This is a genomic window from Pseudomonas lactis (assembly GCF_001439845.1).
GTDB lineage: Bacteria > Pseudomonadota > Gammaproteobacteria > Pseudomonadales > Pseudomonadaceae > Aquipseudomonas > Aquipseudomonas lactis.
On record NZ_JYLO01000011.1, the window covers coordinates 286,516 to 330,838 of the forward strand.

The 44,323-nt window shown below is 61.0% G+C and carries 31 protein-coding genes (1 of these 31 cut by a window edge); 19 read left to right on the plus strand and 12 right to left on the minus strand.

Annotation, left to right across the window (positions count from 1 at the left end):
- The 5 genes in view from TX24_RS20840 to TX24_RS20860 are tightly spaced (at most 60 nt apart) and all read left to right on the plus strand, a layout consistent with a single transcriptional unit that may run on beyond the window.
- On the plus strand, nt 1-760 hold the 3' portion of the coding sequence (locus tag TX24_RS20840) for a CS1-pili formation C-terminal domain-containing protein (RefSeq protein ID WP_057710998.1). Its footprint begins 1,763 nt before the window's first position; only the last 760 of its 2,523 coding nucleotides appear in the window; the start codon falls outside the window, past its left edge; its stop codon occupies nt 758-760.
- A 47-nt stretch (nt 761-807) separates the two neighbouring features.
- Nucleotides 808-2,031: a hypothetical protein gene (locus tag TX24_RS20845; protein WP_244175886.1), complete on the plus strand. Its 1,224-nt coding sequence runs from the start codon at nt 808-810 to the stop codon at nt 2,029-2,031.
- A 60-nt stretch (nt 2,032-2,091) separates the two neighbouring features.
- Nucleotides 2,092-2,850 (plus strand): hypothetical protein, encoded by a 759-nt coding sequence (locus tag TX24_RS20850; RefSeq protein WP_003188891.1) that lies wholly within the window; start codon nt 2,092-2,094, stop codon nt 2,848-2,850.
- 5 nt (nt 2,851-2,855) lie between these two features.
- On the plus strand, nt 2,856-3,338 hold the full coding sequence (locus TX24_RS20855) for a CS1 type fimbrial major subunit (RefSeq protein WP_003188892.1): 483 nt from the start codon (nt 2,856-2,858) through the stop codon (nt 3,336-3,338).
- Between the two features lie 43 nt (nt 3,339-3,381).
- Nucleotides 3,382-4,623 (plus strand): hypothetical protein, encoded by a 1,242-nt coding sequence (locus TX24_RS20860; RefSeq protein WP_003188893.1) that lies wholly within the window; start codon nt 3,382-3,384, stop codon nt 4,621-4,623.
- 52 nt (nt 4,624-4,675) lie between these two features.
- On the opposite strand, the gene TX24_RS20865 is transcribed toward TX24_RS20860, so the two are convergent.
- Nucleotides 4,676-7,762 (minus strand): transglycosylase domain-containing protein, encoded by a 3,087-nt coding sequence (locus TX24_RS20865; protein WP_057710999.1) that lies wholly within the window; start codon nt 7,760-7,762, stop codon nt 4,676-4,678.
- 288 nt (nt 7,763-8,050) lie between these two features.
- Here TX24_RS20865 and TX24_RS20870 point away from each other — a divergent pair, with 288 nt between their 5' ends.
- Complete coding sequence (locus TX24_RS20870; protein WP_057711000.1) at nt 8,051-12,649, plus strand: hypothetical protein; 4,599 nt, start codon at nt 8,051-8,053, stop codon at nt 12,647-12,649.
- A 318-nt stretch (nt 12,650-12,967) separates the two neighbouring features.
- A complete protein-coding gene (locus TX24_RS20875; RefSeq protein WP_057711001.1) occupies nt 12,968-14,386 on the plus strand; it encodes an amino acid permease in 1,419 nt (472 codons plus the stop codon).
- A gap of 110 nt (nt 14,387-14,496) precedes the next feature.
- Here the strand turns inward: TX24_RS20875 and TX24_RS20880 are convergent, their stop codons facing one another.
- Both TX24_RS20880 and TX24_RS20885 read right to left on the minus strand, forming a co-directional pair.
- Complete coding sequence (locus TX24_RS20880) at nt 14,497-20,994, minus strand: NEL-type E3 ubiquitin ligase domain-containing protein (protein ID WP_057711002.1); 6,498 nt, start codon at nt 20,992-20,994, stop codon at nt 14,497-14,499.
- Nucleotides 20,995-21,064: 70 nt separating this feature from the next.
- On the minus strand, nt 21,065-22,195 hold the full coding sequence (locus TX24_RS20885; protein ID WP_034134325.1) for an OpgC family protein: 1,131 nt from the start codon (nt 22,193-22,195) through the stop codon (nt 21,065-21,067).
- A gap of 213 nt (nt 22,196-22,408) precedes the next feature.
- On the opposite strand from TX24_RS20885, the gene TX24_RS20890 reads away from it, so the two are divergent.
- The gene (locus TX24_RS20890) at nt 22,409-22,783 is read left to right on the plus strand and encodes a GtrA family protein (RefSeq protein ID WP_057711003.1); all 375 of its coding nucleotides are present in this window, start codon (nt 22,409-22,411) and stop codon (nt 22,781-22,783) included.
- A 129-nt stretch (nt 22,784-22,912) separates the two neighbouring features.
- On the opposite strand, the gene bglX is transcribed toward TX24_RS20890, so the two are convergent.
- From bglX to TX24_RS20905, 3 genes are all read right to left on the minus strand, one after another.
- Complete coding sequence (bglX, locus tag TX24_RS20895; protein ID WP_057711004.1) at nt 22,913-25,219, minus strand: beta-glucosidase BglX; 2,307 nt, start codon at nt 25,217-25,219, stop codon at nt 22,913-22,915.
- Nucleotides 25,220-25,330: 111 nt separating this feature from the next.
- Nucleotides 25,331-25,615, minus strand: coding sequence for a putative quinol monooxygenase (locus tag TX24_RS20900; RefSeq protein ID WP_003188906.1), 285 nt, complete (start codon nt 25,613-25,615; stop codon nt 25,331-25,333).
- A gap of 12 nt (nt 25,616-25,627) precedes the next feature.
- Entirely contained in the window at nt 25,628-27,247 is a 1,620-nt protein-coding gene (locus TX24_RS20905) for an FMN-binding glutamate synthase family protein (RefSeq protein WP_057711005.1), read from the minus strand.
- A 196-nt stretch (nt 27,248-27,443) separates the two neighbouring features.
- Here TX24_RS20905 and TX24_RS20910 point away from each other — a divergent pair, with 196 nt between their 5' ends.
- Nucleotides 27,444-28,385 carry a hypothetical protein gene (locus TX24_RS20910; protein WP_186354418.1) on the plus strand — a complete coding sequence of 314 codons (942 nt, stop codon included), beginning with the start codon at nt 27,444-27,446 and terminating at the stop codon, nt 28,383-28,385.
- A 281-nt stretch (nt 28,386-28,666) separates the two neighbouring features.
- Entirely contained in the window at nt 28,667-28,939 is a 273-nt protein-coding gene (locus TX24_RS20915; protein WP_014717108.1) for a type B 50S ribosomal protein L31, read from the plus strand.
- A 20-nt stretch (nt 28,940-28,959) separates the two neighbouring features.
- Here the strand turns inward: TX24_RS20915 and TX24_RS20920 are convergent, their stop codons facing one another.
- Genes TX24_RS20920 through TX24_RS20935 form a run of 4 tightly spaced genes read right to left on the minus strand, consistent with a single transcriptional unit; the run spans nt 28,960 to nt 35,024 of the window.
- A complete protein-coding gene (locus TX24_RS20920) occupies nt 28,960-30,339 on the minus strand; it encodes an ATP-binding protein (RefSeq protein WP_057711006.1) in 1,380 nt (459 codons plus the stop codon).
- Nucleotides 30,336-32,153: a DAHL domain-containing protein gene (locus tag TX24_RS20925; protein WP_057711007.1), complete on the minus strand. Its 1,818-nt coding sequence runs from the start codon at nt 32,151-32,153 to the stop codon at nt 30,336-30,338. The genes TX24_RS20920 and TX24_RS20925 overlap by 4 nt, the downstream gene beginning before the upstream one ends.
- Nucleotides 32,150-33,115, minus strand: a complete 966-nt coding sequence (locus TX24_RS20930) for a cytochrome-c peroxidase (RefSeq protein WP_057711008.1) — start codon at nt 33,113-33,115, stop codon at nt 32,150-32,152. Before TX24_RS20930 ends, TX24_RS20925 begins: the two co-directional genes overlap by 4 nt.
- Before the next feature lie 34 nt (nt 33,116-33,149).
- Nucleotides 33,150-35,024: a putative bifunctional diguanylate cyclase/phosphodiesterase gene (locus TX24_RS20935; RefSeq protein WP_057711009.1), complete on the minus strand. Its 1,875-nt coding sequence runs from the start codon at nt 35,022-35,024 to the stop codon at nt 33,150-33,152.
- A 199-nt stretch (nt 35,025-35,223) separates the two neighbouring features.
- Between TX24_RS20935 and nosR the strand changes: the two genes are divergently transcribed.
- The 3 genes from nosR to TX24_RS20950 are packed head-to-tail and all read left to right on the plus strand — an operon-like array spanning nt 35,224 to nt 37,489.
- Complete coding sequence (gene nosR, locus TX24_RS20940) at nt 35,224-36,537, plus strand: response regulator c-di-GMP phosphodiesterase, NosR family (protein WP_014717113.1); 1,314 nt, start codon at nt 35,224-35,226, stop codon at nt 36,535-36,537.
- Complete coding sequence (locus TX24_RS20945; protein ID WP_003188920.1) at nt 36,534-36,947, plus strand: NUDIX hydrolase; 414 nt, start codon at nt 36,534-36,536, stop codon at nt 36,945-36,947. The genes nosR and TX24_RS20945 overlap by 4 nt, the downstream gene beginning before the upstream one ends.
- The gene (locus TX24_RS20950; RefSeq protein WP_003188921.1) at nt 36,944-37,489 is read left to right on the plus strand and encodes a GNAT family N-acetyltransferase; all 546 of its coding nucleotides are present in this window, start codon (nt 36,944-36,946) and stop codon (nt 37,487-37,489) included. The genes TX24_RS20945 and TX24_RS20950 overlap by 4 nt, the downstream gene beginning before the upstream one ends.
- Before the next feature lie 70 nt (nt 37,490-37,559).
- Here TX24_RS20950 and metR read toward each other — a convergent pair whose 3' ends face one another.
- Nucleotides 37,560-38,477, minus strand: a complete 918-nt coding sequence (gene metR, locus TX24_RS20955) for a transcriptional regulator MetR (protein WP_003188924.1) — start codon at nt 38,475-38,477, stop codon at nt 37,560-37,562.
- A 182-nt stretch (nt 38,478-38,659) separates the two neighbouring features.
- Between metR and TX24_RS20960 the strand changes: the two genes are divergently transcribed.
- The 5 genes from TX24_RS20960 to TX24_RS20980 all read left to right on the plus strand — a co-directional run bounded on the left by TX24_RS20960 (nt 38,660) and on the right by TX24_RS20980 (nt 42,812).
- The gene (locus TX24_RS20960) at nt 38,660-39,679 is read left to right on the plus strand and encodes an alpha/beta fold hydrolase (protein ID WP_003188925.1); all 1,020 of its coding nucleotides are present in this window, start codon (nt 38,660-38,662) and stop codon (nt 39,677-39,679) included.
- Between the two features lie 54 nt (nt 39,680-39,733).
- Nucleotides 39,734-40,387, plus strand: a complete 654-nt coding sequence (locus TX24_RS20965) for a DsbA family oxidoreductase (protein WP_057711010.1) — start codon at nt 39,734-39,736, stop codon at nt 40,385-40,387.
- 726 nt (nt 40,388-41,113) lie between these two features.
- The gene (locus TX24_RS20970) at nt 41,114-42,034 is read left to right on the plus strand and encodes an arginase family protein (RefSeq protein WP_003188928.1); all 921 of its coding nucleotides are present in this window, start codon (nt 41,114-41,116) and stop codon (nt 42,032-42,034) included.
- Nucleotides 42,031-42,411 carry a DMT family transporter gene (locus TX24_RS20975; RefSeq protein WP_003188930.1) on the plus strand — a complete coding sequence of 127 codons (381 nt, stop codon included), beginning with the start codon at nt 42,031-42,033 and terminating at the stop codon, nt 42,409-42,411. The genes TX24_RS20970 and TX24_RS20975 overlap by 4 nt, the downstream gene beginning before the upstream one ends.
- The gene (locus TX24_RS20980; protein ID WP_003188932.1) at nt 42,408-42,812 is read left to right on the plus strand and encodes a transporter; all 405 of its coding nucleotides are present in this window, start codon (nt 42,408-42,410) and stop codon (nt 42,810-42,812) included. The genes TX24_RS20975 and TX24_RS20980 overlap by 4 nt, the downstream gene beginning before the upstream one ends.
- Nucleotides 42,813-42,944: 132 nt before the next feature.
- Here TX24_RS20980 and TX24_RS20985 read toward each other — a convergent pair whose 3' ends face one another.
- Complete coding sequence (locus TX24_RS20985; protein ID WP_034134311.1) at nt 42,945-43,715, minus strand: MipA/OmpV family protein; 771 nt, start codon at nt 43,713-43,715, stop codon at nt 42,945-42,947.
- 241 nt (nt 43,716-43,956) lie between these two features.
- Here TX24_RS20985 and TX24_RS20990 point away from each other — a divergent pair.
- On the plus strand, nt 43,957-44,323 hold a 367-nt coding region (locus TX24_RS20990), incomplete at its 3' end, for an HAD-IB family phosphatase (RefSeq protein WP_157255558.1).

The following is a 44,323-nucleotide window of genomic DNA, read 5'->3' on the forward strand; positions in this document are numbered from 1 at the left end:
GACCGACCACTTCCTGCAAAGCGTCTCGGCCACGGCGATCACCGACACCTATGGCGTCGGCCTGTCGGGCATGGCCAGTTTCAATACCGACGCGGTCAGCGGTGACGGCTTCGTGCAGCGCAGTTCCTTCAACGGCGACTTCAGCGGTGGCCTGAACCTCAACAGCACCCTGGTGGCCGGTGCCGGCAAGGTATTGCTGAGCAGCCAGTACCAGGGCAACGGTGCCGGCATGATCATCGACGTGGAAACCGACCTCGACGAGATCGCCTTGCGCGCCGATGACCTGGGCGGCGGCAGCACCCTGTTGCGGCCCGGGCGCAATTATGTGCCGGTGTCGGCCTACAAGAGCAGCAGCGTGGCCTTCGACTTTGAAGGCAACCACCCACCGGCGGCCAATATCCAGCCGGCGCGCTCCAGCTACCACCTGAACAAGGGCGGTGTGGACTACCGCAAAGTCACGGTGATGAAAACCGTCACCGTGCTGGGCCGCTTGCTGGATGAACACGGCACACCTCTGCGCGGCCACCACGTGATCAATCACGCCAGCCGTGGGGTCAGCGAAGTAGATGGGTTCTTCTCCATGGAAATGAGTTCCAGCTCACCCACCCTGCAAGTGCGCTACCAGAACCAGCTGTTGTGCCAGTTCCGTCTGGACCCCAGCAACGCGCCAAGCGAAAGCGACGTGCTGATGATCGGCGACTTGCGCTGCACGCCGGATACGTTGGCCGAAGTCGCCCATGCGTCAGAGGCGGCCGGATGAATTTTTTACCCAGAACAGCATGCGTTCGCAGCAACGAGTTGATCAGCATGAACAAGCCTGGCAACACAATGTGGCGCGCTGTCGTATTGGCCGCTTCGTTGGGTTCGTTCACCCCTTGGGGCCTTGCGGCCACGCAAGACATTACCGCTGAGTTCCGACCGGACCCCAGCAATCCCATGGTGAACAGGTTCACCAATACCACCCCGCAGAGCGGGGTATGCCCTGGGCATATGCCGGCACGGTGTGAAGCATTGGGAATTTTCAGTATCCGCACCTGGGATATCAACTTTGTCGCCACCGGCCCGATAGAGGCCAACCATGCGGATCCGCGTCAAGGCTTGATGTTCAAGGTCCCCTCCGAGTGGCGCAGTTTCGAGGTGATATCACCCAAGGGCGACCGCAAAACCGTCGAGATGCGTATCTCGGGTATTGGCAGCCGTTTCAATACAACCAACCCTCCGGGCGTGCATGCGTGGAGTTCATTACCCGCCAACTGGACGCATCCACCTTCCCCCTGCCAATACACCGGCATGTGGGCGGCGGCCCCCACGTTGCGGCTGTGGTTCTGGCTGATACCGGAAGGTGGCGGTGCGTGCAATCTAGTGACGCCGTTCAATGTTCCCTCCTCCAGTTTCAGCATGCTTGAGTACACATATGAACTGAGGACACCTAACCCCCTGGACATGGATGCTGGGCAATACAGAGGGTCGATTACTTACGGGGTCGGGCCGCACCAGGATTTCGATTTTGGTGACATTTACCGGCCAAACGATGATGTGCTGACCTTCAACTTCGACCTTCGAGTGGAGCACAACCTCAAGGTTGACCTGCCCCCCGGAGGCAACCGTATCGAGCTGTTGCCCGAAGGCGGCTGGCAAGCCTGGCTCAATCGCGGGCGGCAACCTTCGAAGCTGTTCCGCGACCAGACCTTCGTCATCTCGGCCAGTACCCGTTTCAAGATGCAGCTCGAGTGCAGCCTGGCCATCGGCAACACCTGCGGGCTGCGCAACGGGGACGGCGACGAGGTGCCGCTGCAGGTCGGCGTGACCCTGCCATTTGGCTTGCGCGACCAGTACGGCCAGGCCGTGAGCAAGCTGCCCTTGCGCCTGGACGGTTCCGGCACTGAGCTGTTTCAGCCCGGCCACTACGTGAACAGCCGCCCCGCCAGCCTGCACTTTGCCGTGGAGCGAGACGACGTGAAGGAAATGCTCAAACAACCGGGCAGCACCTACACCGGCGTGGTCACGGTGATCTGGGATTCGGAAGTCTAGGCAGGCATCTACCGCACATCAGCCGCTGGGCTGGGTTCAATCAATGAGGCGTAATCAAACATGAAACAAGCAGTGTTATCGGTCGGGCTGGTGCTGTTGTCGTTGTCCGCTCAGGCGGGGCCGGCGATCAACGTGGGGGTGGTGTACGACTACCTGGAGGGCGATCGCAGTTCCTACCTCAAGCGTGTCTATAACGGCGGCACCAGTACCGCATTCATCAAGGTCAATGTGCTGGAAATCGTCTACAACGCCGACGGCACCTCCAAGGAAGTGCCGATTACTTCGATGACTGACGCCAAGGGCGGCGCCACCAACCGTGACGGCCTGATGGCCAGCCCGGCGCGGCTGATCGTGCCGGCGGGCGGGCGTCAGGGCACCCGCTTGCTGTACATGGGCCAGCGCGACACGGAACGTTACTTCCGTGTGCGCTTCATCCCGGTGGTGCCGGAAAAAGAAGACGACTTTGCTGTCACCGATGAAGAGCGGGCCGAGTACAAGGACGCGCTGGCCGCCGGGGTCAACGTCATGGCCGGTTATGGCACGGTGTTTTTCGTGCGCCCACAGAACACCCGTTTCGACACGCAGATCAGCCAGACCACCAGCCAGTACACCTTGCGCAATGCCGGCAACAGCGTGGTGGTGCTCGATGAGTTCCGGGACTGTTCGGTGGCGAAGAAAACCGACTGTGAAGCCACCACCAAGCACCACATCCTGCCCGGCCGTCAGCTGGTGTTCGAGAAAAAGCCCGAGCGCCAGTTCAGTTTCCAGCTGATCGAAGGCCGCGACAAAAAACCGATGACGGTCAACAGCAACGGGTGATGACAATGTTCAAGCAACTGACGGCACTGGCGGTACTGATGACCCCTGTGTTCCTGGGCGAGCCGGCGCAGGCGTTCCAGGAACGCCACAGCTTCGATGTGTCGGTGACCATACCGATCGAAGAAGCCTATGTGCTGCCTTCCGAGCCGGATTGGATGGGGCATGACCAAGTGCTGGCGTGGGACCTGGCGACGGCGCGGCTTGGCCGCCTGCGCAAGAACTTCGACGTCAAGAACATCAACGGTGGCGTGACCGCCCGCCTGGGCGACACCCCGTACTTGCTGAGCGGGCGCAACCGTATCGAGTTGCAGGTGTTGTTCAATCGGGTGCCGTTGACCCTGGATGCCACGCAGGTACTCAGTGCCGAGGAGGCGCGCCCGGGGCGCCGCGCCGAACTGGAGATTGCCGCTATCGAACCACCTGACGGTTACCGCGGTGGCGAGTATTACGGCACGGTGCACTTGATGTTCGATTTTCCCGCGCCATAAGCCTGGCGAGTGAAACCTTGTGGGCCCGCGATACGGAGCGATTATGCGACTGTTCACCGTTACAAAAAAATGGCTGGGGCCTTGTGCGCTGGCGCTGGGCCTCAGCTGGGCGAGCCTGCCGGTGCAGGCGCTGGAGCAAAACATCTCGGCGGTGTTTCGCCCTGACCCGACCAACCCGATGGTCAATAAATTCCAGAACACCACCCCCCACAGTGGCATCTGTGCCTGGCATGTGCCGGCGCTGTGCGAGTCACTCAACACCTTCAGTATTCGTACCAACGAATTGGTGTTCAACTCGAACGCGCAAATCGAGGCGGACCATGAAGACCCGCGCAAGGGCGCGTATTTCAAGGTACCGTCCTCCTGGCGCGATGTGCAGGTGACCCATATCGCCACGGGTCAGGTTGAAACGGTACAGATGCGCATCGCCGGCTTCGGTGGCCGATGGAGCCTGGGCGGTGGCGCCAGAGTGGGCGTTTGGGCCAGAAATGGCTCCTGGGATTATTACTGGCGTTATGGTGCAGCACCGTGTCAGGGGGTCAGGTATATCGCGGCGTCCAGCACTTTTTTACTCTACTTCTGGACCATTCCTGAAAATGCAGGGGCTTGCAACGTGGTCCCCACCTCGCCGATTCCGCAGATGGTCTATAACCCCGTCGAGTATGGCTATGAACTCAAGACCCCAAATCCATTGGGCATGGCCAGCGGTGAATACCGCGGTTCGGTCAGTTACAGCATCGGCCCAGGAGGGGATTTTGATCTCGGCGATGTGATGATGCCCAACGACAATACGCTGACTTTCAACTTCACCCTGTCGGTGGAGCACAACCTCAAGGTCGACCTGCCACCGGGAGGCAACCGCGTTGAACTGCTGCCCGAGGGCGGCTGGCAAGCCTGGCTCAATCGCGGGCGACAACCGTCGAAACTGTTCCGTGACCAGACCTTCGTCATCTCCGCCAGCGGACGTTTCAAGATGCAGCTCGAATGCAGCCTGGCCATCGGCAACACCTGCGGTCTGCGCAACGGCGCGGGCGACGAGGTGCCGCTGCAGGTCGGGGTGACCTTGCCTTATGGCTTGCAAGACCAGTACGGCCAGGCCGTGAACAAGCTGCCCTTGCGCCTGGACGGCAGCGGCACCGAGCTGTTCCAACCCGGCTATTACGTCAACAACCGCCCCGCGAGCCTGCACTTTACCGTGGAGCGGGACGACGTGAAGGAAATGCTCAAGCAGCCCGGTAGCACCTACACGGGCGTGGTCACGGTGATCTGGGATTCGGAGGTCTAGGTTTGAAAGCGGTTGGGCGGCCAACGACTTCAGTGGCTGGCACGCCACCCAATCAGGAACCACCACACATCACCTCACCCGACCCTTGCAGATAAGGCATCAACAACGGCGCCATGCCTTTGAGCACTTGCACCGGCAACGCCGAGGTGAATTTGAAGCCTTGCGCCGAACTGCCGGGCACAAAGGCGGTGAGTGTGCCGAAGTGGTGGTCGCCGATAAAAAACACAAAAGTGGCGGTGCGGTTGATCGCCTTGGAACTGATCAAGCGCCCACCGGCACCCATTGCCTGGATGCGGTTATCGCCCGTGCCGGTCTTGCCGCCCATGGCCATTGGCGTGCCGTCGGCCTGGGTGAAACTGCCCGACACGCGTTTGGCCGTGCCAGCGTCCACCACTCGCGACAACGCCCCGCGCAAGGCGCTGGCAACTTCGGACGGCATCACCCGTTTGCCGGGGTCGGGCGTGTTGACCACACGGGTGTCGTAAGGGGTGCCGGCGGCAAAGTGCAGGCTGTCGATGCGCAGCACTTTGCCGCGCACGCCGTCGTTGAGGATGATGCCCATCAGTTCCGCGAGCGCGGCGGGGCGGTCTCCCGAACTGCCGATGGCGGTAGCCAGCGACGGTACCAGGTGATCGAACGGATACCCCACCGCTTGCCAGCGCTGATGAATATCCAGGAAGGCTTCGACTTCGAGCATGGTGCGGATACGGCTGTCGCGCGCGCCTTGATGACGGCTCTTGAACAGCCAGCTGTACACCTCCTGGCGTTCGAACTGGCTGGCCTTGACCACTTCGCTGAAGGTGGCCTGCGGGTGGTTGAGCAGGTAACCGAGCAACCACAGGTCCAGGGGGTGGACCTTGGCGATATAGCCTTGGTCGGGCAGGTCGTAGGTGCCGGGGCCGTAGTCCTTGTACAGGCGTTGCAGGCGCTCGTCGCTGAGGGCTGCGGTGGTTTTTACGCCGGTCAGGTGGGAGCGCACGAAGCGGTTGAAGGTGTCCTGGTTTGCTTCAGGAAACAGGTAGCGATGTACGGCCGCCAAGCGAATCGCGGTGGGGTGCAGGCTGTCGAGGAAGGTTTCCAGGCGCGCCTGGGTGTCTTTTTTCTGGTACTTCTTCCAGAACTTGAGCAGGAAGGTGGTGCCTTCGCGGTCGGCAAACCGGGCCAGGTATTCCTGGCGGCGCGGGTCGCCGTCATCCTTGAGCAATTGCGCACTGTTGTTGGCGCCGGCATAGGTGACGTAGCGCGTCAGGTCGCGCATGAGGCGAATGAACGGCAGGTTGATCGACTCGCGCAGCGCGTCACGCAATGTGGGGCTGCGGCCGTTGTCTTCGTTGCGAAAATTATGGAAATAATGCATCCCGCCGCCGGTGAAAAACCCTTCGTTGGGGCTGGCCGAATAGGTGCGGTCCAGGGCGGCCTCAAGCATGGTCGCCAGGGATTTGTCCGAAGCCTGCAGCAAGTAATCGACGGCCCAGCGACTGAGCCGGTCTTGCTCGGCGATGTCGGCCTTTTTCAACGCTGCTGGGGTTTGTGTGGCGTAGCGATCATGCAGTTCGCTGATGATTTGCAAGTAAGTGGTGAGCACCCGCAACTTGGCGGTGGAACCCAGTTCCAGCTTGCTGCCTTCGTTGATATCGAAGGGCTGGTCGGTGTTGTCGGTTTGCACCCGCACCCGTGAGCCGTCGGCGGTGCGTTCGAACAGGGTAAAACTGTAGCGCACTTGCGGCGTGCTGGCGGGCGTCAGCAGGCGTTCGCCGAGCAGGCCGATGTTGCCCGCGAATGCCGGGTCGGCCAGTTGCTTGAGGTAACCGGTCACCTGGTTTTGCAGTTCGGCCTGCAAGGTGCTGGTGGCCGCGAGGTCAAGGCGGTCGAGATCGTACAGCGGCCGGTTGAGCAGGGCCGCCAGGCGGCTGCGGGCTACGCTGACGCCTTTGTTGCTGTCGATCGGTTGCAGTGTGGGCTGCTGCAGCCAGTCGCGATAAGTGACGCGCGCGGCCAGTGCAGCCTTGAGCAACGTCGGGTCGATTACCGCGTTCTGCGCCAGCAGCCGCAGGTGGCTGTCGGTGAGTTGCTTGAGTTCGTCGCGACCGTTGGCCAGGTAATGGGAAGGGCGGCGCTGGGCGATCATCAACGACAACACCTCACGTAATGCCAAGCCCCGTGCCGCCAGGCTGGCCGGTGTGGTGGCGGTATCCTGAAGCGCGCGGTTGACCTGGGCGAAATCGGCGCCGTACCACACCCGCAACCCTTCGGCCATGCCATGCACTTCGCCGTGGCCCGGCACGGCCGACAGGGGCACGCTGTTGAGGTAATCACGCACTATGTTGCGCCGCGCCGCAAGCGTATCGGGGCCATGCTGGTAAGCGCGCACGCTGGCGGAGAGCATCTGGCGGATTTTCTCGCTGCCCGACAGGGTCAGGCCGTCGGGCGAGTGGCGGTACTTTTCCAGCTGGGTGGCCAGGGTGCTGCCGCCTGCCGCTTGCCCCGGCAGGTGCAACTGGCGCGCCACTTGCGACCAAGCAGCTTTGGCGAAGCGCGGCCAGTCCACGGCGGGGTTGGCTTGCGCCGGTTCGGGATCGAGCAGTGCACGGTTTTCGATAAACAGCAGGCTGTGGATCATCAGCGGCGGAATGTCATCCAAGCGGGCGTACAGCTGGGTCGGGTAGTTGAATTGATACAGCGGCGCCGCGCGGCAATCGGTTATGGTCAAGCCGGCCTGGATCTTCTCAGCGTAGGGGATAAACAAGCCGTGACGGCTGTAGTCCATCAACGCCTTGGAAAAGCGCGCCTGGGACTCGATCATGTAGTTGCGCTTGAGCAAACGCGGCAGGAACTCGCCCAGTGCGCTGTAGCCCAGGCGCTGATCGAAGGGGCCCGCGCCGGGGTACACCAGTGCATCGCTGGCGCCGGGGGCCACCCGGTAGGTCAGCTTCGCCGCCCACTCGCTGAATATACGAGCCTGCCAGCGTGAGGTCTGCGCCTCCCGGTGCGCGGCGAAACCCAGAGCGATCAAGGCCATCAACGCAATCAACCAGCCCACGCGACGCCAGGGTCTGGTTTTTTTCGGCAAAGGCGCTGGTGACGGGCTGTCGGGGTCGAGGTCAGCCTGGGGGGGATCAGTGTGCTGCAGAGCGCCCATAGTCGATTGATCCATTCCTACAGATTGATCGGACTTGTCTGAAGCGTAGACGCAGTTTGTCGGTCAGGAGGGGACAAATCCAAATGTAGGAGCGAGCTTGCTCGCGAAAACCGTCAACGATAACGAGTGCTTCCTGAATGAGCGCGGCGCCTGTGAGTTTTTCGCGAGCAAGCTCGCTCCTACGAAGGGCAGGCATTTGGGGTTGCCCCAAGCAGCGCTAACTGTTTACAGCCGCCAGTTCTGCACCAGCCAGTAGCGTCTGCGGTTTAACCGCATACCGAGCCCCTCATGACACCTCCCGATACCTCAGCAGACTCACCCCGCCAAACCACCCTCGAGCAAATCGAAACCCTGTTTGGCGAACCGCCCTCATTGCCGTTAGTCGCGCAAGACAGCGCCCAGGCTTACTTGGACCAGCACCTGGGTACCGGCATATGGCAAGCCGGCCTGATCTACATCGGCACCGCCAATGACAGCGACGGCACGCTGGCTTACCAGTCCCTGGCCGAACGTGTGGTGCAGCGGCTCGCCAGCGCGAAACCCACGCTGCTGGTGCCGGACTTTCATAAGGTCGTGCAGCGGCGTCGAGAGATCTTCGAGCCGGGCGGGCCGACCCTTGCGCAACTCGAGCCGCTGATCAACCGCTGCGGCGCGCTCTTGCTCGGCGCCTATGCGCAACGCCTGCAAGCCTGGTGGCGTGAAGCATTGCCGGTGGACATGACGCGCTGGGGTTACCTCTCGGACGACCTGCTGGCCTTGCTCTACGACTCACCCAAACCCCCTGGCCTGAGCGAGGCGCAATTTGCCACGCTGTTCCCCAGGCACCTGCTGCACCCTGTGCGGCCGGATCGACAATGGAATGCTCATGGTGACGCCCTGCGCGTTCGTGCCTTGTACCAGCCAGGCCGGGATGGGCCGCAGATGCTGCCCGTGCTGGTGCTCAGCCATGGGCAACAAACCCTGATGTTCAGCCCCGCCAGTGGTATCCACCCGCTAGCCCGCCTGGACGACGTCGCCGCGCTATTACCGGCCTATGGTGCGGTAGGCCAATGGTTTGCCCAGGACGTTGAGGGCGATCCCTTCGACGCCCTGGCGGCCAGTTACCTGGCGCAGCAGTTACGCGACATCGACAGCATCGACCGCCACCAACCCCTGTTGCCGGGGCAGCACCAGAGGCTGTTGGACCATATCACCGACCCACGTCGCTGGTTCGTTGCCAGCCTGGCTCCCTTGCAACAGACCCTGCGCAGCGCAATGCCAAACTGGCTTGTCCAGGCCGACGATACCGACAGCATCGCCTATGCGCGCCTGCTCCAGAACCTGGTGCTGGCCCGCCAGCGCAGCAACGGCCAGCACTTTCTGGACGGCATTGGCTCGATCCGGCAGTTTGCCGACAACGCCTTGCAAACCTGTCTGCGCACTGAGCCCGCTGCCCAGAAGCTGCGCGCGCAAGATATCCAACTGACATTCAATCGGGTCGTTGCCGCCGCCGTCCCGGTGCCGGGAGGCTTTATCGCCGGGGAAGTAGACCCGGTCACCCTGACCTTGACCGAGTTGGCCCTGGAAAACCTGGCCGGCTTTCCCCACACCGCCAGCGACATCACCCTCAAGGGCGCCAAAGCTCCCAAGTGGCTGACCTACAGCCTGCTCCAACGCTGTGTGACCAAGGCCGACGTGGGCCAGGCCTACCCGGACATGCTGAAGGAAAAGCTGCTGGATGACCCGCAAGAGTCGGCGCGCCGTTTGCAGTTGTTCCAGGCCCAGTTGCGGGTTCAACTGCCGATGCTGGCGCTGGCGTTGAAGATCAAGGCCGAACAGGGCCTGACCGAAGCCGGCTTTCAATGTGTGCACGCCGCGTTGCAAGCCTCGGCTGCTGAACGCAAGGTGCAAGGCCAGGCCATGGCCGTGTGGCCGCTGGCGTTCAAGGCCGCGCCCGGTGCGGTGACGGACGAGGTGACCAACCAGTTCATCATCGGGCCTCGGGATAAGAGCGTTGGCGTACACCTGTTGTACCGACCTTTGCTGACGCCGACGTTGCAGGCGTTTACCTCCATCGAGGCACTGCTTGACGCGATCAAGGCCCCTGGTGCCTTGCAGGAGCAGGTACTGGCGTGGCTGGCCCCTGCTCGGCAAGCGGTGTATGCCCACGGTGGTTTTAACGAACCGCATATCCGCCATTTCCTGCCTGGCGATGAATTCACCGCCTATGAAAAACCTGCACCGGTGCAACTCAGCAAGCAACTGAGCACCGAGGATCCCGCGAGCCTGATTTTCCACGGCACCGCCAGGGCACTGGTGGCACTGGCCGACCGGCAATCGGTGTCGAATGTCGAGCAACGCTGGGCCCAGTTGAAGCAGGCCGGCTGGTTGCTGTTCGGTGCCGTGCTGCCGTTTGCCGGCGAGCCATTGATGCTTGGCGGGTGGCTGCTGCAACTGGTGGAGAGCTTGCAGAACGATATCCAGCGCCTGGCCAGCGACGATCCGCAGGCCAAGAGCGCGGCGGTGATGGATGTGTTGACCAACCTCATGGTGATCCTCGCGCATCAGGCGACGCCCCACGACTCTCTTTGGCCTCTGCAGTTGGAGGCGCCGGTGTTTGCCTCGCTGGCGCGGCCTGAACCCAGCCCGCCGGTGCCGACGCAGGTGCCAGTGCCCATGCGCTTCACCGCGCCGACCGGCTGGGCCAACGCTCGTGGCAATCTGAATGCCGCACAGATCGCACGGGCGCGCGGCCTCAGTCTCCGGGCTTTCTCCGGCTCATGGGCCGGGGCCGAGCACAGCGGCCCGCAGCGTGGCCTGCTGCGCGACACGTCGCACACCCCGGCGCAGTGGCAGGCGCTGATACGCGGGCAGCTGTACCGCGTTACGATCAAAGCCGGTGCGGTGCGGGTAGTCAGCGCCGATGGCAGCACCCTGGGGCCCTGGTTGAAACCCTTGGGCGAGGGGCAATGGGATTTCGATGGGCAGTTGCGTCTGGCGGGCGGCAATGCCGACGCCGCCGTCGACGCCAAGTTGAAGGCCGGCGAGGCGTCGCTGTCGAGCCTGGAGCAGCAATACCGCGAGGCAGGTCGCAGGCGGGCAAGGGCCAACGCGACGATGGAAGTGGCACGCCATCTGGCGCGGGAGACAACCAGCAAGATCAGCGAGGAGCAACGGGCCACGTTGCGCGAGCGTTACCGCAAGGAACTGCAAAACAAGGTGCAATGTTCCCAAGAGGAACTGCAATTGCTGATGCGCATGCGTGAAATCAAGCCACGCCCCCATTATGAGCAGGAGCTGTGTGAAGTCCTTGAGTCGCTGATTTTGAGCCTGCGTTTGCTGGATGTGCACATGCGTGAACAGATGGCGCAGATCAATGATCGCATCAAGCCGCTGCTGGAGGTGCTGGAGAACGAGAGCGAAGACGAAGCCGGCTCCGACCTCAACCGTCAGGCCCACGCCGACCTTGACCTGCGCATGCGTGAACAGGTCGACGCCGAAGAGTCTGCCATCCATTGGCGTACCCTGGAGCGCACCTACCTGGACCAACTGCAAGCGGTGCCACGCCTGGGGCGTAACAAGGCGCGTGCGCTGGCGGCGGATGTACCGGCGCGCCCATCGATCCTCGACCTGCAAGCCTTGCAACTGATCACCTTGTGGGGCATCACCATCAATCTCGAGGGCCCGCCCTTGGAGGAAGAGTTTTTCGACAGCTTTAACCAAGTGATCAATCGTGCCCGCTGGGCCAGTCGCTCCCTGGCCGAGCTGGAAAACATGCCCGCCACCCGTGAAGAGCGGGTCGAACTGCTCAAGAGCTTCAGCCATGTCTATGCCACGACCGATGACCATATTCATTTCTGGCGCGCCATGGCCCCGGACACCTTCGACTTGGCCAATCTGGAAAAACTTCAAGGCTTGCTGGCCAGCCTGCATCAGCATGTGGAGCAAGCGCTGGCCGATCTGCTCGCGCCGCCACCAGGCACCAGGCCGGCTAAGCCAGCCCAGGCGACGGGTGCACGACAGAAAAAGATCATTCGTACCCGCAACCGTGATGTGTACGTCGCCCGTATCAAGGCGCCGACCCAGGTCGGCGACACCGGCACGGCGGAACTGGTGGATAACAAAGGCACTGTGATTGCCACCTTCACCGAGGCGCAGGACGGTGTATGGGAACCGCTGGAACCGCCGGCCAGGCCGCGTGTGGCCAACCCGCAATTGGGGGCGTTGATGAACAAGGGGCAACGCTTGCTGGCAGATGTCGACAAGGCCATCGACAACGTGCAGGCCATGACCGGCAAGTGTGAGCCGCAGTCGCTGCAGGCCTTGCTCGTGGCGCAGGCCAACAGCCGGCGGATGCTCGCTGCCGATATCGACAGCAAACTGCGCCAGCTGGACGTGTCGAGGTTGGCGGCGACGCAACAGGCCAACGCCCGTGTCCGGGCCAGCGACCTTCGGGCGGCGGCGATGCGCCTGGATGCAGCCGGCGTACAGGCGCGCGTGCACGCCAGCAAGCTCAAGTTGGGCAGCGCGGAAGATGTGGATTTTTTGCACACACTCAACGAGGTGCGCATTGTGAGGCAGGGCGCACGCGTGCCGATCAAAGGCAAGTCACGGGACTTCTTGCAGGTGTACGCCGTCGTGGACACGCACACCGGGCAGGCGCTGTGTTACGCGCATTTTCACTACGACAGCCGCGTAGGGCCGGACGACCACTACAAAGACAATGCCGCCCACCTCAAGAGCCCCGAGCAGGAACGAATGGGGCGCCAGGCCCAGGCCGAGGTGGAGGCGCAGGCGTTCGCGCGCATCCGCACCGGCCAGACCGGGCGCGTGCGACAAACCCTGGAAATCGAGCGTGCAAGCATTTCCCGACGCCTGGCCCGGCGCCTGTTTTTCAGCGTGGACTGAGGCGCGCTGGATAAGCCTGGGTTTTGAAAGTTATGTAATACTCTGCGCCGTTTTGCCCTGGCAGGGCCGGTCTAGACAGCGGGAAGCCGATCCGTCGAAGCCGACTTTTCCGGGGCTTATCGCCAAATTTTGCCGTTTATTGAGTGAAAAGCCCTATCGGTAGCTTTTTATACTGCACGCCCCGCTGTCCTGGCCGAGCATTCGCGCCAGGCGGGTTTGCCCACGAGGCAGGCCCGGTCCGGCCGGTGTATGAGCCCACCGGCTGATACGCCTGAGACTCGGTGGCTAAATCCAATAACAAAATGAGGTTGTATCCCTATGCCTGTTGGCAAACCACTGCCCCCTGGCGAGACCGCTCAAGGCGGCCCGCTCAAACGTGAACTGGGCGAGCGCCACATTCGCTTGATGGCCCTGGGCGCCTGTATCGGTGTAGGCCTGTTTCTGGGCTCGGCCAAGGCCATCGAAATGGCCGGCCCGGCCATCATGCTCTCGTACATCATTGGCGGCCTGGCGATCCTGGTGATCATGCGCGCCCTCGGTGAAATGGCGGTGCACAACCCCGTAGCCGGTTCGTTCAGTCGTTATGCCCAGGACTACCTGGGCCCCTTGGCTGGCTTTCTCACCGGCTGGAACTACTGGTTCCTGTGGCTGGTGACCTGCGTCGCGGAAATCACCGCCGTGGCGGTGTACATGGGCGTGTGGTTCCCCGACACGCCGCGCTGGATCTGGGCCCTGGCGGCGCTGATCAGCATGGGCACCATCAACCTCATCGCAGTCAAGGCGTTCGGTGAGTTCGAGTTCTGGTTCGCGTTGATCAAGATCGTCACCATCATTGCGATGGTGATCGGCGGCGCAGGCATCATCGCCTTCGGCTTCGGCAATGACGGCGTGGCACTGGGCATTTCCAACCTCTGGACCCACGGCGGCTTCATGCCCAACGGCGTGCAGGGCGTGTTGATGTCGTTGCAGATGGTGATGTTCGCCTACCTGGGCGTGGAGATGATCGGCCTCACCGCCGGTGAAGCGCGCAACCCGCAGAAGACCATTCCCAGTGCCATCGGCTCGGTGTTCTGGCGCATCCTGCTGTTCTATGTGGGCGCGTTGTTCGTGATCCTGTCGATCTACCCATGGAATGAAATCGGCACCCAGGGTAGCCCGTTCGTGATGACCTTCGAGCGCCTGGGCATCAAGACCGCTGCGGGCATTATCAACTTCGTGGTGATCACCGCCGCGTTGTCGTCCTGCAACGGCGGCATCTTCAGCACCGGGCGCATGCTCTACAGCCTGGCGCAGAACGGCCAGGCGCCGGCGACGTTCGGCACCACCTCCAGTAACGGCGTGCCACGCAAAGCGTTGCTGTTGTCGATCTTTGCCTTGTTGCTGGGCGTACTGCTCAACTACCTGGTGCCGGACCAGGTGTTCGTGTGGGTGACCTCCATCGCCACCTTCGGCGCGATCTGGACCTGGCTGATGATCCTGCTGGCTCAGCTCAAATTCCGCAAAGGCCTGAGCCCGGCCGAGCAAGCGGGCCTCAAGTACCGCATGTGGCTGTACCCAGTCAGCTCCTACCTGGCGCTGGCGTTCCTGGTGCTGGTGGTGGGCCTGATGGCGTACTTCCCCGAGACCCGTGTGGCGCTGTATGTAGGGCCTGCGTTTCTGGTGTTGTTGACCGTGTTGTACTACGCGTTCAAGTTGCAGCCCGCCGTCGCCAACAGCGGCGCGAGCCGCTCCGTCTAAATGTGTGCGGGCTTGCCTGTGATAGCGGCAGTTCAGTCATAGATTCAGTGGCTGACACACCGCCTTCGCGGGCAAGCCCGCTCCTACAGGAAGACAGGCGGTTTCGGCCTTCAGGAGGTTGTTTTTGCGGCCTGCACGGCCAGGGTCAGTTGGCGTACCAGCCGCGCCAACTCGTCTTTTTCTTCATCGATGATGGCCTGGCGACGCTCCAGATAAAGGTCCGAGCGTCGGTCCGACTCTTCCCGATTCAACCTCTCGATCTTATGGCGCGTCGTGGCGCTGATCGTTGCAAAGGGCTCGGGTAAATGGCGGGCCATGAACTCGATCCAGAACGGCTCGGTCATCAGCGCGTTGATTGCCGCATCGCTGGCCTTTAGCCGTTGCAGCTTCTGGCGTGCGCGGCGTATGTCCTGTGGCTTCACCCATCGCTCTGCTGAGTACAGCATCTCCTCAGGCCCGATCGGCAAGTTGAATTCCTCGGCCAGGGCGATGCGCAGGTGTAGTTTGACTTCCACATCGTCCGGTTCTTTTCCGGCGGCACGCAGCGCCAATATGTGCGCGTCGGCGAATTGATCCAGCTCACGCAAGAAAAACACGCGGTTGGCCAAATCCATCAAATCACGACTGGCTTGCAGCGTGGCGGGCTGCACCTTGGCGATGTGGCGCAGGTGGGTGATTTCCATGTCGATGAACGTCAGCAACGCACCGTCGCCGCAGGTGCCGGCCAAATAGGTGTTAAGGAAGACTTCGTTACGCAACTGCGTGGAGTTGCCCATCGCCTCCAGCAGCTTCCAGACCCTTTCAGTCAAGGCGGGGCGTGCCGATGTATTGCTGTAGGCATACGCCTGGGTCAAATCCCGCAGTACCCGGAACGCATCATCCGGGCTGGGCTCTTCGATAGACAGCAATTGGTCCCACAGGGTGCGGCGCTGCACATGTTGCTCAACCGGTACGCCACTCAGCCAATTGGCAAAGTCTGCTTCGCGGGGCGGTTGGTGGGTGATGCCTGGCAGAGGGCCACCCAGGGCGGCGGTACGGTTGGCGTGCGCTCCGATGCGGGCGAGGGTCTCGGCATCCAGTGGGTTGTCATGCAACTGGATATCCAGGTTCACCTGAACTCTGCGTCCGGGCTGGAACAGCGTGTTCGGCAAGGTCGTCAGGCGGTTTTCCTGGAGTAACAGGCGGTTCAGGACGGGCCTGTCGTCGGCTCCCAAGGGCCACTGGTCGATCTGGGTATTGCGCAGGTTAAGGATGCGCAACTGGTCCATGGCGCTGACATCCGGTGCCAGGCCCAGAGGGTTGTCGTTCAGGTTCAATTCGCGCAGCGAGGTCATTTGCGCCAGGCGTTGGCGTGCGTCTGCGTCCAGGGTGATGTGGTTGCCGCCCAGGTTGAGTACTTCCAGATGGCGCATCTCGGTTATTTGCGTTGGTAACTCGCTGAGCAGGCAGTCGATGTTCAGTTGACGCAGGTTGGCAAAGCGGCTGAGGAAGGCATTGCCGGTCGCCGGGAATGTATTGCCCGAGATGTGCAGGTCTTCGATGTGTTCAAAGCCTCGAGTGCCGAGGATGAAATCAGCATCGGGCAGATTGTTGTCTTCCAATTGCAGATGTAAGAAATGGCGTTCGAAGAAATCATAGCTGCGCGATCTAGGGGTTTCATGGCGCCAGGCTTGGCGGATATGCTGGGCCAGGTAGCGCCGCCGCCCCAGGTTCAACCCCATAGGATCGGTGGCCGGGTCGTCGATGGGCTGCAGGGTTTCGGCCCAGCGCGTCAGGCCGTGGTCCAGGGTGGCGTATTCGGCTTCGCGGCGCTCCAGTTCCAGCAGGGTGGCGGGGGCCGACAAGTCCAGTGATTCGATCAATAGCTCGGCCTGTTCCACGCTGAAGCTGGGATAGAGTTTTTGTACCTTACGCACCAGGTCCGCAGTCCTCGGGCCACGGAACGGCCAGAGGTTTTGCAGTGAAAGTGGATAGGCCACGAATGAGCTGTCCACCTTCATCGGCGGTTGCAACCATGGCGGTATCGCGGGCAGGTCGAGCAACCGCTTGATCGCCACGCGTTGGTTCAGCGCCAGGTCTGCAACGCGTGATTGCAGTGTGGCCAGGTCGAACCGATCGGCCATGCCCAACGCTGTACATTCGCTGGGTGACAGCAGCAGGACAATGGCGCTCAGCAGGTCGCCAGTGCTGTTGGCCGGATCGTTGAGCGTGCGGCCTTGCGGGTCGAGGGCACGATAACGGCCACCCACCCGGATGAGGGCGCGGCGGTCGGTGCCGGTGAGGTGCCCGCCACTTTCCAGCAGGCGCCCGGTGTCGGTGTCCTTGTGGATGTCCAGGCGCAACTGTGCAGGCCAGCCGTTGAGTGACTTGAGCATATGCAAGGTGATGGTGTCGCTGTCGGGGTTCATCAGAGTGGTCAGGTACAGGCCCTCGTAGGCGCGGTTCAAGCGCAGGTCGTGCGCGGTCAGGCGCGCCTGTTCAGCCAGGCGCAGGCCGACCTGGTTTTTGTCCTGCAGTTGGCGTTGCTCCTTGATCGTGGCCTGGCCGAGGATGGCTCGGACGGCGCTCACAGGCAGTTGCGGATGATGCTGTTTCAGGCGCGTTTCCAGCAGCGTGCCAGGCTGCTCGCTTTGCGCGTAGAACTGCTCGAACAGTTGGGCTCTTTCGCGATAGGCGTATTCGGCGATGCGTTTGGCCAGCTTGAACTGGCGCTCTTCGACGGTGGCGGGCAGCTCCCCCAACAGTGCTTGAACCAAGGTGTCGTTGAGCGCCGCATCGTAAATCGGCGTGGTGCCACGCGCATTGCCTTGGGATACACGAATGATTTGCACGGGGGCCTTGACCTTGGCGGGGTACTGGACCAGCACCTGATTGCGTTTATCCACCACTTGCAACGCATGGCTGTCGGGCCAGCCAGGCAGTAAACTCAACAGCATCAACTGCAGGGTAGGCCGGGCGTTATGGCGGGCCGATGCGGTGGTCATCGCCTGGATGAAATGCAAAATCTGCCGCTCGATGCCTACGCGCTTGGTGGTGTCCTCCAGCAGCGGCGGAGGCGGCAGGCCGGCACTGTGCACCTCGCGCAGGGCTCGGGCCGGCGTGTCGGTAATGGCGAGGATGCGCGCCGAGGTGGGCTGGTCGACATGGGCGTTTTCAGGCCCGAGACGATAGAGCAAACGGTGATCATCCCAGCTCATCGGGTCTTCGCTCGCCAAGCGCCAGGCGCCGTGCCGGTTATGTTCGAGCAGCGGGGTATCGACCCCCACTTTCTGGGGGTGCTTGAGTCGCCATTTGAGCCGTTGTTCGTCAAACGTGATCGGATACAACGAGCCGTAGAGGCTGATCAGTTGTTGATCCTGCCACGCATAGATGCCCTCGGCATTGGCCTGGAGTTCAGCCGGCAACACCAGAGATTGTTCGTATTGACCCAGGGAGCCGTTGAGCAGGCTGACATAGCCTTCGGGGCTGCGTTGCGCGCTCATCAGGTCCCCCAGGGTTTTACGCAAGCCCTTGGCGTCGGTGTCGGCATTCATGCCCAGGCGGGTGCGTTCATGGGGTTGCAACACCGAACCGATTGCCAGGTAGAAACTGTCGATGGCCGGCGACACCGCAATGGAGCCGGCATTGCGCATGTCGTACGCCTTGTAGCGGCCCTCGCCGTAATGCAGCAGCTCCACGGTGGTGTCGTCCGGGCTGCTGGAGACATAGCGATTGGGCGGCGTGCCATTGACCATTTCGGTCACTACGAAGTGGCGGTTGAACCACTTGCGCAGCAGGCTTGAGGCGAACTCCCTGGCCCATTGATCGTTGTCCGGGTTGAACGGGCGTGGGTGGTACAGGCCGTCGATGGCGGCGTCGATGCGCAAGGCAGTGCGGTGTTGTTCCAGCAGTTGCCGGGTCTCGGTGGGCAGGCTGGCGTCGTGCAGGAAACGTGTTTGTTGCGATGGGGTGAGCGGTTGGTGTTCCAGCAGTTGCGCAACGTTGGCCGGGGTGAGCGGTGGGTACAGCTCATGGAGTTTGCGCAGCAGCGGCGTGACGATTACCAACGGCTGCGCCACCTTGATAGGTAGCAAGTCGCGCGCCGCTTGGCCCACTGGCACTTCATGCCTGGCATAGCCGGCATAACGAGTCAGGGCCTGGAACAGGTCCAGGCGTCGTGTCTGGACCAGGGCGCTGATCTGCACGCGCAGGCGCGCAGTGCGCTGGGCGGTAGTCAAATGCGGGCTGCCAGCTTTGCCCAGTACGGAGCCCGGTGGTTGCTGGCGCAGGATCAGTCCAAGCAGTTGCTCATCGGTATCAGGGCGCCCATCGAGGCCGGTGTAAGTGCCATCGTCACGGCGCTTGAGGCTGATGAGTGTGGTCGCCGGGGCGTGCTGTTCAATGGCGCCGTAGGTTTCGCTCAACGAGCCGTCGGCAGTGTGCACGTTGATCAAGGCGCCGGTCGGCCATTCCGGCAATTGGGTCAGCAGGCACAACACCGCGCCGTCGGCGTGGGGCGGCATGTGTCCGCGGCGATGGAACTGCGTGATGAGCTGCTCGATCACCCGGTCGGCTTGCAACCGGCGCACCCCTTCGACGAGGTTGACCGGCGTGGCTTGGCCCTGCCAGATGGCATCCAGGGTGCTGCGCGTGGTGGCTGTGCTGCGCAGCAAAGTCTCCATGGCTTGAGCGGGCACGGCGGTCGAGCCGTTGGGCAACATGCGTTCGGCCAACTGTACGTTGCTCAGGGTGTGTGCGTTGTTCAAGTCCAGCGTCCACGCGCCCAAGTGTGGGTCGTACACGATGGGCGGTGCGAAGCCGCCGCGATGATCATTCTTGAGTACGAAGCGCATGAGGCTGCTGTCGTAGCCAACCTCCACCACATGTTTTTGCTCGGTGTGCCGCAGCCATGCGTAGTGTTTTTCCCGCAGCGAATAGATGCCTTGGGTGTTGGCTACCTGGCCGTCGAGTAGGTGCTGATCGAGGATTGCATAGGAGCTGATATCCGGTTTCCACAGCGTGTGAGTGCCATCGCTGCGTATCACTTTGCGCGGGTTGCCCAGATGGTCGAGCAGTGCGTTCATGCGCCGGCGATGAATGCTGCCGGCGGTGGAAGTCAGCAGGCCGTTGACTGCCAGGTCGGCGACATCCCCCATGGCCGCGGCAAAGTTGGCGGCCTCACCCTTGAGCGCTTCGTTCACGCCTTGGATGATGCTGTGGCCCAGGCTACCGAACACTGCCACCTGCATGATCCTGGTCATGCCGGTCACGCCTCCCGGCACGGGGGTAAGCAATAGCTCCAGGACTTCGGCGGCAATGGCTGCGGCGCCATCAATCACAGCTTGCACGTCCCGGTCTGCGCGGCTTTGAGCCAGTGTCGCCAGGTTGGCCTGGAACTGCTGAACCAGCGAACCGGTCAAGGTGTTTACCAGCGAAGCGTGGCGTGAGCGCTTGGGCAATGCACTGAAGCGCAGGTCGCTCAGGGTGCTTTCCGGGAACAGGTAATGGAGGCTGTCGTACAGGAAAGAAGCGGCGGCAGACAAGCCTGGCGGGCGCTGTTCCTCGTGGAGCAGGCGCTTGAATTCGTTGAGTTCAACCAGCGGTAACTGGCGAGCAAACCATCCCAGGTCGTGCTTGCGATGACTGTCTTTGAGTTGCGCCACAAACTGCGCATTGGCGCTGCTCGCATCGGGGTGATAACGCAGGGCTCCCTCGGGGCGGAAGGGGAAATAGGAAACCACCCCCAGGCTGCCCACGGGAATCAGCAACAGCGGCAGCGGCACAGCGGTGGCGGGTGGTGCAAGGGTCACCTCTGGAAATATGCCTGAGGGTTTGCTCATCGCCATTCGTTCGATTGAGGGATAGGGCTCGTCGCTGTCGATGGCCTGGGTCAGCGTCTGGTAAAGGGCCAGGGTCAGGCCGCTGCTGCTGCGGTTTCGATACGCCTCAAGGGCCTCGAAACGCAGGCAGGCGCGTGCGCTGGTGCGCAGCAAGGTGTACAGGCTGCCACCGCTGCCCAGTTGCGCGGTGAGCACGCCTTGCAGTTCGCCTCCCAGGTCCAGCTCGCGGGTGATCTGGACGAAGGTTTCGACAGTCAGGCTTGGGTCGTCATTGCCGGAAAGGTAGGTGGCATCGACGAAGGTATGCCCGGAGGTCTGAGGCGTCTGGGTGGCGTAGCCGAAGTTCAGGCAGGCGGCCTCCCACAGGGACATTGTCGATAGATGAGGACGGTATTTCCATTCGTCATAGGCGCGGCGAAAGCGCCCCTGGCGCTGATCGTTGACGTTACTGCTGCGTGGTTCCCACGGCAGGGGCGGGGTGACCGGCTCCAAGTAGCGGGTGTGCAGCAAGACCTTTTCCGGGTCCTGGCCGCCGAGCTTTTCGCCCAGGCGTGCCAGGCCCTGAGTCTTGAAGGTATTGATCAACGCGGTGTTTGCGTTGTCAACCGCCGTCAATGCGGCGTGCGCCTCGCGTTGCAGCCTTAGGTACGTTCGTTGTTGTTCCGGGGTGAGGCTGGCCAGGCTTTGAGTGACGGTCTGGCGGATCATCTCCAGGGCTTGTTGCCGGTTCCAGGACTCGCTGTCTTGCAGGTTGCCGGATAAGCCGTTGAGGCGTAACTGAGTGGGCATGGCGCCATTTCCTTTGACTGTAGGGTGCAAAGGCAAATGGAACCATCCCGGTGTCCGGCGGCGTCGCTAACTATGTAGTCGCGACGACGGCGCGGTTGGCGTAGCGTTGGTCCAGGCGCTTGTTCAGGTCCAGCCAGGCGGCCAATACGCCCATCAACACAGCACCGGCCAAGGCGGTGGATAACTTGATCGCCACGCTGTCGCCCGCCATGGCATTGAGCATATCGGCCAGTGGCGCCAGCACCACGCCCAGGCAAAACACTTCCAGGGAGTAACGCCCCATCCGCGCCAGTTGCAGGGCCAGCCACTGCTTTGTCCAGCCGACGTCGGGGAGCAATTTGGCGGTCACGTAGGCCAGGGCCAGGAAGTGCAGCAGGCGCACCGGCGACAGGTCGGTTTTACTGATGGGGTACAGCCATCCGCCAATGACGCGTGGCATCCAGGCGTCATGCACCTCGGGCCAGCGCCACGACAGGGTGATCACACAGGTCACCAACACGTAGAGCGCAGCGGCCACAAACAAGGGTTGGCGCAGCAACGGCCGCGCTTCGGCCGGGCTGGGTGAGCGCAACGCGGCTGCGCCGCCGAGGATGAACAAGCATTGCCAGGTGATGGGGTTGAAGTACCACACCCCGCCGTTGCTCGCGGGCAAATTCCAGCCCTGCCAGGGCGCCAGCAGGTACACCGCCACCGAGATCGCCACCATCACGTTGGGCACATACACCAGCAGCGGCAGGGTGAGCGGCAGGCTCAGGATCAGCACGATGTACAAGGGCAACGGGTCGGTGAGGTTGGGCTTGAAGCGCAGCAGCAGTTCATCCTGCAAGGCCTGCTGGGTATTGGTGAGGAAATATTCCAGGCCCATCTCCTGCACCAGGTCGCGGGTCTCGATATGGCTGTTGGCGAAAATCACGATGCCCATCAACAGCGCCAACAGGAAAATATGCGCCACGTAGAGCGTCCACACCCGACGCAGGATTTTCAGGCAGGCGAAGAGATAGCCATCGCGCTGCAGAATCTTGCCGTAAGCCAGCACGGCTGCGTAGCCGGCCAGAAACACGAAGATTTCTGCGGCGTCACTGAACCCGAAGTTCTGCACGGTGACATTGGCCAAGGGGTTGTGGGGCACGTGATCCCAGAAAATGAAGATCAACGCCAGGCCCCGAAAAAAATCGATGCGCGGGTCGCGTCCGTTCAGCATGGCAGCGGGCTCTTGAACAAATAGTTGAATGACGATAGGTGCGCGCGGGCGTCGCCGCACGTCGGGCGGGCGCAGGTTGGCGGTATTTGTAAGCAATTGCAAAGGCTGGGTATTGCTGAATGTCTCAATTGGGCTTGGGGTACCTGTCAAGGTTGACAGTAGACGGCGTTTGGCAGCCGTGGCTTGCTTGGCGTAGCCGCACAGGACTGAAGCATGACTCGACTCTGGAAAGGATTCTCCAGCTACACGCTGATTGGTATCGCCAATACGGTGATCCATTGGCAGCTGTTTTTCATGTTCCGGACAGGGTTTGAGTTGAATCAGGCGCTGAGTAATTTGTTGGTGTTCTGTGTGGCAGCGTCGTTCTCGTTTTACATCAATGCCCTCTTTACGTTTGATAGCCCCGTTTCCTTGGGCCGCTACTTGCTGTTCATGACCTGCATGGGCGGCTTGAGCCTGGCTGTGGGATGGTTGGGCGACCATCTGCGTATGCCAGGGATTGTCACCGTGCTGGTGTTTTCGCTGGTCAGCCTGGTGTGCGGTTTTTTGCTGTCGCACTGTGTGGTGTTTCGCGAGCGTGGACAATGAAAATCTCGCTGGTGGTGCCACTGTTCAACGAGGAACAAACGGTGCGCGTTTTACTGCGCACGCAATGGGCCACGCCCGCATAAACTCGCCGCTGACTGGCCAGGCTCATATGTTTTGAGGCGGTAGTCTTCAAGTCGCTTCGCTATTTCTCGCCTGTAAACAAACAATCGACAACCGCTCGGCAGCCCAGTTGGGCAACGCCGGTGGGACAGACTGCCCCGCAATAGGCAACCGGCGCGTATCGCTCACCTCGAAATGCGCCTGGTTGGTAGTCTTCGAATCCGGCCCCACGAAGACGGTAAAACCGCCGGCCTCGACCTTCGGCGAGCAATGCTCGTCGAGTAAGGCAAAGTCCTGTTGGCCCAGGGAAAAGCTCACGCTGCGGCTTTCGCCCGGTGCTAAATGAATTTTGCGAAAACCCCGTAATCGGCGCACTGGTCGAGTGACGCTGGCAACATCATCGCGCAGGTACAACTGGACGATTTTATCACCGGCGCGTTTGCCCGTATTGGTGACGGTGACTTCAACCTCCAGCGTCTGGGTGGAGGTCAGTCGAGGGCTACTCAGGCGAGGAGAGGAGTAGACGAACGAGGTGTAGCTCAGGCCGAAGCCAAATGGATACAGGGGGGGCCAGGGCACATCAATGTAGGCGGATGCGTAACTGCCATCACCGCTGGGTGGGCGGCCGGTATTTTTATGCGCGTAGTAAATCGGTATCTGGCCCACATGACGTGGGAACGTCATTGGCAGCTTGCCGCTGGGGTTTACGTCACCAAAGAGCACATCGGCCACGGCATTCCCGGTCTCGCTGCCCAGGAACCAGGTTTCGAGTAAGGCGGGCGCTTGTTGGACTGACTCATCGAGCACCAGCGGGCGGCCGTTCATCAGGACGATGACCAGCGGCTTTCCTGTGTTCAGTAGTGTGCTTAGCAGCGCATTCTGCCCACCCGGCAGGCCAAGTTCGGCGCGACTATGGGCTTCGCCGCTCTGTTCTGCGGTTTCTCCGAGCACGGCGATGAGCAGGTCGCTTTCACGCGCAGTACGTTCGACCTGCTTGATATCTTGGATATGCGGGCTGCTGGGCGAGGCGCCGGGCAGGTAAACAATCTCGGTGCCAGGTGCGACTGCATTGCGCAGACCTTGCAGCACAGTGACGGACTCTTCGGCGCGTCCGGCCCCGGCCCATGGGCCGATCGTGGCGCTGGCGTCCGAGGCGAGGCTGCCGACAACCAAGACCTTGCCCGGCTGTTTGGAAAGCGGCAGCAATGTGCCGCTGTTTTTCAGTAAGACGATGGATTTCTGCGCCGCTTCTCGAGCCAGGGCGCGGTGTTGGGGCGTGAGCTGGCTGGCCCGCTCGCGGGCTTCGTCGCTGTACCGATAGGGGTCATCGAACAGCCCCAGGCGTTGCTTAGCCGTGAGTACGCGACGCACGGCGTCGTCCACAGTTTTGCGCGATACCTGACCGTTGCGCACCAGCGTCGGCAGGTGTTGGCGATAGGATTGACTGGCCATCTCGATATCCACCCCGGCAGTGAATGCCAGCCGTGCGGTGTCGGCCGCCGTGGCGGCAATGCCTTGTGGGCCCAGTTCCCAGACAGCATTGAAATCACTGACCAGCAAGCCGGTAAACCCCCATTGTTTGCGCAACAGACCGGTCAGCAGGGCGGTATGGCGGTGCATGGGAATGCCGGCCACCTCGTTGAAGGACGGCATGATTGCATCGACGCCGGCTGCGACGGCGGCCTGGAAGGGAGGTAAGTACACTTCTCTCAAGGTACGTTCCGACAGGTCGGCAACGTTATAGTCTCGACCGCCTTCGGCAGCGCCGTAGGCCACGAAATGTTTTGCCGTCGCGAGCATCGACGAGACGTCAGGGGCACCTGCGCCCTGAAAGCCATGCACGAGGGCAGCGGCCAGTGCAGAACCCAGAAACGGATCTTCACCTGCGCCTTCCACCACGCGTCCCCAACGCGGGTCACGGGTAACGTCGACCATGGGCGCAAAGGTCCAATGCACGCCACTGGCGGTGGCTTCTACGGCTGCCGCGCGTGCGGTTCGTTGTGCCAGGTCCGGGTCCCACGCTGAGGCTTGCGCCAAGGGCACTGGAAACACCGTCCGAAAACCATGCAACACGTCATAGGCGAATAACAAGGGAATATGCAGGCGAGAGCCGTTGACTACCTGTTCTTGCAACTGGCGGGTCTGTTGCGCGGTACTCGCCCCCAGTACCGACCCCACCAGGGTGACGGGCATCTGTGTTTGCGTGCCTTGATCAATGACGGGGCCGGTGGGCGTAGTCTGGATGCCAAGTTGGCTGAGCTGACCAATTTTTTCTTCAAGGGTCATTTGCGCCAGCAAGCGTTCAACCGGATCGTCCTGGGCTAGCGCCAGTAGCGGGAGGCAGGCGAGCAGCAATGAAGCAAAATGTAGAGGCATGGTTCACCCGTCCATGGGTAGGGTTGATGCCTTCAAGTGTTTTGCATCAGAGCAAAATCATCTACTGTCAGAATTGACAGTGCGCGCCCGTTTCAGACAGGCGGGGTATTCTCAGAAAGCCTCCATCAGCAAGACCCTGCACGGTTTGGCCTGATACGCATTGATCTGCGGTACCAAACGGGTGAAGTGCTCGGTCTGGCAATGCGCATCCAGCGCTGCCTGATCGGGCCACTGTTCGATAAAGACGAAGTGCCCAGGGTCTTTTTGATCGACAAACAAATCGTAGGCGATGCACAGCGGTTCCTGGCGGGTTTTTTCCACCAGTTCGGCGTACCACGGGCGCACGGTTTCAAGATGTTCGGGCTTGATAAAATCTTCAGCGATGACTTTCAACATGCTAGGTGTCCTTCAGGCCGCTGCGATTTCATGGGGCTCAAAACTATCCGCCCGCGCCATCTGCCACATCCGCGAATAAAACTCGCCGTTCACTTCCCCAGTGAGCAACTCGCCGGGCTTCAAGAACACATGCAGCTGTGAAAACAACTTGATCTCAGTCGCCGACATGCGCCGTACCAAGTGCTTGGCCGACAATTGCGATGGATGCTCCAGCCCTGCGGCGGCGAGCATTTCTGCCAGGGCGTGCAGCGTGTTGCGGTGGAAGTTGAACACGCGCTGGGCCTTGTCCGGCACCACCAGGGCGCGTTGACGCAGCGGGTCTTGAGTCGCCACGCCGGTCGGGCATTTGTTGGTGTGGCATGACTGAGACTGAATGCAGCCGATGGCGAACATGAAACCACGTGCCGAGTTGGCCCAGTCGGCGCCGATGGCCAGGACGCTGGCGATGTCGAAGGCGCTGACGATCTTGCCGCTGGCGCCGAGCTTGATCTTGTCGCGCAGGTTCAGGCCCACCAGGGTGTTGTGCACGAATAGCAGGCCTTCGCGCAGCGGTACGCCGATATGGTCGGTGAATTCCACCGGCGCGGCGCCGGTGCCGCCTTCCTTGCCGTCGACCACGATAAAGTCCGGCAGGATGCCGGTTTCGAGCATGGCCTTGGCAATGCCCATGAATTCCCACGGGTGGCCTAAGCAGAACTTGAAGCCCACCGGTTTGCCGCCGGACAGTTCACGCAACTGGGCGATGAACTGCATCAGCTCGATCGGCGTGGAAAACGCGCTGTGACGCGACGGCGAGATGCAGTCTTCACCCATCATGATGCCGCGAGTTTCGGCGATTTCCTGGGTGACCTTGTGCTTGGGCAGAATCCCGCCATGGCCAGGTTTGGCGCCTTGGCTCATCTTGATTTCGATCATGCGCACTTGCGGGTTCTGGGCCTGCACGGCGAAGCGTTCGGGGTCGAAGCGGCCGTCGCTGGTGCGGCAGCCGAAGTAGCCGCTGCCCAGTTCCCAGGTGAGGTCGCCGCCGTGTTCCCGATGGTAGGGGCTGATGCTGCCTTCACCGGTGTCGTGGGCAAAGTTGCCGAGCTTGGCGCCGTGGTTGAGTGCGCGGATCGCGTTGGCGCTCAATGAGCCAAAGCTCATCGCCGAGATATTGAACACCGACGCCGAGTACGGCTGCGTGCACTGCGGGCCGCCGACCATCACGCGAAAGCTGCTGGGGTCGCTCAGTGGCGCAGGGCGCATGGAGTGGCCGATAAATTCGAAGCCTGACTGGTACACGTCAATCAGGGTGCCGAAGGGTTTGTCCGCCGTTTCGTTCTTGGCGCGCGAATACACCAGCGAGCGCTGGGCGCGGGAGAAGGGCAGGGCGTCGCTGTCGGACTCCAGCAGGTACTGGCGGATTTCCGGGCGGATGGTTTCTACCAGGTAACGGATATTGCCCAGGATCGGATAGTTGCGGCGCACCGCATGAGGGCTTTGCAGCAGGTCGACAATGCCGATCAGGCTGAGTACACCGGTGACTATCGTGATAGGCCACAGCCATTCATGTTCGATAAAGGGGAGGCTGGCGAGGGTGAAAATGACACACACAGCGAAGAAAGCGTAGCGGCTTAACAAGGACAGGCTCATACAGTTTCCTTGGGTTCGGACTCTTCAGGTCGATCACCCATTCTGCACCTGTCGATAAAGCACGGACAAGGATTGATCGCCCTTTCGCTTTTTTGTACTTCGGCGTCTTTGTACAGACAAAAATATCTATCAGCTTGATAGAGGAACTTATTACGCCCCCGTCACCATTCATTGGGCGTCTGGTTATGACCGGGCAATGGAAAGTAAGGACACTTTTATCAAGACGGAATTTATAACGGCAAGAGTGAGTAACTTACCTATGACGGCATCGATAACGACAGCGAATATTTTTTCCAATGTCTGGAGTTCTGCGCCTTCCAGTGACGACGGGGGTAAAAGCCAGTTAACCGGCTCGCAGCGCGAGCAGATCGCCCGAGAACATAAAAGAATGGAGGGTATTGAGAAACCTGAGCAGGATGTGAGTCGAAAGCCGGAGTTGGCTACTGGCCGTCCACCAGGTGATAACCGTACCGCCGAGCAAATTATCAACGACAACCCGATCCTCAAAAACCTCGGTCATCAGAAAGATATCAATCGCCCATTGGCTTATAAGCTTCTGGGGGATTGGACGAGCAATAACAAAGACCCGCAGGCACGAGCGGACGCCGCCTTCAACGCGGCGCGGGTACTTAACTATATCGATACGTCCTTATCGGCTGACGGCAAACACCGAGGCAAGGCCCATGGCAATGGCGATCTTGAAGGCATTACCCGTAGCGGCGATGCCCGGCACGGTACGCCGGCTGGTATGTGGAAAGACTTTACGGAGCAGGGTTATTCAGCCTTGCGTGAGCATCACCGTCTGGATAGTACCAGCGACACCCATGTAAAGGCGGATGGCACCAACAAAGATAATCTGCAGTGGGCTTCCGGCGAAGCTGGAAAGAGAACCTGGTTTATTCCTGGGCTCAGCAATATTCTTCTGGGCATCGGCGATGCAGACCAGGGGTTGGTCGGGGCCCTCAAGGGGGCCAAGGATGGTTTTGACAAAACCCGGGCCGATGGTTTTGATCAGGCGCTCGAGAGTGCTGCGCAGGGGGATATCTGGGGCGTCTTAAAAGGGTATGCCAGTGCTGTGAAAAAAAATGAGGCCACGCCAGAGCTGGTCAAGACAGTGTTGAATAAGGCGGGCAGCTAAGATCGGAGGGGAGACAGGTTTGGTTCTTGGAAAGGGATTTCCAGCAAGCCCCATAAGGCCATAAATATCTATAGAAGATCTCGGCCCGTCAGGTAGGCATGAGTAGGCTGCCCCGCCTTCGCGAGCAAGCCCGCTCCCACAGTTTGATCGCGGAGCGTGACGCAATACCTAGGGGCATAGATCGGCGCAATCTATTCTTATTGCAATAGGTTCTCGTTTGGTTGTTTGATTTTGTGTTACTGTATAACAAATCAACTGCGCCCAAACGCCCCGGAGGCCTCATGAAAGCTGGTATCCACCCCGACTACCGCACCGTGCTGTTCCACGACACTGCCGCCGACGTGTTCTTCCTCATCGGTTCCACCGCCGACAGTGATCGCACCCATAAACACAGCGACGGCAACACCTATCCCTACATACCGCTGGACGTCTCCAGCGCCTCGCACCCGGTCTACACCGGCCAGCAGCGCAAGACCCAGGCCGAAGGTCGGATTGCCGGGTTCAACAAGCGTTTTGCATCGTTTGGGTCGAGCCCGAAAAAAGCTGACGCATGAGCATGATCCGGCGGCGTGTCCTACGCCGCCGTCTGCCGAATCGGCAGTACCACCCGAAACTTCGTACCCTTGCCCAGCTCGCTGCTGACGCTGATATCGCCGCGGTGTTTTTTGACGATCCCGTAGGACAACGACAACCCCAACCCCGTACCTTCGCCCACCGGCTTGGTGGTAAAGAACGGGTCGAAGATTTTCTGCACGGTCTCGGGGGCAATCCCACAGCCGTTGTCTGCGACTTCCAGCCAGACGTTTTCGCCTTCCACTCCGTTGCTGATGGTAATGGTGCCGCGCTCAGGGCCCATGGCTTGTGCGGCGTTGATCACCAGGTTCATCACCACCTGATTGAGCTGGGAGGCCAGGCATTCGATTTCCGGCAGCGACGCGTAGTGCTTGACCACATCGGCCTTGTACTTGAGTTCGCTGGCGACGATGTTCAGCGTCGAATCGATGCCTTGCTGCAGGTTGGCAAATTGCCAGGTCTGGTCGTTATCCACCCGTGAGAAGTTCTTCAGGTCTTTGACGATCTGCACCACACGGCCGATGCCGTCCTTGGATTCGCGGATCAGGATCGGAATGTCGTCCTTGAGAAAATCCAGGTCCAGCTCGTTGCGCAATGCCGTGAGCGGTTCGCGATGTTCTGGCGCCCCGATGTGCGCTTCGCTGTGCTGGTAGGCATTGAGCATCTGTTGCAGCTGCTTGAAGTAGCTGTCGAGGGTGCTGAGGTTGGAGGAAATAAAGCCCACCGGGTTGTTGATCTCATGGGCGACGCCGGCCGCAAGTTGCCCCAGCGAGGCGAGTTTTTCCGACTGCACCAGTTGGCTTTCCAGGTGCTTGCGCTCTTCAATTTCCAGTTGCAGCGCTTGGGTGCGTTCTTCCACCAACCGCTCCAGCTGCGAGGTTTGCAGGGAAGCGCGGCGGGCCATGTCCCATTTGTTGGCCAGGGTGTTGGCCATTTGCTGGACTTCGATATTGTCGAAGGGCTTTTTCAGGATCAGCAGGCGGTCGTGGGCGTGCAGGCGAAACAACAGGTCATCCCAGGAATAGTCCGAGTAGGCGGTACACACCACCACTTGCAGGTCGGGGGCGACTTTCCACAGTTCTTCAATGGTCTTGGCGCCGTCCCAACCCTGGGGCATGCGCATGTCAACGAAGGCCAACGCATAGGGGCGCTGTTGCGCCATGGCGCTGGTCAGCAAGCCCAGGCCTTCCTCGCCGCCGTAAGCGCCGTGCAGCTCGAATGCCTGGGCTTGAGGTTTGGCGGCGTCGCCAAACAGTGCCGACTCCATCTCATCCAGCGCTTCGGTTGAGGCTTCGTCGGGCATCAGGATCTTGCGAAAATCCTCATGAATGGACGGTGTGTCATCGATCAGCAGGATGCGCCGGTTGGGAGGTTGGTTCATGAGCTGCTTCCGGCAAGGGTCAAGGGGATGGTCAAGGTGAAGACGGCGCCAAGGCCCGGCCCGTCGCTGTGGGCGCTGAGCTGGCCGTTCATTTCCACGGCGGCCAGGGCGCAGCTGTGCAGGCCGAAGCCGTGGCCTTCCTTGCGGGTGGTAAAACCGTGGGTGAAGATGCGTGCCATGTTCTCGGGCGGTATGCCTTCGCCATCGTCCTTCACACTGATCTTCAGGGTCTCGTCGCCTACCGATTCCACCGCCAGGGTGATTTGCCGTGGCCGCTCAGACAGTTTGTCCATGGCGTATTTGGCATTGCTGATGAGGTTGACCATGATCAGCAGCAGCCGGTGCTTGTCCGCCAAAATCTCCGGCACCGGGGCGTACGCCTTCACAACAGTGACATGGTGACGGCTCAGCGCGCCGGCGTTCATGCGCAGGGCGTCGTCCATCAAGGCGCTGATATTGACCGGCTCCAGCAAGGTAGACGCACCCGCATAGGATTGCTGGGTCGAGACGATGTCCTTGATGTGGTCCACACTTTTGCTCAACTGCGCCAGCTCATCGCTCATGCCTTGCTGTTCGACAGCAATCGCTTCGACCAACTGGTTCAGATAGCCCGGCAGCAACTTGCCCTTTTCATCCTCGGTAAGGAAGGTGCCCAGGTCGCCCTGATGGGCGTTGATCAACTGCATGGCCTTGCCCAGGCCGAGCGCCTTGCTGGCGCGCAACTTGCGTCTGACCAGATCGGCGGAGATATTCACACTGTTGAGCACGTTACCGACGTTGTGCAACACGTTGGTGGCGATCTCTGCCATGCCGGCCTGGCGGGCGCTGTCCATCAGCTCGCTCTGGGCATCCTTGAGCTGTTGCGTGCGCCGCTCCACGCGTTGCTCCAGGGTTTCGTTGGCGGCCTGCAACGCGCGGTTGACGCGGTTTATCTCGGCGAAGCTGCGCAACAGGCGCACCGCCAGGTAGAGCAGCAGCACCACAAGCAAGGTCGAGAAGATCAGCAGGTAGCGATGGTATTGATGGTCGATGAGGTCTGTGGCTTGCTGGTCCTGATTGAGGTGGGTGGTCAAGTCATCGAGGTGTTCGGCCACCGGCACGGCGGCAATCCGCTCCAGCAGGCTGTTGACCAGTGGCTGTTCGCGCAGGATCAGCGAAATATGATTGCTGAGGATCTCCACCGGTGCCTGGAACTCACTGGGCAGGCTTTGTTGGTTGATGGCCAGTTTGCCCAGGCCCACCAGGATATCGGCGGCACGTTCGTCGCTGGTGACCTGGGCAAACTCCAGGCTGCTGAGCAGCAGGTCGTAAGTGTCGGTGGCCACGCTTTGCAGCTGCAGCCGGCCTTCGTCGGTCATGCTGTTGAATTGGGCCTGGATGTCGTCTTCGGCCGTCGGCAAAAAAGCCAATGAGTTACGCAGCACTGCGTTGTGGGATTTGAACTGGTCGACCAACCGGGCTTTTTCCTCGATGGCCCTCAGATACGCCGCATGGCTGGCTTGCCAACCGGGCAGGTCGGCTGCGCTGTGGTAGGTGTCGCGACTTTCCAGTTCAGCCCCGATGCGGGTCATTTCGGTCAGCGGTGTGACCAGTGGGTCGTAGTTGTGGGTGATCGCGATCCTGGCCTTGAGTACTTCGCTGTCCCACTGGGCATTGAGCTGCTGGAGTTGGCGGATCAAGTCGCGCGACTGGGTATAAGTGGCCGTCTGGTCGCGTGAAGACTTGAGGTACAAAAATACCAGGGTGGAGGCCAGTAACAGGGTGATGAGGCCTAGCAGGATCTGGCTGATACGTCGGCGTGACAAGCGTCTCATAGCGGTTTGCCCGCCCATTCGCCGGTCAGGGTCTTGAGAAACTGGATAATCAGGTCCTTGTCTTCCTGGGACGGGTTGCGCCCCAACTGGTACTTGAACATCACGTCAACCGCCTCCTCAAGCGTCCTGGCCGAGGCGTCGTGGAAGTACGGCGCCGTGACGGCCACATTGCGCAGGCTGGGCACCTTGAATACATGGCGGTCCTCTTCATCCTGGGTCAGCAGGTAGCGCCCCAGGTCCGATTCCAGCGGGTTACCGCGGGCCTTGAAGTAGTCGCCCATCACACCGAACTTCTGGAACATATTGCCGCCAATGTTCACGCCCTGGTGACAGGCGATGCAGCCGTAATCCTTGAAGCGTTGGTAGCCGTATTTTTCCTGGCGGGTCAGGATATCGGTGTCGCCCAGCAAGTATTGGTCAAACCGCGAGTTGGGTGTCAGCAGCGTGCGTTCGTAGGTGGCCAGGGCGTTTTGCACATTGGAAGCGGTGACGCCATCGGGGTAGGCCTGTTTGAACGCGTTCTGGTAGGCGGGCAGGGCGGAGAGGTTGCGCACCACGGTATTCCAGTCGCTGCCCATTTCCACCGGGCTGATCACCACCTGCTCGACCTGGGCCTCCAACGTGTCCACCCGACCGTTCCAGAACTGTTTGAAATTAAGGCTGGCGTTGAACACAGAAGGGGTATTGATCTGCACCGGCTTGCCGTCAAAGCCAATGGAGAACGGCTTGTTGTCGGCGCCGCCGCTGGTCAGTGGGTGACAGCTGGCGCAGGACAAGGTGTTGTTGACCGACAAGCGCGGCTCATTGAACAGCTGGCGACCCAGCTCAACCTTGGCCGGGTCCAATACGGGAACCGCCGGCAAGGGCTTGAGCGCTTCGTTCAGTGGCGCGGCTGCGAGCGATGTAGTGCCCAGGCATAACGCGAACATCAGGCCAGAACGGTGGTTTACGACGTTGCTCAAGCGAGCACTCCTTGCAGGCCTAGGGCTATTTATTTTATTGATCGGGCATCAGTGTCGCGCTATCCGTTTGCAGCAACTGCACAAAATCTTTCGAAGGCAGCGCCTTGCTGAATAGAAAGCCCTGGCCCTCTTCACACTGCTGGGCTTTGAGGAAATTCAGTTGGTCGATGGTTTCCACGCCTTCGGCAATGATGTTCAGCTCCAGGCTCTTGCCCATGCCGATGATAGCGCTGATCAGCTGTTCGTCCTGGCTATTGATGCGCAGGCCGCGCACAAAGGATTGGTCGATCTTCAGCACATCGATGGGAAAGCGCCGCAGGTAGCTGAGGCTGGAGTAGCCGGTGCCGAAATCGTCCAGAGCCAGGCGGATGCCCATGGCCTTGATCTTTTGCAGGGTCTCCACGGTTTCATCGACGTTCTGCATCAGCACGCTTTCGGTGATTTCCAGTTCCAGTTGGGTGGGCGGCAGGCCTGTTTCTTTCAGGATGGCGGCCAGGTTGTCGACGAAGTCTCGTTGGCGAAAGTCGATCGCCGAGATGTTCACCGACATGCGCAGGGGGGCCAGGCCCATCTCGCGCCAGGCTTGGGCTTGTGTGCAGGCTTGGCGCAGTACCCACTGAGTCAGGCGTACGATCAGGCCGCTGTCTTCGGCGACCGGAATGAACTCCGCCGGGCTGACCCAACCTGACTGCGGTCGAAACCAGCGTGTCAGCGCTTCCGCGCCGACGATGCGCCCGGACTCCAACGCCAGCTTGGGCTGGTAATGCAGCACAAACTCATCGCGGTCCAGCGCCTGGCGGATCGCGCTTTCCAGGTTTTGCTGGTGCTGGGCGCGCAGGTTCATGTCTTCGGTGTAAAAGCTGAAATCCCCCGAGCCGCGCTCTTTGCTGGTACGCATCGCGGTTTCAGCATGCTTGAGCAAGCCCACGGCATTGTCGCTGTCATCGGGGTAAATGCTGATGCCCAGGCTGGCGCTCACACTGAGGTCATGCCCCGCGACATGGCGAGTCGCGCTGACGGCATTGAGTACCTTTTGCGCAATGTGCTGGGTTTGCTGGGGATGCTGGATATCGTTGAGCAGCACCACGAACTCGTCGGAGCCGTAACGAAACACCGAATCCGACGCCCGTACCGCCGCCACCAGGCTCAGGCTCACCTGCGCAAGCACATCGTCGCCTGCCGGATAGCCCAGGGCGTTGTTGATGCGCTTGAAGCGGTCGAGCCCCAGAAACATCACCGCCAGTTGCGTGTCGTGCCTGCGGCCCAAGGCGATCGCCTGGGTCAGGCGGTCGCCCAGCAACGTGCTGTTGGGCAACTCCGTCAGGGCGTCGTATTGCAATAAGTGCGAGACCTTGAGCAGCTCCTGCACGCGTTCCTCGATGGTGCGCTCCAGGCTGATCACCTTCAGGGCCGCGTCCTGGGCCAGTTGCCATTTCCAGGTCAGGGCGCTGGCCATCTGGCGGATTTCCAGGTGGTCGAAGGGCTTTTTCAGGATCAGCAGTTGGTCGTTGTATTTCAGGCGCGCTTCGATGGCCTCGAAGGAATAGTCGGAATAGGCCGTGCAGAGCGCGATTTGCAGGTTGGGGTCCACCTCCCACAACTGTTCGATGGTGTGCAGGCCGTCCCAGCCAGGGGGCATGCGCATGTCGATAAACACCATGGCGTAGGGCGAGTGGGCGTCCAGGGCTTTCTTGACCAGCGCCAAGGCTTCCTGGCCCTGATAGGCCGAGTCCAGGTCAAACGCCTGGCGCACCGGCACCGTGGTGCCGAACAGGGCGGACTCCAGAGTGTCGAGGGAGGGCTCGCCGTACTCGTCGGCACAAAGGATCTTGCGAAAATCCTGGTGGATCGAAGCCGTGTCATCCACGATCAGGATGCGCCGGTTGGCCCGGCCCGATTCCGTCCTCATGGCGTACTCAGCACGTGCAAAAGGCTTGATGGCATGACAATTCCTTCCCTGGTTCTACAACTGAACGGGGCGCGAGCATGCAGTGCAGCATAGTTGAGTTCCCTTGATATCGACGGCCAGTTGGCGTCAAATCAATCGCGCTTTGTATTGCGCGGATTCAATTTAGCCTAACTTCGTTTAATTTGAAGGCAGAGTCGCCATGGATGAACAACTCGCTACGAAGTCCGTTGTTTTGCTGGTCGACGATGAAGAGTCGATCCTTAACAGCCTGCGCCGCCTGCTGCGCGGCCAGCCCTATGACGTGGTATTGGCCACCAGCGGCGCCCAGGCGCTGGAGATCATGGCGACCCGGCCTATCGATCTGGTGATGAGCGATGCGCGCATGCCCGGCATGGACGGCGCCACGCTGCTGGCCGAGGTCCACCGCCTGTATCCCGCCACCAGCCGCATCCTGCTCACCGGCTACGCCGACCTGACCACCATCATCAAGGCGATCAACGACGGGCAGATCCACCGCTACATCAGCAAACCCTGGAACGACGAGGAGTTGCAACTGGTGTTGCAGCAAACCCTCGAGCACCAACGGCTTGAACGCCTGGCCCGAGACCAGACCGAACAGCTCAAGCTGCTCAACGCCACCCTGGAAAAACGCGTGGCGGCGCGTACCGCCGAGTTGCAACAAACCGCCGACATGCTCGACCTGGCCTACGACGAGCTCAAGCGCAGCTACGTGACCGGCACCGAAGTATTCTCGCTGCTGGCCAACCTGCGCTTGCCCAAGGACAAACAGACCAACCGTGCGTTGATCGAGTTGATCCGCGTGTATTGCGCCGCCCAGTCCATGGACGAATCCAGCACCCGTGACCTGACCATGGCCGCCGCGTTGTACAACATCGGCAAGTTGAGCTGGACCGACAGCATGATGGTTGCACCGTCAGACAAACTGCATAGCACCGACCGCGGCTTGTACCGTGAGTATCCGGGGCAGAGCGAGTCGTTGCTGATGACCCTGGAGCCGATGAAGGATGCGGCGCGGATCATTCGTCATCACCAGGAACGTTGGGACGGCACGGGGTTTCCCGACCACCTCAAGGGCGATACCATCCCGCCCGGTTCACGGCTGCTGAAGCTGGCGGTGGACTTTATCGAATTGCAGAAAGGCTTGATCCTGGAGCGACACCTCAACAGCGACGAAGCGCTGTTGTATATCCGCAAGTACGCCGGGCGCCTGTATGACCCGGCGTTGGTGGAAGATTTTGTGCAGGCCTGCGCCACCTTCCTCAGCGACGTTACCCTGGGCGACCCCACGGTCAAAGTCCTCACGACCCGTGAGCTTGAGGCCGGCATGGTGTTGGCCCGTAACCTCAATGCCGATAACGGCATGCTGCTGCTCAATGCTGGCAAGGTGCTTAACTTGCCGCTGGTGGACAAATTGATCGCGTTCGAAGCGATGGAAGGCGCCAAGTACAGCGTATTTATCAAACAGCCCGAAGAGACCTCGATTCTTTCATGAATGATTCAACCATCCGCATCGCCGCCGCCATCCTCATTGACCAAGCCGGCCAGACCCTGCTGGTGCGCAAGCGCGGCACCCAGGCGTTCATGCAACCTGGCGGCAAGATCGACGCAGGCGAACAACCCGTCCAGGCGCTGGCCCGTGAGCTGTATGAAGAGCTGAACCTGCACATCAAGGTCGAGGACGCCACGTACCTCGGCCAATTCTCGGCGCCTGCCGCCAACGAACCGGGCTTCACCGTGCAGGCCGAGCTGTTCCAGGTGCAGATCGACGTTGCGGTCACGCCAGCGGCGGAAATTGAAGAAATCCGCTGGATCGACCCCACGGGCGATGGCGGCCTGCAATTGGCGCCGCTGACCCGCGATACGATCCTGCCGCTCTACCGCGCGTCGCTGATCGACGCATGATCATTCGCCCGCTGGAGGCTCCCGACGCACCCGTATACCGGGCGTTGATGCTACAGGCGTATGGCGCTTATCCCCAGGCGTTCACCTCCAGCGTGGCCGAACGTGCCTTGATGCCCTTGAGCTGGTGGGAAAAGCGCCTCGGCAGCCCGCTGGACCGGCTGTTTGGCGCCTTCGACGGCGATCAGTTGGCGGGTATTGTCGGCCTTGCATTTGAGCCACGGGAGAAGGCCCGGCACAAGGTGACCTTGTTCGGCATGTACGTGACCGAGGCTTATCAACAGCAGGGGCTTGGGCGGCAACTGGTGCAAGCCGCACTGGAAGAAGCCCGTCGCCACCCGCGCCTCAAACTGATCCAACTGACCGTCACCGCCGGCAATGACGCCGCCTTTGCGCTCTACCAGCGCTGCGGTTTCATTCAGTACGGCCTGGAGCCATTGGCTGTGCGGGTAGGCGTGGAGTACTTCGACAAGATCCACATGTGGCGCGAACTGCAGGTGGACTGTGGGAGCTGGCTTGCCTGCGATAGCATCACCACGGTGTAACTGAAACACCGCGGTGCAAGCATCGCGGGCAAGCCCAGCTCCCACGCTAGCCCGCACACTCAGAGCCCGCTCAACGCACCGCGCTGACGCCATCCAGCGTGGAAAACGAGGTGTCCTTGGCCGTCAGCAAGAAGTCGCGCATGTAAGGCGCATCGAGCATGTCGGCACGAATGCCCGCATACAACGTGGCGAACAACCCTTTCTCGCCCAACCGCTTGGCCTTCACATACCCGCGCGAGCTGTATTCATGCAGCGCCCAGTGGGGCATGCCGCACACACCACGACCACTGGCCACCAGTTGCATCATCATCACGGTCAGCTCCGAGGTCCGAACCTGGGCCGGTTCAACGTCGGCCGGTTCCAGGAAGCGGGTGAAGATGTCCAGGCGGTCACGTTCCACCGGGTAGGTGATCAGGGTTTCTGTCAGCAGGTCTTCCGGCACGATGTAAGACTTGTTCGCCAGCGCGTGCTGGTTGGCCACCGCCAGCATGGCTTCGTAGGTGAACAGCGGCACGTAGGTGATGCCCGGCAGTTCCAGCGGGTCGGAGGTCACCACAAGGTCCAGGTCGCCACGGGCCAGGGCCGGCAGCGGCGCGAAGGCAAAGCCGGAGGCCAGGTCCAGCTCGACTTCCGGCCAGGCATCGCGGAATTGGTCGATGGTCGGCATCAGCCACTGGAAACAACTGTGGCATTCGATCGCCATGTGCAAGCGCCCGGCGGTGCCCCCGGCCAGCCGCGCAATATCGCGCTCGGCACCGCGCAACAACGGCAGGGTGGCGTCGGCCAATTGCAGCAGGCGCAGGCCGGCGCTGGTGAAACGCACCGGTTTGGTCTTGCGCACGAACAGCGGCATACCCAGGCGCTCTTCCAGCTCTTTGAACTGGTGGGAGAGGGCGGACTGGGTCAAGTGCAGGCGTTCGGCGGCCTCCACCAGGCTGTCGGCTTCGCGCAAGGCGTGCAGGGTTTTCAAGTGACGGATTTCGAGCACAGGCGCTCCATGAAGAAAATTTGCGACAAAAACGGATTGCGTGATTTTGTCTCATGTTGTGGGGCGTGTCGACCATGACCACTGGGCACTCTTCATCAAACTGTCATCGAACTGTGGCAGCGCGCTTGAACAAACTTCATCAGACTCGCGCTCTACTGGGGTTCTGCGTTTTGGTGTTTTTCATGCGTGCGTTGTTTTTTGTGGCCGCTCTACTGTTCGGCCTGCCGTCCTTTGCGGCTTCTCGATGTGATGTCAATGTCCCGACCCAAACGGTCGACCTGGCTCAGGTGAGCATCGCCTATCAAAGTATCGGCCGTGCGTCCGACCCTGCGTTGCTGTTGGTGATGGGCCTGGGCGGGCAGTTGATTCACTGGCCGGATGAAGTGGTGGTGGCCCTGTGCGAACAAGGTTTCCGGGTGATTCGCTACGACAACCGCGATGTGGGCTTGTCCACTTGGCGGCAGGCGCCGGCGAGCGCCAACCTGACTTTCGAAGTGCTGCGCTACAAACTCGGCCTGCCGGTGGCCGCGCCTTATACCTTGACTGATATGGCCGACGACGCGCTGGGGTTGATGGATGCGCTGCAGGTGCAGCAATTTCACGTACTCGGCGCGAGCATGGGCGGCATGATCGCTCAACACCTGGCGGCCATGGCGCCACAGCGTGTGGAAAGCCTGACCCTGATCATGACCAGCTCCGGCGCCGAGGGCCTGCCCGCGCCGAACGCGGCGCTGGTGCAATTGCTGTCGCGGCGCAGCGCGCCCAACCGTGAGGTGGCGCTGGAGCAACAGGCGGATTTGCTCGCGGCGTTGGGCAGCCCGGATATCAAGGACGATCGCCAGGCGTTGCTGCACCAGGCGGCGCTGTCCTATGACCGCGCCTTCAACCCCGAAGGCGTGAAGCGCCAGATCATGGCGATCCTGGCCGAGCCGAGCCGTGTGCCCTTGCTCAACCAACTGCGCGTGCCTGCGTTGGTCGTCCACGGCACCGCCGACCCCTTGCTGCCGGTGATGCACGGCGTGCACCTGGCCGCGCATATCCAGGGCAGCCAGTTGAAATTGATTCCCGGCCTGGCCCACCGTTTTCAGGAAGCGTTCAAGGCGCCCTTGTTAGCGGCGGTGTTGCCCTACCTGCAAGCCCATCGCCAGGATGGCGCGCATTGGGCGCAGATCGATTTGAGCGAGCCTTCGAAGGTGCTGTGAAGGTGGTGTATCGTGCAACCTTTATGCGCATGACTGCCTGCGAGGTTGCCCACCATGAGTACTCCCCTGAAAATCGATTTCGTCAGCGACGTATCCTGCCCCTGGTGCATCATCGGCCTGCGCGGCTTGACCGAAGCCCTCGACCAGCTCGGCAGCGAGGTGCGGGCCGAGATTCATTTTCAACCGTTCGAACTGAACCCGAACATGCCCGCCGAAGGTCAGAACATCGTCGAGCACATTACCGAAAAGTACGGCTCCACGGCTGAAGAGTCCCAGGCTAATCGTGCGCGTATCCGTGACATGGGCGCCGCGTTGGGCTTTGCTTTTCGCACCGATGGCCAGAGCCGTATCTACAACACCTTCGACGCGCACCGTCTGTTGCACTGGGCCGGGTTGGAAGGCTTGCAGTACAACCTCAAGGAAGCGCTGTTCAAGGCGTACTTCAGCGATGGCCAGGACCCTTCCGACCACGCGACCTTGGCGATCATCGCCGAAAGCGTCGGGCTGGACCTTGCGCGCGCCGCCGAGATTCTTGCCAGCGATGAATACGCCGCCGAGGTCCGCGAGCAGGAGCAGCTGTGGGTTTCCCGTGGGGTGAGCTCGGTGCCGACCATTGTCTTCAATGACCAATATGCGGTGAGCGGTGGGCAACCGGCTGAGGCCTTCGTGGGTGCGATTCGCCAGATCATTAACGAATCGAAATCCTGAGGCCGAGCACGGAGCAAAATGTGGGGCTGTCAGTTGCAAATGAGGTGGCTGACACACCGCCATCGCAGCATAGGTATCTACACAACTTTGGTGTGACGCTGGACCTGTGGCGAGGGAGCTTGCTCCCGTGACGGCCTGACAGCCGGCGCCTATCTACCTGGCACCCCGCGATCCAAATGTGGGAGCTGGCTTGCCTGCGAAGACGGCCTAACAGGCAACACATTTGGACAGGGTACATATCCGTTATTTAGGTAACGGCCGCTTAGGGTTCCGCCCTGACGGCGGGTCACTTTGGAAAAGCCCCAAAGTAACCAAAGGGCTCTTGCCCCACCACTCGGCACCTCGCTTAGGCTCGGTGTGCCCGAACGCAGGCTTGAATCCGTGGGCCGCCGCCACGCGCCATCCATGGCGCGGGGCGGCTAACCCGGCGTCCTGCCGGGTTACCCACGAATTCAAGCCTGCGTTCGGCCAGCGTGGTTTAACGGGGCGCCTAAGATCAAAAGCAGATCAAGAGCCAGATCAAGAGCGGCTCGCTTCGCATCGTGGTTACCGTGGGCTGCAACAACCTATAGAAGTTATATAGGTGCTTATGGCCATCGCAGGCAAGCCAGCTCCCACATTTGATCTGTGTCGGCATTAAGAGAAGCGCTGGCCCATCCCTTGCATTACCCCCCTAAAGCCCAACCGGCCTGCGGTTGGGCGCTGCCATTAGGGGTGTAACTTACCTTGAATATTCTTGACCTTGACCACAGCCTCACCGGCCAGGCACCGATTGCCCGGCGGTTGGCCAGCGGTCGGGCCACGCGCCTGGACCTGCTGGACCTAGGCCCGAAATTGCGTTTGTGGTCCACCGAAAAAACCTGGAAGCGTTTCGTCGAGCGCCTGGCCCAGCGGCCTCGGCCCCGTGGCGCGCGCCCGGAAATCCTGTTTGTCGGCTCCGGCGATTATCACCACCTTACGCCGGCCTTTTTGGCCGACCTCAAAGAGCCCATCAGCCTGATCCACTTTGACAACCACCCCGACTGGGTGCGCTTTGCGCCCAAGCGGCACTGCGGTTCATGGGTCAACCGGGCGCTGAAGATGCCGGCGATCCAACGCATCGTCACCCTCGGCCCGTGCAGCGATGACCTGCATAACCCGCAACTGCGCGGCGGCAACCTTGGCGCCCTCAAGCGCGGGCGTTTGCAGTTGTTTCCCTGGCAGCATCCGCCGTCCAAGGTCTGGGGCCGGGTGGGGGACGGCGCCGGCCACCAGCAACAGGAAAACCACCTGCATTGGCGCAACTTGGCGGACCTGGATTGGGCGGCTTTCCTCGACCAGATGATTGCCAGCCTGCCCACCGAAGCGATCTGGATCACCATCGACAAAGATGTGCTGGCCAGTGAAGACGCCGCGACCAACTGGGACCAGGGCGGCATGCGCCTGACCCATTTGCTCCAGGCCCTGCGAGCGTTGGCGGCGGGTAAACGCATCATTGGCATCGACGTCTGCGGTGAGTTCGCCACACCGGCGTTCAGCAACGCGTTCAAGCGCTGGGAAGCCAAGTCTGATCAGCCGCCACCGGAGCGCTGGAGCCCGCAAGACTTGCAGCGTAATGCTGCAACCAATGAAGCCTTGATCGACCTGTTTGAGGAGCTGTTCCCGTGACCCTGACCGTGGTGTTGTTACTGGCGTTTTCCATCGTCCTCGATGTGATTGGCCAGCTGTGTTTCAAATTGGGCGTGGACCGTTTGCCGCAACTCGATGGCGGTTTTCGCCTGCGTGCGTTCTGGGGCCAGGTGTTCAATGCGCCGCTGTTGTGGGCCGGCGTCGGCGCCTATGTGATTGAGTTTTTTGTCTGGCTCGAAGCGCTGTCCCGTGCGCCCTTGAGTCTGCTGTTTCCGCTGGCGGCGTTGGCCTATTGCCTGGTGGTGTTGGCGGGCAGGGTGGTGCTCAAGGAAACCGTCAGCCGACGTCGCTGGCTGGGCACGTTGGTGATCACGTTGGGTGTGATGTTGGTAGCAATCGCGGGGAACCAGGCATGACAACGCAGACAATCAATACTGGCTGGCTGCATGGGCGGCTTGGCACCCTGGTGCTATGGGCATTGCTGATCGCCACCGAAAGCGCAGGGCAATTGTTCACCAAGGTGGCCGGCGATCAATTGGGGCCGATGGACTTCAGTTGGCAATGGCTGGCCGACGTGGCGCGCAACCCGGGAATTCTGGCGGCGATTGCCAGCTATCTCGGGGCGTTTTTTGTGTGGATGCTGATTCTACGGCGTAGCAGTTTGTCCCTGGCGTTTCCGCTGAGTTCGCTGGTGTTTGTGGCCGTATTGCTGGGTTCTTGGCTGGGGCTGGGCGAGCACATCAGCGCGTTGCATTGGGTAGGCGTGGTGGTGATTATCGGTGGTATCGCCCTTTTGGCTGAGGGCGAAGAACACTGAAAATAGTGCTATGAACGCAGGCCCAATGTGGGAGCGGGCTTGCTCGCGAATGCGGTGGATCAGTTAAATATTAGCTGACTGACACACTGCTTTCGCGAGCAAGCCCGCTCCCACATTTTGCTCCCGGGTAATTCAGTCGAAGGTGTAGCTGATCGCCGTCTGCACCTGGCCCTGATTCACCTGGCCAGCCTCTTTGACGATGCTGCTCTTGGCCGCCGACCCCACCAGGTGTACCCAGCTGGCACTGGTCAGCAGTGACCAATGGGGCGCCAGGGGGAAGGAAAAACTTTGACTCAGCGTCACGTTCTGAAAGCCGCCGCTCGCGTTATACGGCCGTAAGCCCGAGGCGACAGCTTCGTTGTTGTCTACGCCGAAAAAGGTATTGGTCTGGCGCGCATCGGCAAAATGCGCAACCAGGCCGCTGCTGCCGATAATCCCGCCACCCAAGGGGTAACCCAGTTCGCCGCCGATTTTACCCAGGGCGCCGCTCTGGGAATGCCCGCCGCCCACGGCCTGGCCCAATTGCGCGTAGACCCGCCAGAAATTGGCCGGGGCGTATTGGACGAAACCGCCCACTTCCGCCATGTCCGACACGTTGCGCAGGCCTTGCAACTCGCCGTTGGAGGTGCGCCCCGAAAGGTAGTTGATATAGGGGCCAGCGGTAAGGCCGTGGGTATCCAGGGCGCTCCAGGTCAGGCCGTCATCGGTGCTCAGGCTGACGTCACCCCAATCCAGGTCCAGGTACGGCACAGGCCGGGTTTCGTAGCGGCTGCCGCTGGGGTCGTGGGGCTGATAGCTGAGGCCCGCGCCCACATCGCCCGTGATGCCCTCTGCCCATGCGGCACTGCAAAGGCCCCACCCTCCAAGTAAACCGGTGAATACAGCAGCAGCGAACTTGGACATGGGGACGTTTCCTGAAGGTGGGCAGGCGCGCATGAACGCGCAAACCGGCGCGCCTGCGCAAGCACTCATGTTGTTTGTAGCAAGCTACAAAAATTGTAGCTCCTGCGACATATATCACTGCGCATTTCGCGCCAACCCCCAGCCCTGCGGGGTTTTCGCCAGTTGGCACAGTCCCTGCTCTATCCCTTGGCAAGCGCATACAGCGCGCTCCTCCAAGGCCCTTTACCTAAAGGAAAGGCAGATGATCAACTGGCATATCGTGTGTGACTTCGACGGGACCATTACTCCCACGGATGTCATCGACAACGTCCTCCAACGCTTCGCCGGCCCCGAGTGGGAAACCATTGAGCAGGAATGGCTGGATGGGCATATCGGTTCACGCGAATGCCTGAGCCGCCAACTGGCGCTGATCAAGGCCACCCCGGCTGAACTGCTGGCGTACTTCGACAGCGTCGAGATCGACCCGGACTTCCCGGACTTTGTCGATCACGTCATGGGCCTGGGTGCCTCCATCGAAGTGGTCAGCGACGGCATCGAGCAGGGCATTGCCCGCATCCTTTCGCGCAACTACGTGACCCTGCTGCCGATCCTCGCCAACCGCCTGCGCC

What these genes read in the sequence shown, in the direction of transcription:
- TX24_RS20900 (WP_003188906.1), bottom strand. Translation starts at nt 25,615, where the DNA reads ATGTTGAAAGTCATCGCTGAAGATTTTATCAAGCCCGAACATCTTGAA.
- TX24_RS20945 (WP_003188920.1), top strand. Translation starts at nt 36,534, where the DNA reads ATGAATGATTCAACCATCCGCATCGCCGCCGCCATCCTCATTGACCAA.
- TX24_RS20935 (WP_057711009.1), bottom strand. Translation starts at nt 35,024, where the DNA reads ATGAGGACGGAATCGGGCCGGGCCAACCGGCGCATCCTGATCGTGGAT.
- TX24_RS20925 (WP_057711007.1), bottom strand. Translation starts at nt 32,153, where the DNA reads ATGAGACGCTTGTCACGCCGACGTATCAGCCAGATCCTGCTAGGCCTC.
- TX24_RS20870 (WP_057711000.1), top strand. Translation starts at nt 8,051, where the DNA reads ATGACACCTCCCGATACCTCAGCAGACTCACCCCGCCAAACCACCCTC.
- TX24_RS20985 (WP_034134311.1), bottom strand. Translation starts at nt 43,715, where the DNA reads ATGTCCAAGTTCGCTGCTGCTGTATTCACCGGTTTACTTGGAGGGTGG.
- TX24_RS20915 (WP_014717108.1), top strand. Translation starts at nt 28,667, where the DNA reads ATGAAAGCTGGTATCCACCCCGACTACCGCACCGTGCTGTTCCACGAC.
- TX24_RS20905 (WP_057711005.1), bottom strand. Translation starts at nt 27,247, where the DNA reads ATGAGCCTGTCCTTGTTAAGCCGCTACGCTTTCTTCGCTGTGTGTGTC.
- TX24_RS20875 (WP_057711001.1), top strand. Translation starts at nt 12,968, where the DNA reads ATGCCTGTTGGCAAACCACTGCCCCCTGGCGAGACCGCTCAAGGCGGC.
- TX24_RS20860 (WP_003188893.1), top strand. Translation starts at nt 3,382, where the DNA reads ATGCGACTGTTCACCGTTACAAAAAAATGGCTGGGGCCTTGTGCGCTG.
- nosR (WP_014717113.1), top strand. Translation starts at nt 35,224, where the DNA reads ATGGATGAACAACTCGCTACGAAGTCCGTTGTTTTGCTGGTCGACGAT.
- TX24_RS20885 (WP_034134325.1), bottom strand. Translation starts at nt 22,195, where the DNA reads ATGCTGAACGGACGCGACCCGCGCATCGATTTTTTTCGGGGCCTGGCG.
- TX24_RS20965 (WP_057711010.1), top strand. Translation starts at nt 39,734, where the DNA reads ATGAGTACTCCCCTGAAAATCGATTTCGTCAGCGACGTATCCTGCCCC.
- TX24_RS20880 (WP_057711002.1), bottom strand. Translation starts at nt 20,994, where the DNA reads ATGCCCACTCAGTTACGCCTCAACGGCTTATCCGGCAACCTGCAAGAC.
- TX24_RS20960 (WP_003188925.1), top strand. Translation starts at nt 38,660, where the DNA reads ATGCGTGCGTTGTTTTTTGTGGCCGCTCTACTGTTCGGCCTGCCGTCC.
- TX24_RS20890 (WP_057711003.1), top strand. Translation starts at nt 22,409, where the DNA reads ATGACTCGACTCTGGAAAGGATTCTCCAGCTACACGCTGATTGGTATC.
- bglX (WP_057711004.1), bottom strand. Translation starts at nt 25,219, where the DNA reads ATGCCTCTACATTTTGCTTCATTGCTGCTCGCCTGCCTCCCGCTACTG.
- TX24_RS20850 (WP_003188891.1), top strand. Translation starts at nt 2,092, where the DNA reads ATGAAACAAGCAGTGTTATCGGTCGGGCTGGTGCTGTTGTCGTTGTCC.
- TX24_RS20845 (WP_244175886.1), top strand. Translation starts at nt 808, where the DNA reads ATGAACAAGCCTGGCAACACAATGTGGCGCGCTGTCGTATTGGCCGCT.
- TX24_RS20910 (WP_186354418.1), top strand. Translation starts at nt 27,444, where the DNA reads ATGGAAAGTAAGGACACTTTTATCAAGACGGAATTTATAACGGCAAGA.
- TX24_RS20950 (WP_003188921.1), top strand. Translation starts at nt 36,944, where the DNA reads ATGATCATTCGCCCGCTGGAGGCTCCCGACGCACCCGTATACCGGGCG.
- TX24_RS20920 (WP_057711006.1), bottom strand. Translation starts at nt 30,339, where the DNA reads ATGAACCAACCTCCCAACCGGCGCATCCTGCTGATCGATGACACACCG.
- TX24_RS20855 (WP_003188892.1), top strand. Translation starts at nt 2,856, where the DNA reads ATGTTCAAGCAACTGACGGCACTGGCGGTACTGATGACCCCTGTGTTC.
- TX24_RS20980 (WP_003188932.1), top strand. Translation starts at nt 42,408, where the DNA reads ATGACAACGCAGACAATCAATACTGGCTGGCTGCATGGGCGGCTTGGC.
- TX24_RS20865 (WP_057710999.1), bottom strand. Translation starts at nt 7,762, where the DNA reads ATGGGCGCTCTGCAGCACACTGATCCCCCCCAGGCTGACCTCGACCCC.